Raw genomic sequence first — 55,922 nt, 5'->3', positions numbered from 1 at the left:
TGCCGATCGACGTCGACCTCAGCGGCGCCCAGGTGGTCGACCTCAGGGTCGGTGACGCGGGCGACGGCAACGGCAACGACCACGGCGACTGGGCCACGCCGACACTGACGTGCGGCTAGATGCGCAGCTGACTGACGTAAGGGGCAGTAACCGTATGTAGCACTGGCACTGATGCCGGGCTTGAGCACCGGCTTCACCCGGGCCAGCAGAGCCTTCTTCCTCGGCCTGGGCGTCGGCAAGGCGAACACCACGCCACCGCCGTCACCCCGGCCGGGAAGAAGGCCTTCGACCAGCGCCTGCCCAACAGCGAACCCGGACTCCGCGAGCTGTTCGGGAAACTCCGCGCCCAGCACGGAACGGTGCCGGTCGCGGTGGACCAGCCGGCCTCGACCGGCGCACTGCCGCTAGGCGGTTGCAAGAGACCCCAGGGACGACCAGGGTGTCCCCTTCGCGGAGGTGGTCCAGAGCCTTGCAAGGCTGAATTTCGACCGCCTTGAGCCGTCCTCACAGCCCTTGGCCGTCCCGCGCCTCGTTGACGGCCGTCTCGTACGACCGGTTCAGGCAGGGGCGCCTGTCAGGACTTCGACCTTGCCGGTGTCGAGCGAGTAGTAGGCGCCCACCACGGCAAGGACGCCTTTTCCAACCAGTGGGGCGAGGTCCTGGTTGGAGCGCAGATCGGTGGCGGTCAACTCGACCTGGGCACGGGCCATGGTCTCGACCGGGTCGGCGCCACCTTCCTTCACTGCCTGTTTGTATGCCGGCTGCAGAGCCTTGACGATCGACTGCAAATTGCCGGGCAGCGATTTGCCGTAACGAAGGGACTCGTACGCCGCCTTGACGGCGCCGCAGCGCTGATGCCCAAGGACCACGATGAGAGGAGTGCCACTGGTCATGGGCCCGTACTCGACAGAACCAGTGACCACCGGGCCGACCGCCTCCCCACCCGTGCGCATCACGTAAAGATCACCCAGCCCGGTGTCGAAGAGGAGTTCAGGCGGCACTCGGGAGTCGATACACGAGAGGACCGCCCCAAAAGGCTCCTGCTCGTGGGCCACGAGTTGACGCCGGTTCGGATCCCGGTCGGGGTGTTGTAGATCTCCGCTCACCCAACGCTCGTTGCCTTCCATCAGCCTCGCGAATGCCGCGGTAGGTGTGGTCGGCCGCATGGTCGGCGAAGCGGTGAGCGCCGCCGGGGTGGCCTTCAGCGATGAGCACCCCGCGAGAGCGAGGGTGCCGCAGGCAAGCAGCGCTCTGCGCCCCAGACCTCCTGCTCTGTCCATCCTTCGTTCCCCTCGATGCCGCTCAGGTGCATCCCGGTCTCTTGAACAGGGCAATTGTTCCGCTACACGTGGGCGGCCCGGCCGCAGGCACACGTGTGCGCGGGTCACATTGCTCCGTACGGCCCACAGAGGGCGAAAGCCGCCGTTGCCGTCGCGTCCAGCCCCAACCCGCGGCCGCGGTCGCGGCGCCCGGCTGGCAAGCCGGGCGCCGCAACGGCGCACGTCAGGCCGACGCGATGACCGCTCCGCCCAGGTGCCGGGCGAAGAACCGGACCGCGCTGTCGACTTCGAACCGGGGCAACTCCTTGTGCCTGCCCGAGTTCACGTGCAGGGACTTCTCCCTCGAGGCGAAGGCGTCGAACAGCGCGAGACCCTCCTCGCGCGAGATGTGTTCATCGTCCCATTGCAGGTCGAACTCGATCGGGATGGTGATGTGCTTCGCCTTCTCGGCCGGGACATCGGGCCAGTGTTGACCGAAGACCGCGGCCGTGATCCTGGGTTCGGCTGCCACGAACGGCACACCGATCGCCGTACCCATGTTGATGCCCCAGTAGCCGACCGGACCATCGGTGCCGATCTCCGGAAGTTCCTGGAGGGCGTCCAGGGCCGCGCGGTACTCGGGCACGGCGAGCTCCGCCAGGTGGGCGTTGTAGCGAACGACGATCGGGCCTTCCGGCTCGCCCGCCGCTCTCGCCCGGTACAGCTCGGCGATCTCCGCCTCGTCGTGCGCCGTGCGCGGCCGGTCGCCGTGGCCGGGCGCGTCGATGACGGCGACGTGGAAACCGCAGCCGGTCACCAGGCGTTCTGCCCGGCCCGACATCGCCGGATGCTTCTTGTGGTTGCCGCCGCCGTGACCCATCAGGACCAGGGGCGCGTGATCGCCGCCGGATGCCGGCGACCAGAGAACGCCGGGAACATCGCCCACTGTGAAATCGCGCTCGACCATGGTGTTCGCCGACGACTCGGCGGTGAACTGCAGAGAGTGCATAGATGTGGCCTTTCGGGAGTGCCTTGTTGTCGAGGCGCTCCCGGCGACAACTACGTCAAGGCTGATGCCCAACTGTGGCTCGGGCAGGGGGCCGCCCGGAGAGGGGAACCGCCACGCCCGCCGCTCTCACCGATAGTCGCTTCACTCTCTGGTACGCCGCCTGCGACCGGAACGTGGACCGAACAGCAGACCGCCGGAACGCGAAGGACCGCCGCACCACAGGGGCGCAGCGGTCCCGTACCGCGCCGGGGTCCCAGCCAGGCTCGGCTACTCGGCTTCCACCAGGTATTGGACATCCTCCGATGCGGACTTGGCCGGGGAAGTGGCGGCAGGACCTGCTGCGACGGTGGCGGCCCAGAAGCGGCGCCCCTCGCCCAGGTGCTGCACGAGATCGAACAGCGTCCACTCGGGGCAGGTCGGCACCTGCACGTCGAGGCTGGGCGCGGCGGCGACCGCGGCGCGGAAGGCCGTCGATCGTTCGTCGAAACACCGACGCATGACAAGTGCCGCCGCGGGCCTGCGGGGTGGCAGCATGCCGACCCGTGGCAGACGACAGCACGCGCAGATTCCAGGCCGGCCAGACAGGCCTCGTCATCAGGGTCCCCCAGGCCGAACCGGCCGTCCGCGCATGGCGTGAACGATTCGATCCGTCAGCCCGGGCCGGGGTTCCCGCACATGTCACCGTGCTCTTCCCGTTCCTCGACGAAAGTCGCATGGACGCGCGTGTCCTCTCGGCTCTCGCCGACGTACTGGCCAGGCATCGCGCCTTCGACCTGCGGTTTGCACACTGCGGACGGTTCCCGGGCGTGCTGTATCTCGTGCCCTGGCCACAGACGCAGGTGCGGCAGCTCACCGAGGCGATCGCCGGCCGGTGGCCCGAAACCCCTCCCTACGGCGGCCGCTTCACCGAGATCGTGCCCCACCTGACCGTCGCCGACGGTCACGACGATGAAGTCCTGGACCAGATCGAGGCCGACCTGGTCACCAAGCTCCCCTTCACCTTCCGGGCCGCGTCAGTCGACCTCCTGGTGCACGACGGCGCCACGTGGCAGGAGCGGATGTCGTTCCCGCTCATTGCATGAAGAGGCGCCCTGAACTCGGCTGAACCGCCGCAGCCGGCAGCGGGGAGGCGCCTCTCTCGACGGGGTCACCACCTGCCGCCCCCGCCCGCCCCGGGCACGTCCGACGTCCTCGCCGCCAGACGTCGCCTTCCCCCTCTCCTGTCGCACCGGACCGACCGGTTCAGACCGGGGCACCGGCGCCGTCCGCGACATCGACGGCGGCGTCATGGCCGGACGCACCCCCGGCCGCATCCACCGCACTCCGTGCCTCGGACAGACGGCTGCCCCCTCCGTCTGACGACAACCCGGCCACCCGCCGCCTCCTCCAACAGCGGCAGCCGGCAACGGTGGCAGCCGGCGCGGGGCGGGCCGGCTGCGCCGGGCGCCGTCCCTTCCCTGGGCGACTGCTGTGCGGCGCTACTCAGGCGCCGCCGCCCCGTCCCCCTCCTCCCCGACCAGGCCCACCGGACGGCGGCCCGCCGGCTGCTGCGGCTCGGCCAGTACCGGCGAGGGCGGCATCGGGCGCTCCACCGGCGCCCGGGACGTCACCGTCACAGGCTCCCCGTGATGCAGGACGACCAGCGGTTCGCCGGCCACGAGCCGGTAACGCGCACGGGATGCATCGATGTCCACCTTCAGCCTGCGCCCGCGCACCAGCACCGTGAACGCCACCCTGGACAGCGCTTCCGGCAGGCGCGGCGCAAACGCCAGCAGGCCCGGTTCCCCGTCGCCGCCGGCATAGCGGCGCAGGCCGCCGAAGCCCGCGACCAGAGCGATCCACGTCCCGGCCAGGGAAGCGATGTGCAGCCCGTCACGGGTGTTGTGCTCCAGATCGTCCAGGTCCATCAGCGCGGCCTCGGCGAGGTAGGCGTAGGCCAGGCGCAGGTGCCCGGTCTCGGCGGCGAGCACCGCCTGGCAGCACGCCGACAGGGACGAGTCCCGGACGGTCAGCGCGTCGTAGTAGGCAAAGTTGCGCGCCTTGTCCTCATCGGTGAAGACGTCCGGGCATTCCATCATCGCCAGCACCACATCGGCCTGCTTGACCACCTGCTTGCGGTACAGGTCGAAGTAGGGGTAGTGCAGCAGCAGCGGGTAGTTCTCCGGCGGCGTCGCCTCGAAGTCCCACCGCTGGAAGGTGGTGAAACCGGCCGACTGTTCGTGCACACCCAAAGACGCGTTGTACGGCACCGCCATGCGCGCCGCGGCGTCCCGCCACACCGCACTCTCCTCGTCGTCCACGCCCAGTTCGGCGGCTCGCACCGGATGGCGCGCCGCCACGTCCGCGGCGGCGATGAGGTTCTGCCGGGCCATCAGGTTGGTGTACAGGTTGTCGCGGGCGATGGCACTGTACTCGTCGGGTCCGGTGACCCCGTCGATGTGGAAGACGCCGTCCGCGTCGTGGTGGCCGAGCGAGCGCCACAGCCTGGCGGTGTCCACGAGCAGGTCCAGGCCCTCGCCTCGTTCGAAGTCCTCGTCGCCGCTCGCCATGACATACCGTACGGCGGCCATGGCGATGTCGGCGTTGACGTGGAAGGCGGCCGTCCCGGCCGGCCAGTAGGCCGAGCATTCGGGACCGTCGATGGTTCGCCAGGGGAACACCGCCCCGGACAGGCCCAGTTGACGTGCACGCTGCCGCGCCGCCGGGAGCGTCCTGTGCCGCCATCTCAGGGCCGAGGCGACGGCCTCGGGCGCGGTGAACGTCAGAACGGGCAGCACAAAGGACTCGGTGTCCCAGAAGCTGTGCCCGTCGTATCCGGTTCCGGTCAGGCCTTTGGCGGGAATCGCCCGGTTCTCACCGCGGGCGGCCGCCTGGAGCACGTGGAAGAGAGCGAAACGCACCGCCTGTTGGATCTGTGCGTCGCCCTCCACCTCGACGTCCGCACAGGCCCAGAAACGGTCCAGGTACGACACTTGCGCGGCAAGCAGTCCGTCGAAGCCGGTACCGACGGCGGCCGCCACAGCCGCGTCCACCTGATCGCGCACGGCGGGCAACGAACGCTCCCCCGACCAGCCGTACGCCACGAACTTCACCAGTTTCAGCGGCTGCCCGGGCACCAGATCCGCGGTCACCGTCAGACGGCTGACGTCGGTCTCGCACTGCACCGTCCAACGACTGCCTGCGGGCCCGTCGATGAGATGGTCGGCCGCTGCGGCCACCCGCAGGGCACTGCGCTCGGTGCGGTGCACCAGCCGCAGCCGGGTGTCCTCGGCGTAGCGCTCCTCGGGCACCAACGGCGACCCGATCGCCTCGGCAACCCGTGGATCCCCATGGATGCGGGGCAGCTGCTCGTTGGCGACGAGCTCGGACTGCAGCGCCACCGTGACCGGCCCGTCGACCGGCTCGATCTCGTACACCACCGCGGCCACCGCCCGCTGGGTGAAGGACACCAGCCGCCGTGACGTGATCCGTACCGTACGGCCGCCCGGCGACGTCCACCGTGCGGTGCGGCTGAGGACACCGGAGCGGAAGTCCAGGACCCGCTCGTGCGCGACCAGCCGGCCGTAACGCAGGTCGAACGGATGGTCGTCGACCAGCAGGCGGATGACCTTGCCGTCGGTGACGTTGATCATCGTCTGGCCGGACTCGGGATACCCGTAACCCGCTTCCGCATAGGGCAGTGGATGTTGCTCGTAGACGCCGTTGAGATACGCGCCGGGCAGCCCGTGCGGCTCTCCCTCGTCGAGGTTTCCGCGCCACCCGATGTGCCCGTTGGACAGAGCGAACACCGATTCGCTCTGGGCGAGCACGTCCAGATTCAGCTCCGTCTCACGCAGGCACCACGGCTCGACCGCGAAGCTGGGATGGGTAATCACCGGTCCTCCAGGAGTTCGGCCAGGTCACCGGCCACGGCATCCTCGAACACCGCGACCCAGGTCGGATCCGTTCCCAGCCCCCGGGCCGCCTGAGGACACGCCCCCGGGGCGGGCCTGCCGCGCAGCCGGCGGCCACGCGCCACGTCCCTGCCGTCCGCGCTGGAGGCCACCACCGCGCAGCGCAGACGGGCCTGTCGCACCGCGTGGACGAAACGGACCGAGCCCTCGTACGGTTCCGCCCCCTTGTCCCGGATCCGCCGCAGGGCCGGCCCGTTCCTGCCGTTGCCCCATCCGTGCACGCCGTCCTCACGGGGCCGGCCGCCCACATACCCGTCGTAGTCGCCGATCGCGTCGAAGGGCACGAACGCGGTCCCCTCACGTGTCGCGCGTTCATGGAGGCAGGCCTCGCACATCTCTTCCCACGTGGCCTCGCGGACCTTGGCGGTCCGGGTGACAGCCCCGTCGAGGCCGAACAGGCAAACATGGCCATGCGCAGGAAACCCCAGCATGCCGCCAGACTAAAAGGACGCGGGCGCACACCCGCGCCAGGCCGGAGCACGGCACGCCCGAACACACCCACCCGGTCGAGTCCCAGCACGAACTCCCTGGGGAACCCGACCACGGACGCCACCATCCCGGCCGCGCGAAGGTGGCAGCACAGGCGCCGGTGGGGCCGACCCTCATTCAGGGCAACCGAGACACCGCCAAGCCAAGGTCTACACATCGCGCATCCGCGGCCCATTCGGCCGACCCTGCCGGAGACGTGCCAACGGGTACCCCAACCAGTTCAGCGCTCGGCCCGCATGCCCGGGGCATCCCGTCCAGCGCTGCAAGGGGCGCCACGACCGCCTCAACCAGCCCGTCTCCGACACCGACGATCGTGCCTGGGAGCTGCCCCATGGCCACCTGGTCGCTCGTCTCGCCGCCGCCGGGGACGTCCCTGACCACGCCGGCAGGCGGATCGACCCGCAGCGCGCAGACGTCGCAGGAACCGGGGATGGCCAGACGAGCACGCCACAGCACCAGGTCACCCCTGTACCAGTCGGCAAGCCGGGATTTGAACGGCATGCGGCGCCTGCACAGTCATCTGCTGTGAGGATGTGCGGACTCACCATGCAGTGATGCCTGGCGAGCAACCTCGGTCTGCCAGCACCGGATACCCCAGCAGGGACGACCGGCAAGCCCACACCTGGGTGCTCTCCGCAGATGCTTGTGAGATGACGATGTGCGGGAGATGGTCGACGCAGCTGCGTCATCCGAGCCGCTCCGCTCGGCACCGGCCCGTGCGAGCAGGCGGCAGGTCAGCCGGTGGGACGCGGGGCGCGCAGGTGGGCCCGCTTCTCCAGTTCTTCCTTGCCGACCAGCGTGAGCATCGGCTGGCCCGGCGCGCACATCATGAACACGATGTACTTGGCCGGCGCGTCCGGCAGGGCGTTGCCGTTCTGGTAGTGGATCACCTCACCGCCGGGCTCCCAGAACGTCTCACCCGCCTTGATCACCCGCTCCGGCTCACCCTCGAGCTCCCACCGGACCTCCCCCTCGATCACATAGCCGAAACACGGCCCTGAGTGGCGATGCGGAGGAGTCCCGGGGTCACCGGGGGGCCACTCGACGAGAACGGTCATCCCCGAGGCACCTTCGGGAATGAACGGCGGCTTGACGTCCGCCAGCATCGTGGGTCCGACCCCGCTCACTGATTCCATCCCGTGCATCTCATGCACTGTGCTGCACCTCCATAGGCTCACCCCGGGAGGGACGCTCTCGCGCGTCGGCGATCCCGGACCCGTACAACTTGCTTCACAGTAAAGACAGAGCACGGCCCGAATCTGTGACACGCCGAGCGCCTCGTGCCTCGCACAGAGGCTCCTGAGACCACGGACACCCGGCAGCAGCACGCAACCCACCACTCACGAGGAGAGTCGTCTGCCGCCCGATCTCCGCACCCGTGGCGGTCGTCACCCAGAGCGCAGTCCGAGGCATCGACGAGCCGGAAACGCCACGGCATGATCTTGCAATGGTCGGGGATGGCCGGCCATGTGGCGACCCCACTGAGAGGCCGGCCCGTGACCGCTTCCTCTTCCTTGCCGCGCACCGGGCGCCGGCGAGAGGGCTGATCGGTGTCGCGCACTCGGCTGCTAGCGTCCGGCCACGTGAACGACAGCGTGTACGTAGGCAATGCGGGCAAGGATGCGGCAATGGACCGGGGTTGGCTCCTCGGGCACTTCAAGGACGCAGGCGATCCACGCCACAGCGACGCCGTGGAGATCAAATGGGGTGTCCACCCCCGTGGCGATGAACGGCTGCAGTGGGTGAGAGGCGAGGAACGCACGGCTCTCCTGGTTCTGATCAGCGGCCGATTCCGCGTCGAACTTCCCGGCCGCAGTGTTCTTCTGGAGCAGCAGGGCGATTACGTCGTATGGGGGCGCGGGGTCGACCACTCGTGGTTCGCGGAGGAGGAGTCGGTGGTCCTGACCGTTCGGTGGCCGTCCGTGCCTGGCTACGCGGTGCCGGAGAAGGGTCGGACGGGCCTGCAGTGCTGATGCGTGTCATGGGGCGGCGCGGAGGACGAGCGGTGTGCTCGCCCTCCGCGCCGCCGCTCAGACGATCGGGAGGGCCAGGCGTTCGTTGACGGGTTCGAGCAGGACCTGCCGATTGGTGAGGACGACCCATGGCCCGCCGGTGCTGGACCTGATGATCAGGGACGCGCTGAAGCCGGGGCCGGCGCCGGGGTGTCCGGCGACGTCCTTGGGCGGTACGAGCATCCAGCCGAGTCCCGCTCGGCCACCGCCGTCGTCCCGCTCGGCCTGTGGCGAAAGCGCCTCGCGGGCGAGCGCGTCGGGCAGCAGCGAGGACCAGCCCAGACCGAAGCGGACGAGGTCGGGCGCGGTGGTCCACAGACCGCCCGCCGCCGGCAGCGTGCAGACCTGGGCCGGCACGGGCTCGAAGGAGCCCTCGGTGGACAGGCGGTAGCCGGTTGCCGCCCCGGTTGCAGGCGGCATCGTGGGGAACGAGGACCCGGTCATGCCGAGCGGGTCGAGGACCATGCGGGCCACGGCCTGCGGGTAGGGCGACGCGGTGACGTCGGCGATGAGCCGGCCGAGCATCCCGTACCCGCCGTGGCCTTACGCGAAAGTGCCGCGTTGCCCGGTGCACGCCGCGAGCGGCCCGGCGACCGGGACCGGGTCGGGGACGCGATCGGCGAACACCGACGCGGGCGGGGGGCTGTCGACGCCGTCGGTATGGGACAGCAGCTTCCCGTACGGTGATGGCGTCGTCGGCGAGCCTTACGGTGCGCAGGTACGCGTTGGCGGGCGCGTCGAGCCGTACGCGGCCGTCCGCGACCAGCCGCAGGACGGCGGTGGCGGTGATCAGCCTGCGCGGCTTGCGTCATCGGGCTGCCCGCATCCGTAGAGCTGTGACGCACCATTCGATCACCGGGGCGAGACGTTCCGGTGCCGGCCAGTCGTTGATCAGCGCGAGCAGTTGGACGTACTGGTCCCTGCGCGGATCGCTCGCGGCTTCCAGGCGGTGCAGCAGCCACTCGTGCAGCTCGGCATCACCGCGTCGGCCGTCGGCGCGTACGCAGTGGGCGGTGAGCGCCGCGACGAAAGGATCGGCCTGGGGCGAATCCGGGCTGATGCCGCACGCCACGGCTGGTCCCACGAGATCACGGGCGACGGCGATGACGTCCGGGCGCGGTGGCGTGGGCGCACTGTCGGGAAGGGCAGCCGCATGGTCTTCGGCCAGGCGCCGCACAGTGGCGCGGAAATCCGGGTCCAGGGACAATTCGGCCAGCTCCACCCATGCCCTGACCTGCTCGTCTGTGGGGTCGTCGGGGAGCTCGGGTGTCATGGAGCGCCGAGCTGCGGCGTGGGAGCCACTGTGGAGGCCTTCGAAGACACTGTCGAGGAAGTCGTCGACCAAGCGTCGGCGTTCGGCTGCGGACAGCGTGGCCAGTTGGTGCATGAGTTCCATCTCCTCAGGGGTGGGCTCGCGTCTGGCGGCGGCCGTCAGCACCGCCCGTCGCAGGCGCAGGATGCTGATCTGCACGTCCAGTGCGGCGGCGTGCTCCGCGGCGACTTCGCCGAGTGTGAGTTCCTGGTCCACGACCCGCTGGATCACGTCGAGGCCGAGTCCCAGCTCTCGCAATGTCCGCACCAGAGCCAACCGAGCGACAGCCGCCGGGGCGTAGCGCCGGTAACCGGCGTGGGTGCGGTCGGCAGGCGCCACAATGCCCCGATCGGAGTAGAACCTGATCGTCTTGACTGACAGACCGGTGCGCTGTGCCAGTTCACCGATCGAGTAGAGGGTGCCGCCGTCCATGAGTTCACCTTCCTGTCTCCCCCTGCAGGAGACTCAAGTCTGCGCCCCACGTCTCCCCGCCCCCTCCTGCTCGCTCCCTGGGAGCTCAGGGTCTTCTCTTTCGGATCACTCTCACGGGCGTGCGATAGGTTGCGCGCCATGACTGAACTCGGACCCGTCGCCTGGCCACCTGCCCCGATAAGGTCCGAGCGGCTCGTGCTCCGCGAGTCCGAGGCCCGAGACCGTGCGGCGTTCATCGAGCTGCTCGCCTCACCGGAGGTGCACACCTACCTCGGTGGCCCTCGACCGCGTGACGAGATCGAGCGCGCGATGCCTGACGTGCCCGGACGGCGCCCTGGCCTTTTCATAGTCGATCTCGACGGAGTAATGATCGGTCAGATCACGCTCACCAGAGAAACGGGGCACCTTCGTCAGGCTGCCGGAAAGGCCGAGCTCGGCTACCTGTTCCTGCCGCAGGCGTGGGGATACGGGTACGCCTCCGAGGCTTACGCAGCGGCACTCGGCTGGTTCGCCGACGCGCTCCCCGGCGAACCAGTGGTGCTCGCCACCCAGACCGCCAACGTCCGCTCGATGCGCCTCGCGGCAAAGCTGGGTTTCATCGAGGTAGAGCGGTTTGAGGCCTACGGCGCCGAGCAGTGGTTCGGCGTGTGGTCCTCGGCCGCGCCGTCCAGTTGAGCTGACGAGCGTGCTGGTTCAGGCGGAAACTGGATGATCGCGGGGAATCCTGAACGGTCGGAGTCGTACGTCCAGCCTCGGCCATGTACTGCTGTGGTGACCACCGTCCTCCTGCGCCGCCCCGCGGTCACCTTGAAGGCGGCTGCCGACACCGCCCGGCGCGCCGGAAACGAACCCCAGTCGACACAGCGCCCAGTTCATGGACCAGGTCGCGGCCTGCGGGCAGTTCGTCGCCATGGCGGGCCGGCCGGATCGTGCCGAACCTGCGTGGCGAGCACTACGACGAGGCCGAGCGCGAGACGATCGGCGGGGCCTGGCGAGGGGTACGCGCCGCCGCCGACTGGATTGAGAACGCCGTCACCGCGGCGAAGCCGACCTCGACGAGTAGCTCACGAGGCCGCTGAAAGGATCGGGTGGGTAGGCGATGGGGCGGGGCGACCCCGCCCACGTCGACGCCGAAGCCATCCTCAGCGCCGTCCAGGGGCCCGCCCCGCTGGCGTGACCATCGCCCAGCTGATGTCCGCCACCGAACGCACCCCCCGCGCCCATTTCCACACCGGGCTCCGCGCGCCTGCGCAAGGTCGCCGCTGCGAAGGACCCCCGCCCGTGACCTTCCCCGCCCCAAAGGCGCCGACGCTTCGTCGCGCTGCCCAAGAGGTGGGTAGTGGAACGGTCGAATTCGTGGACGCTGCGGACCCGGCGCAGGCGCGAGGGGCTACGAACGTCTGATGTCCCACACCGAAGCGCATATCCAGCGGGCCTTCATCACCCTCATGTCCCAACGCCTGGTCCGACGGCACCGTCACATCGCGGAGGTCACGGCCGTCGTCCCGACCACTGACGTGCCGGTTCGCGAATGATCGACCACGTCGACCGGCGGGGAGAAGATCGCAGAAGCGCCACTCGCGCGCTGGCCCTCAGGGGCAGAGATTCACGTGCCGGACGGCCAGAACGTGCCCCGCCGCGTCGATGAGGCGGCTGCGGGCGAGGTGTCCGCCGGCCACCGCGTCCGTGATCGCCGTGGCGATCGAGGAGGTTTGCGAGCTGACGTTGCCCTTCAGGTCGAACATGACCATGTCGGCGCCGGAGCGCAGGGCTTGAACGGCGGCGGCGGGGACGCTGAAGCCGGCTGCCGAGATCGCCTTGGCGCTGAGCGAGTCGGTGAGCACCAGCCCCTTGAAGCCCAGTTTGCCCCGCAGTTCGGAACTGATGACAGTGGGTGACAGGCTCGCCGGATTGGTGCCCAGGCCCGGCACGGTGTTGTTGGCGACCATGATGGCCGGGGCACCGGCTTTGATGGCCGCGGTGAACGGCGGGAGGCCCACCTTCTGCAGGGTGGACCAGGGCAGGGTGTGGGCGGGTCCGAAGTCGGAGTTGTAGCTGGAGCCGCCGAGGCCAGGGAAGTGCTTGACGACAGGTATCACGTTTCCGGCGCGCATCCCGTTCATGTACGCGACACCGGCCTTGGAGACCACCGAGGTGTTGCCGCTGAAGGAGCGCCATCCGTCGGGGTTGGTCTTGCTGGGGGCCACGTTCCTGCCGTCGACGTCGACCACCGGCGCGAGGTTCATGTTCACCTGGGCGGCCGCCATCTTGGTGGCGACCTTCGTGACGTTCTGCTGGATCTGGGCCGGGGTCCAGTGCGCGCCCATGTACGCGGCCCAGGGCAGGGACCCGACGAGGTTCGCCATGCGCTGGATGTCACCGCCCTCCTCGTCGGTCATCACCAACAGACCCAGGTGACCCGGTACATGGGACTTCAGGGCGGTCAGCCGTGAGCCGAGGTCGGACGGCGCCTTGCTGCCGAACAGCAGCACACCGCCGGCACCGGCGCTCACCTCGGACGTGACGTCGGACACCGAGGCTTCCGACACCGGGACCGCGATGGTCAGCATGGCCAGCCGGCGGTTCGACCACCCCGCCAGTTTCGTGCTGTTGGTGCACGCGGTGGCGGCGGTGGTGAGGTCCGGAACGAAGGACGAACGGGAGCGGGAGGGCGCGGTGGGCGGGGCGGGCGACAGGCCGGGGCCACTGGAGTGCGAGGTCACCTTGGGGGCGCCCGAGCCACAGCCCGCCAGGAGCATCGCCGCGACGGCGGCGGCCGTGCTCAGTCTTCGTGCGTTCCTGGCCCGGCCGGAAACCCACGTCGGTGCTGTCGCGCTTCTACGGTCACGGTACGACGGAAGATTCATCGCCAGGCCTCCTTCGGGAAGTCGCGACGGTACCCGTCGCGCTGAGGGCCGTAAGAGCATGAGAGGGCTTTACGACGCGTGAGATGCGCGCCGGCCGGCTTTTGTTCGCTGGTCCACGGTCCCCCGCATTGGTTCGCTGGTCCACGGTTCGGAGTACCAGGATGTGGCGCCTCGGAGTCGGGCGGAAAACCGGCCGACGTGAGGCACACGTCAGTGTGTGCTCGGCACGCCCGCCAGGTCACATCTCAGCGAGGCCCAGTTGGCGGAGCATGCCGAGTTGGTCGCTGCTGCCCCATCGTTCGATGAGCTTGCCGTCGCTGTCGAAGCGGCTGATTTGCATGCCCCGGTAGCTCACGGTCTTGCCGGTCGGTGGATGTCCCATGAGCTGTCCTCGGTGTGTCCCCGTGATGGTGTAGGCGAAGGCCAACTCGTCATCGGTCGCCATGAGGTGATCCACCGCCACGTGCAGGTCGGGAAAGGCTGCTCGCAACTCGCCGAACAGGGCCTTGTACCCTTCAGGTCCCGGCGCCTGTCCGGGGCCGGGGTCGTGGTCGATCGAACCAGGCGCCACGATCTGCTCGAGGGCGTCGAGACGGCCGTCGCACACGGCCTCGGCGAAAGCGGTCTGGGCGGCGATGTTCGTCTGCTGGGACATAGGCGCTCCTAGGGCACGTGTCCACCACCGGCCTGTCTGCCGGACACGGAATCCACGTATCTATGGCCTATGGCGACCGTACACCGACCCCATGCCGCCAGCACGTCCATGCCACCGGCCTCCGGAATCGGTGGCCTGATGCTCCACTCCACCGAGCGAAAGCTGGGAGCAGGGCCGATACCGGCATATGTGGGCGTGGAGGACGTTTCTGCTGGTGGTTCTGCGAACGCACACGGGGCACCAGCGGCGGATGTACACCGCTTGGGCGGCCGAGGGCCCCGACCCGGACGAGGTACGCGATGCCCTGACACGATGGCTCGGCAAAGTGAGCCACCACGCGGTGTGAACCGCACAACCCGACGTGTCATCGCCGCCTCCTCCTGGCGGCCGGTAGGGTGCGGCCGGCACCCGGATCGCCACCGATTCGGACGCCCACCGGGTAGGAACGGTCGACACGGGACGGGACGGTATACAGGCGGCGCTGCGGCTGCCGGGGGAGCTTCAGGCTGGGCGCGCCCGTCCGGTCAGCGCTGGGCGGCGTGGACGATCGCTGCCGAGGCCGCGATCCGGTCCAGGAGGAAGAGCGCCGCGACGCACACGAAGATCCACGACGAAAGCACCACCACGCCTCGGATCAGCCCGTCGTGATGGAAATAGGCGAGCCCGCCCAGTGCGCGCACCCCGACCCCCATGGGCATCACCGCGGTCAGGGGTTCAAGCCAGCCGGGCAGGAACTTGGGCGGGAGCACACCGCCACTGGTCACATTCCCCGTCACGAGCATCAAGATCGCCGCGAGCGGCACTCCGATCGCGCCGAAGATCCGGATCAGCAGCACGGTGGCAGCTCCCATGGCTCCCGCCATCAGGGCCACGACTCCGGCGAGGCCGAGAAAGGAGCCGGGTATGGCGTCGAAACCCGTGTGCGCGATGATCGCTGAGGCCAGCCCACCGACGACGGCGAGCAGCGCCAGACTGCTGATGCGCTCCCCGAAGGAGAGGCGCGGCGCCACCTGGTACGTCATCTGGCCGAAGAGAAAGCCCGCGAGCACCAGCCCGAACGACGCGTAGAAGATCGACAGCCCCCGGCTGTCCCCGGGCGAGAGCGGCAGGATGTCGATCACGGGCAGCTTCTCCCCCGGCTGCCGACAGTGTGAGGTGCACGACCCGCCGAGTGACGCCACCAGCGCGGACACCGCGGGACCGTTCGCGCCTGCGTACACGATTTCGGGTTTGCTGCCGTCGGCCAGCAGCGCGGCGTAGGCCTGACGATGCTCGACCGCCCACCGGGCTGAGGCGTCGTCGGCGTAGCGCTCGACCTGGAAGGCGTCCGGGGCCATGCGCTGCAAACGGACGTCGAAGAACGCGGCGCTCTGATCGGACGCGGCGACGGCAACCGGAAGCCTGTGTGCCTGAGGCGTGTGGAAGGCGGCGAGGAAGACGCTGACGAAGGCGAGGCCGATGGCCAGCACGGTGATCACGGGCTGGAGCACCGCCTTGGGGCCGGTCAGACCCGGACGGACGCGAGGAGCGTCGGTCTGCGGACCCGGACGGTGGCGGTGGCGAGCTCCGCTCACGCCGGTGTCCGAGATGGAGTCCTGGCTCGTGGGCTCAGCATTGCGCATGGCTATGCCTCTCCGATGTATCAGTTGCCTTATATAAGGTACCTGATACTATAGGGATACGGAGATGGGAGGCAGCGGTGGAGTTGTACGATCCAAGCGGCCGTATCGGCTATCTGCTCTGGCAGCTGTCCCATGCCTACGCGCAGCGCCTCGAGCAGGCACTGCGCCCCTTGGGGCTGACGCAGGCGCAGTACAGCGCCCTGGTGCGGCTGAGCCTGGACGGCGCGCTGTCCGGTGCAGAACTCGCACGCCGCTGCGGTGTGACCGCCCAGTCGATGGGCACCGCTGTACAGCACCTGCTGGAGCGCGACCTCGTGGAGCGCCATCCCCACCCCACACATCGGAAGATCATCGAGATCTCCGTCACGCCCTCGGGCGAGGCGCTGGCACTAAGCGGTGAGCGAGCTGTCGATCCGTGCGAACGGGAGGCTCTGGAACCGTTCCGGCCGGAGGAGCGGGAAGAGGTGCGCGCCCATCTGCAACGCATGCTGGGCGCACTCAATCCCCAGGCCCTCGGCCCGGTGGGCGATCGATAGCCCGACGGGGCACCTCCGATCTGCGAGGCAGCGAACCGGGCGCCACATGACCGCTTCTGGGGTGGGGATTTCACACTCGATCAGCAATGGCTCCACCGGCGTCGGCAGCAAGTTGATCTGAGGGAGTGTTGGCCGCACCGTCCCTCTTACGGTGTGAGGATCGATGCGCTTCCGGCTGTGAGGGGGCGCCGATGCGGCCGACGTCCAAAGCCGATCTCTTCGCGGCAATCCGCCGGAACTCGCGGACCGAAGGACTGTCGATCCGGGCCCTGGCCCGCAAGTACGACGTGCACCGCAGAACGGTGCGTGTGGCGTCGCCCTCGGCCTGGCCGGCCCCGCGCCGCAAGCCCGCTGTCGACTAGGACGTGCCTCGGCAATCTCAGTTGGGAGTGGTCGAGTCCGCGGACAGCCACCTAGGATCTACGCACATGATCGCTGATCTGCAGTGCGTGGTGCTGGACTGCTCCGACCCCGGTGAACTCGCCGAGTTCTACCAGTCGCTCCTCGGGGGTACCGTCAACCAGCCGGATCGGCGGTGGGCTCTCAGCGAGGACTGGGCCACGTTGCACACGCCCTCCGGCCTCGTTCTGGCCTTCCAGCGAACAGCGGAGTACGAGCCGCCGCGGTGGCCGGACCCGAGCCGACCACAGCAGTTCCACCTGGATTTCGGTGTCGCCGACCTGGACCGTGCTCAAGAACAGGCGTTGGCCCGGGGCGCCAGGGTGCTGGACGACGGTGCGGACGAACGGAGTTGGCGGATATATGCCGACCCCGCTGGTCATCCGTTCTGTCTGGTCGGTCACTGACGCAGGGGCTGTCCTCGGGCCGGCGGCGTCCAGGCGCAGGCGGACCAGGCATCGTCAGGTGATCGACGCGATCGATGATCGCCAGTCCGCATTAAATGAGTTGGGCCGGCCGATCCCCGCTGGTACCGTCTGGGCAGCCGTGAGAGAAACGCGAGGAGGTGAGACCCATGAAGGCTGTATCCGGGTGGGTGCTCCCCCTTTTCGTCACGGTGGGCGATTGACGTAGGTGTCGCCGGGAGCGCCTCGGACAAGGCACTCCTGAGAGGCAAGACCTATGAACTTTGTGCATTCCACTTCGGGCAGGAACAACCACGCGGTGGTGGTCACGCGGGTTGCGGACATGCAGTGGCACGCCGTGGAGGACAACCGGACGGTCGGCCGCGGCGACTCTTCACGCCGACCCGACGGACGGATCTTCATCAGCATCGACGCGTGGCACGGCGCGGTCTTCGACCGCATCGCCGACGCGATGCTGACGGACCTGCCGACACCGCTGTACACCGTCGTCGACGAGGCCGACCACGACTCGAGGTCCGCCTGGGAGCGGGCCGGCTTCGCCGCCGCACGCCGCGAGTGGGGCTATCTCGTGCCCACCGACCCGCAGCTCACCGGGCTGGGCTCGGTACGGCCCCCGTCAGGCGTGACGATCGTGCCCGCCGGTGAGGCGGAGGAGGAACCGCTGCGCGCCCTGGACCGCATCGTCCGCGACGAGGTCGAGGCGACCGTCGGATGGCAGACGATGCCGGCCGAGGTGCTGCCCCGCCCGGCGGGGACCACCGTACTCGATCCGTCGAAGTACGCGGTGGCTCGGCACATGGACCAGTACGTCGGACTGGTCCGAGTGGCGCCGCTGACCCGACAGCCACGGATCGGGCTGATCGCCGTCCGGGCCGACCGGCACCGCCGGGGTATCGCCCGGGCGCTGCTGGCCCACGCGCTGGGTGCGCTGCACCGGTCCGGGACCGCGTCGGCATGGGCCGAGGTGAACGAGTCCAACGCGGCGGCTACCGCCCTGTTCGAGAGCATCGGTGCCCGGCGCGCGGCCGGCACCCTGGAACTCGTCCGCCGCTGACGCTCCGCCGTCGTCCACGGGTTGGCGGTTCACGGCCATCGGCAGATGGCACCGCGCCCGACCGCGCACCACATTCGTTTCCAATCGATACGCCGTCACAGCACGGGAGAAGTGAGAGACCATGACAAAGACAGCAGGGGGCGTAGAAGTCGAAGGCACCGTCATCGAGTGCCTGCGCAACGCCACCTTCAAGGTGGAGCTCCAGAACGGGCACACAGTGCTCGCCCACATCAGCGGGAAGATCCGGAAGAACTACATCAGGATCCTCCCGTACGACCGGGTGCTCGTGGAACTCAGCCCCTACGACCTCACCCGCGGCCGGATCCGCTACCGGTACCGGTCGTAGCGGAAGGAGCCGACCAGGTCTCCAGCCTGTCTGGCTCATCGAGGTCAGGCGGCCGAGGTGATCGCTCGGGTGACAGCCCGTCCCTCATCATCCCGGCCGCCGACTGATGGACCCGCGCCCCACCGTGAACATCCGCGAGCCGCCTCACGATCGCAGACGTCGGCCAACAGCCAGGTGCATGCTGCTACTTGAGGTGAATGAAGCCACCGGGTCCACGCCCGCACCCATCGTCCAGGCCCTACTCACCGCACGCTCTGCCGGAGCACCGTCGAGGGCCGGTCGTTGCCGGTGCACCCTCGGATGTCTCAGGTTCCCCCCTCGCCACCGGTGCTCTTCACTGGTGACAAGAAGACAGCAACTCGATCTCACGGGGGTACACATGCACAGCAGGAAGCGCATCCTTGCAGCCGGCCTGGCCACCGCGGTCTCGGCCGTGGCCCTTACCGTCGCCGGTGTGGCGGTTCCGGCGCAGGCCGCTGCTCAGGGGACCGTCGACTGCGACGGCTGGGTGCACAACAACGACCCGGACGTCGGCATCGCGGGCTGCACGAACAACACCGACCACACCGTCACGTTCCGCGCCGAGATCGTCTGCGGCTGGGCCCCGGACGTCTCGGGCAACTGGGTCACGCTGAGCCCGGGCCAGTACAGCGAATCCACCGGCTCCTGCGCCTTCTACAGCACCGGGGTCGGCAGCGTGGGCTGGACCATCCAATGACAGTGACGCATGGGCGTTCGGACGCCGTCAGCCGGAACCACGCCCTACGACCGGCATGAACACCCCGTCCGCCCGGGCGCTACGGCTGCTGCGGGCGGCAGGGGATGCCAGAGCGGAAAAGGGGCGTACGGTCGAGCGGCGACCGCTGCGACGTCTTCATGGCCAGAAGACCAGACGCCGTCCAAGCCGCCGCCTCACCCACCGACTCCGATCCGCCACGGGCCGTCGGCCTCGATGCGCAGCAGCCCCGGGACATGCACGGGAGCGAGGACATCGACCCGTCCGACTTCATTGACGAGCAGTTCCTCGACGTCCTGCGGCCGGTCGGGGTCGGTCGACCGGATGTGGTGCCAGACGGCGAAGTTGCTCATGCCGTTGTGTGCGAAGGACAGCACACCCGCTGGTCCGTCGTACGCCAGCAGGTCGGGCCCTCTGCCGTCGACGGTGTGCGTCAGCCGGCGGGCGTGACCGAGCGGCAGTACCCGCAGGGTCCAGGGTGTGTCCGCGCGAACGAGGAGCGACAGCGGGCGGTCCTCGGGGACGGGGGCGACCGTACGACCATGGACCTCGTCCTCGTAGGAGGACAGCAGGTCCCGGTCGCTGCGCCCGTAGGCGTCGCAGGTATCCACATGTACCGAAATGCTGTCGCGGCACTCGATCTCGACGAGCACGCGGCGGCCCGACGGCAGGGACGTCGGGCAGGTGACACGCTGCTTGCCCCTGCCCTGCTGGACGCACGGCGGAAGGTCATGGCCAGCTCGGCCGCCGGCTGCGCAGCCGGATCGGCCTCCACGGCAGCCGCGACGTCGGCGACGGGCATGGGTACCGGCACGGCATCAGCCATGGACGCGCGTGCCGCGTACGACACCGGGGCCTGCCCCATCGGCTGTGCCGGCTGGTCGTCCACGGAGATCCCGAAGTCCGTGGCGAGCCCGGCAAGTCCCGAGTCGTAGCCCTGCCCCACCGCGCGGAATTTCCAGCCGCCGCTCCTGCGGTAGAACTCGCCGAAGACGAACGCCGTCTCCGTCGTCGCGTCGCCGATCGCGAAGAAGGCGACCAGCTGTCCGCTCGGCAGCTCCACCCGGACGCCCAGCTCGGGTATTCGGCCGAAGGTGCCCCCGTCGGCGGAGGCCGCGACCACGACACGGTCGACGTCCGCCTCCACGGCCGCCAGGTCGAGCCACAGCCGGTCGCCGGCCCCTCCGCCCACGTCCTGCGTCTTGCCCAGATGGCGCACTGCGCCGGAGGCGTGCACAGGCTGGTTGCAGAACACGAAGTCGGCGTCGGAGCGGACGCGGCCTGTCCCGTCCAGCAGCAGCGCGGAGACGTCAACGTCCGGCACACCGGGGCCGTGCCCCCATGTCACGACCACCTGGAGGGCTTCTGCGGGCACGGGCAGATTGCCGCCCTTGGGCATCTGGGTCATGGCGTGATCTTCACACAGCGGCAATGCCGTATGCGACGGTAGCCGGTCCACGGACAGTCCCTGGGTGATGTCGTGGGTGTGCAGCAGGATTTCGGCGACGCCCATCGCCGCGAACCCTTCGGGGTCACACGGACCCCAGTGCCAGGCACGCAGCGTTGGACTGACTGCGGCCAGGGCGTTGCTGAGCAGCCGGCCGCAAGCGATGACGGCCTGGAGTACCTGAGCGGGGGAGGCGGTGGGGCGGACGCTCAAGTCGAGGGGAAGATAGGCGTCGGCGGGCTGTGCGGCCAGTTGCCCCGCGTAGGCCGGCAGGTCGTGGCCGATGTGCGCTGCTGTTTGCCAGCAGGTCCATTCGAGCGGGCCCGCCGGCACCGTCCAGTCCTGCTCGGTGTGGGGGCTGAGTACTCGCAGCATCTCTGCCACGGCGGCATCGACGTCCTGATGGTTCATGCGGAGCTCCTCGCCGCCCCTGCTGTGGGACTGGGCTGTGCCAGTTGTCCTTCCTTCACGCCACCCCGGACGAAGTCGAGCGGACGATCAACCAGCTGCAGCACTCCCCGTGGCAGGCCAGGGCCTGGCTCAGTGTGAGTTCACGGACCCGTGCCCACACAGCACACGCCTGCACCGCCTGACCGGCGCTGACGAGGAATTCCATCAACTCGTCGTCGAAGACGGTCAGGCTCTCCAGGATGAACTCGATCGGATGGCCTGCCCTGTTGAATCTTCGCCAGGCAGGCGGCGCCGGCATGGACGGTCAGTGGTCGGCCTGGTGCAGCACGCTGAGGCAGTGTGCCCAGGCCGGCTCGGACAGCAGGGGCCGCCAACGCGTGAAAAGGTCCAGCAGGTCGGCGCCGTGGCGGGCGCGGGCCTCCGGGCTGATCGCGGCGATGTCCAGCTCGTTGGCGGCCGTGAGTTCGGCGAAGTCGCGGCGCGCAGCCAGGCTTGGCCGGATCCCTGCGCCGGTGAACCGGTCGACGAACAAGCCTTGGTCATCGGCCAGTGCCCGGTAAGAGGGCTTGCGGTCGCAGGAGGCGTAGAAGTGGACGAGCGCTTCGGCCTCGGCGCCGATCGCCTCCACCAGTTCCGCCCGGCGCCCCAGGTCCAGCAGCGCGACCGGGAATCCGTCGGTCCCGTAGAACGCGTGGCACAGTCCGGCCGACACCAGCGCCGAACGGGCGCCCCACGAGGCGAGAAGGGCGCTGACTCGCTGCAGGTGCGCCAGCAGTGTTCCGCCCGGGTGCTCGATCCGTTCAGCTCCGGCCGCCCGCAAGATCGCCAGCGCTTCCGCGGTCATCTCGACATCCCCATCCCCATGGTCGCTACCCCGCTCGATCGAGGTGTTCCTCGACTCCATCTTCGATGCCCGTCAGGCGGAGGACGGACACGCCGTGCTCCGGCGTTCCATGAAGCCGAGCCATCCGACAGCCCGACACGGAGGCAGGGCGAAGCAGGGGCCCAGCCGGCAACCGCCGACGAGGTGCCCGCGGTGGTCGCCCACGCCATCCACCTGACCGCCACCACTCCCCCGCCGGACCCGGACTTCGTGTAGCTGCCGGTCGACGACATGGCCGTCGAACTGGACGGCACTGCAGATCGTCGACATCGGCGTCGTAGTCCGCGACCGTACGGTCACCCACGCCTCGGCGTTCCCCGACCGATCCGCCGGCGGCCGACCTGGCAGCCAGGCTCGCCGACGCCGGGACGCCGGGACGCCGGGACGCTGGCGCTGGTGGTAGCGGGGCGACGTGGAATGGTACGGCGCCCGGGAGACGGTGATCGAGCCGGTGGAGCGGATCAACTGCCCGGTGTGGAGCGCCCCGCTGACCGGCCTGTCACCGAGCGGCCGGTGGCCGGCCGGGGCGCACAATGGGTTCATGACTGGTCGCTGGCAGTTCTGGATCGACCGTGGCGGAACCTTCACCGACGTCGTGGCGGTGAGACCGGACTCCGAGGTGGTCAGCCGCAAGCTGCTCTCGGAGCGGCCGGAGGCGTACCGGGACGCGGCAGTCGCCGGGATCCGGCTGGTGCTGGGCCTGGAGGCTGACGAACCGATTCCCTCCGACCGGATCGAGGTGGTGAAGATGGGTACCACCGTCGCCACCAACGCCCTGTTGACCCACACGGGCGAGCCGACCGTCCTGGTCATCACCCGGGGCTTCCGGGACGCCCTGCGCATCGCCTACCAGAACCGCCCGCGCATCTTCGACCGCCGCATCCTGCTCCCCGAGGCCCTGTACGACCGGGTGATCGAGGTGGACGAACGGGTGGGCGCGCGCGGCGATCTCGTCCGCCCGCTCGACCTGGACGCCGCGCGCGAGGCGCTGGAGTCGGCGTACGCGGACGGCTTCCGCAGCGCCGCGATCGTTTTCCTGCACGGCTACCGCCATTCCACCCACGAGGCCGCCGTCGCCGAGGCGGCCCGTGCGGTCGGCTACCGGCAGGTCAGCTGCTCGCACGAGGTGAGCCCGCTGATCAAGCTGGTGCCGCGGGGTGACACGACCGTCGTCGACGCCTACCTCTCGCCCATCCTGCGCCGCTATGTCGACCAGGTGGCAGGCGAACTGGGCGGAGTACGGCTGATGTTCATGCAGTCCGGGGGCGGCCTGCGCGAGGCGGGCAGCTTCAGAGGCAAGGACGCCGTACTGTCCGGCCCGGCGGGCGGCGTCGTCGGCATGGCCCGGGCCGCGAGGCGCGCGGGGCACACCAGGGCGATCGGCTTCGACATGGGCGGTACCTCGACCGACGTGTCCCACTACGCGGGCGAGATCGAACGGGTCCTGGGCACCCAGGTGGCCGGGGTGCGGATGCGGGCGCCGATGACCGACATCCACACCGTCGCCGCGGGCGGCGGTTCGGTCCTGCACTTCGACGGGATGCGCTACCGCGTCGGGCCGGACTCGGCGGGTGCCGACCCCGGCCCGGTCTGCTACCGGCGCGGTGGGCCGCTCACCGTCACCGACGCCAATGTCATGCTCGGCCGCATCCAACCCGCCTTCTTTCCCCGGGTGTTCGGCAAGAACGGCGACCAGCCGTTGGACGACGCCACGGTCCGCACCCGCTTCACCGGACTCGCCGAGCAGACGGCCGACGCGACGGGGCAGCGCCGTAGTCCGGAGGAGGTCGCGGCGGGTTTCCTCGACATCGCCGTGCTCAACATCGCGAACGCGGTGAAGAAGATCTCCGTTCAGCGCGGCCGGGACATCACCCGCTACGCGCTGGTCGCCTTCGGTGGCGCCGGCGGCCAGCACGCCTGCGCGGTCGCCGACCGCCTGGGCATCGACACCGTCCTGGTCCCGCCGCTCGCCGGGGTGCTGTCCGCGTACGGCATCGGGATGGCGGACGCGGTCGCGCTGCGCGAACGCTCCGTCGAGGCGGCCCTCGACGAGCCCGAGACGGCGGCCCGCGTCGAGTCCGTCCGCGCGGAGCTGGAGGACCACGCGCACACTCAGCTGCGCGAGGACGGCATCCCGAAGACCACCGTCCGTACGACGGCCCGCGCCCTGCTGCGCTACGAGGGCACCGACTTCTCGCTGCCCGTACCGCTGGGCCCGGCCGAGGACATGCGGACCGACTTCGCGCACGACCACCGCGACCGCTACGGCTTCACCATGGACAAGCCGCTGGTCGTGGAGGCCATCGCGGTGGAGGCCACCGGTTCCTCCGGCCCGGCCACGGCTACGACGGTCGCGCTGCCGCCGCGCACGGGCACGCTGGAAGCAGCCGCCACCGTACGGATGTTCACCGAGGGCCGCTGGCAGCCCACCCGGCTGTACCGGCGCGAGGACATCCGCTCCGGGGACGCGGTCGAGGGCCCGGCGATCATCGCCGAGGCGGACGGGACCACGGTCGTCGACCCCGGCTGGCGCGCCGCGGCCGACGAGCACGGCGACCTCGTCCTCACTCGCTCCCGGCCCCGCCCGTCGCGTACGGCGGTCGGCACCACCGTCGACCCCGTGATGCTGGAGGTCTTCAACAACCTGTTCATGTCCGTCGCCGAGCAGATGGGTGTACGGCTGGAGAGCACCGCCCACTCGGTCAACATCAAGGAGCGCCTCGACTTCTCGTGCGCCCTCTTCGCCCCGGACGGCAATCTCATCGCCAATGCGCCCCACATCCCCGTACATCTGGGCTCGATGGGCGAGTCCATCAAGGAGGTCCTGCGCCGCAACGAGGGCTCGATCCGACCCGGCGACGTCTACGCGATCAACGACCCTTACCACGGCGGCACCCACCTGCCCGACATCACCGTCGTCACCCCGGTGTTCGACGAGGCGGGCGAGCGGCTGCTCTTCCTGGTCGCCTCGCGCGGCCACCACGCCGAGATCGGCGGCATCAGCCCCGGATCCATGCCCGCCTTCAGCAGCACCATCGACGAGGAGGGCGTGCTCTTCGACAACTGGCTGCTGGTGCGTGACGGCCGATTCCGCGAGGAGGAGACCCGGGAGCTGTTGACCACGGCCCGCTATCCCTCCCGCGCGCCGGACACCAATCTCGCCGACCTGCGCGCACAGATCGCCGCCAATGAGAAGGGCATCCACGAACTGCGCCGCATCATCGACCAGTTCGGCCTCGACGTCGTCCACGCCTACATGGGGCACGTCCAGGACAACGCCGAGGAATGCGTACGCCGCATCATCGCCACCCTCGAGGACGGCGAACACCGCTACGAGACCGACAACGGCGCCGTCATCCGGGTCGCCCTCCATGTCGACCGTGACAACCGCAGCGCCGTCCTGGACTTCACGGGCACCTCACCGCAGCAGACGGGCAACCTGAACGCACCGACCTCCGTCGTGCTCGCGGCGGTGCTGTACGTCTTCCGCACTCTGGTCGCCGATGACATCCCGCTCAACAGCGGCTGCCTGAAACCGCTCGACGTGCGCATCCCCGACGGCTCCATGCTCTCCCCCGCCCACCCGGCCGCCACAGTCGCCGGCAACGTCGAGACCTCCCAGGCCGTCACCGGCGCGCTGTACGCCGTTCTGCACGCCCAGGCCGAAGGCTCCGGCACGATGAACAACGTCTCCTTCGGCAACGACCGCCACCAGTACTACGAGACCGTCGCCTCCGGTTCGGGAGCGGGCGAGGGCTTCGACGGGGCGGATGCGGTGCAGACGCACATGACGAACTCCCGTCTGACCGATCCCGAGGTCCTGGAGTGGCGCTACCCGGTGCGTGTGCAGGGGTTCCGCATCCGTGCGGGCAGTGGCGGAGCGGGCCGCTGGCACGGCGGGTGCGGAGTGGAACGCCGGATCCGATTCGCCGAAGCGATGACGGTCGCGGTCGTGTCCGGTCACCGCCGCGTCCCGCCCTACGGCATGGCCGGCGGCGAACCCGGGGCTCTCGGCGAGAACCTGATCGAACACGCCGACGGCCGCACGCGGCGGCTGCGCGGCTGCGACACAGCGGACGTCACCGAGGGCGACGTCCTGGTGATCCGCACACCCGGCGGAGGCGGGTACGGACCCGCCGACGGCACCCACCCCGCCCGCTGACCGGGCCCGTGATGTCGGCCCGCGGCTCGAAGCCCGGGTCACGTGACGCGACGACCGAGACCAGACCGAGTACGGCCGAAACCAGACCGAGGAGGTGTGTCTTTGCTCTTACCGTCGGCGGCGGTGCGCCGAGTTGCCGACTGCGGCACCGGTCGGCTGTCTGCAGTTCCGCTGCCCGGCAACCTCACCCGCTGCGCGGCGACGCCTCCTCGTGGCACTCGGCGCACTCCTCTTCGGGGCACTCAAGAGTGGTGAGGGTCCGCTCGACCTGCTCGGGGGTCAGCGGAGGCTCGCGCAGCTCGTGGGCGCACTCGGCGCGGAAGGCATCGAGCATCAGGTGAAGGTGGCGGCGCCAGGCGGTGGGGGCGACGGTACGTGTGGCCTGGATGATCCCGGCCTGGGACCAGATCACGAAGGCGATGTCTTCCCGGGTGACGTCGTCGCGGAGGACACCCTGCTCCTGGGCGCTGCGGAAGATCTCAGCGCTCCTTTCCATCGCGCGCTCCTGTATGTCCCTGCTGACCGCGTGAAGGGGCATCCGGGCCGAGACCAGGTCGTTGAAGGCTCGGTCACAGGCCTGCAGCTCACAGAGCTTTTCCAGGTAGTGGCAGAAGCCTTCCCAGGCGTCTTCCATCGCTGCGGCCTCTTCGGCGGCGGCGAGCAGATCCCTGTACTTCGCGGTGAAGAGCTCTTCGACCAGGTCCAGCCGGCTGGGGAAGTGCCGGTAGAGAGTTCCGATCGCCACGCCCGCCTCGCGAGCGACTCCCTCAAGGGAAGCGCCGAGACCTTGCTCGGCGAAAGCCATGCGAGCGGCGGTCACGATCGCGTCCCGGTTGCGCTGCGCGTCGCGACGCAGCGGCTTGGCCGGCGCCTGGGGCGCGGACAGAACGTGTCGGTGACTCATGCACCCAGCGTAACATGAGGACCCCCTCGAATTCGGGCCCGGGACATCCCACCCTTCCGACGTGCTGTGATGAGCCTCACCGTTAACATGAGGGACCCCTCGACTACAGTGACAGAGCCGAACATGAGGACCCCCTCCGAATGGCGCCCGTGGGCGGCACCCGGGTCGACAGGGAATGTCGAATCGCGGCCACCACAAGGAGATGACTATGAGCAGGTTGATCAGGCGCATTTCGATCGCTGTAGCCACTACGGCGCTGGCGGGCGGAGCCCTGCTCGGAGCCGGCGGCTCGGCGTCGGCGACGACGGCCTCGCAGCCCGTGCAGCACACCATGTCCTCGATCGCCGCCTTCGGGACCGGCAGCGAACGTGACGGCAACCGCGACGACGGATTCGGCCTCGGTCGCCAGGAGGAACGGGGCGACCGCTGGGACGGGAGCCGTGGCTCGTACAGGGACGACGACCGCCGAGACCACTACCATGGCCGGCACCCCCACCAGACCAAGGGCGAAGAGCGTCGGCTTGGTCACCACCTGTACGCCTGGAACGGGAACCGGTGGATCGAGGTGACGTCGTGGCGCGACGTCAGTGCCGACCGCTGGTATCTGGACCAGCTCACGCTGCTCAAGCACTGATACCGCGACGGCCTGTTCTGCACCACTGCGGACACGGTCCGTTCGGACTGGGGCCGGAGTTGGCCGCTCGACCCCGTCCGGCACCTCCCCGGCGCGGAACGCCGCTGGTTCCGAGGGCCACGACGCCTGGCGGGGCACGGCCTCCCTGCGCTGGGTGCTCATTCGGCCGGAGGGGCCGTCGGCACGAAGGGCGCCTCGGCCGTGCAGCCGTCAACCGTCAAGCCGCCCGCACGCGTTCAGTTTTCACGACGGACGGCTCGACGATCATGTCCGCGGTGTTCCTCGATTGCCGGCGGTGCTCGGCGGATGCCGACGCGGCGTGGGTGTCTAGTAGATGCTGACACCGTAGGCGCTGAGGGCCTCGGGCACCGGCTGGTAGAACGTCGTACCGCCGGTGGTGCAGTCGCCGCTGCCGCCGGAGGTGATGCCGAGTGCCTTCGTCCCGTCGTACAGGGGGCCGCCGGAGTCGCCCGGCTCTGCGCAGACGGTGGTCTGGATCATGCCACTGACCGTGCCGCCGCCCTGGTAGCGGACGCTGACGTTGAGCGCGGTCACCGAGCCGCTGTGGGTGCCGGAGGTGGAACCGGTGCGCTTGACGTTCTCACCGACGTAGGCGTTCGCCGCGGTGTAGCCGCCGGGGTGGCTGAGGGCGGTGTTGTCGTAGCGGACCAGGGCGTAGTCGTTTCCGGGGAAGTCGTAGCCGATGGTCGGGCCGATGAGGGTGGTGTGGGCCTGGTTGGTGTACCAGGTCTTGGCGACCTTGCCGCAGTGACCGGCGGTGAGGAAGTAGTACGTACTGCCGCTGACCACGTTGAAACCGAGCGAACAGCGGTACTGGCCACCGTAGATGGCGTCCCCGGCGCCCAACAGCGGCCGGAAGACGCCGTCGGCGTGCCGGACCTGCACGGCGCCCGCGTCACCGCCCGCCGCCTTCTCGATACGGGCGATCCCGGCCTTGGTGACCGTGCTGTCGGCGGTGACGACGACGCGTCCGGACGCCTGGTCCACGTACCAGGCGGTGCCGTCGACACCGGCCCGGGCGACGTTGTCCGAAACGCGGGCGAGCTGCGCCACGCCACGAGACGAGGTGCCGGCGGCACCGGCGGCGGGAGCTCCCCCCAGGGTGGCGGCGACGAGACCTGCGGCGACGGCGAGCAGTCGGGTGCGCTTGGTTCTCACTGATCCTCCTCTTGGGAAGCGGAAGGCCCTACGGGGTGGGGGCCCGTGAGACGAACCAGAATGGCCTGTTCCTGACATGCACCGATCAGTGAGAATGCCGCCGAAGAGCGCCGCGCACAAGAGACTCACAGCAACGGAACTCCGGCCCCCTGTCCAGCAAGTGGCGATGCCTCGCCAGGCCTTCATACCCCGCTGCCCTGCCGTGCCCCAGGGCGTACGACCGCCCGAACCCGACGTACTCCGGCGCTGACTGTTCAGGAGGCGCGGAGGTCTCTGGCGTCGGGGTACGTCACGTGGGTACAGCCGCGTTGCCTTGTGACGTCGCCGACGTAGGCGTGGAACAGGGCGGACAGGGTTCGGGTATCGAGTACGCCGTCGTAGGTGTAGCTGGAGCTGAGGGTGGCCGAACTCCACGAAGCCGGTGCCGACGCTCACGCCGAAGTGCCTCAGTAGGCCTTCGGCACCCCGGCCGCCGTCTCTTCCTCGGCGCGTTTGCGCAGGCAGCCGTAGTGCGCGCAAACAGGTCATCGCCACCACCGCGGACAAGCCTTCCCCCGGCGACCGACCGCACCGCCCGGCTCGTCAGCCCGGCGCTGAAGCAGCGAAACCGCTCGGTCGGGCCAACGATCTGCTCGATGAACGTCCGGCGTGAACAGCTCGGCCGGTCACGGAAGTGCCGGAGCACCCGCAACAGGACCATGACGGGCTCGACCCCAACGGCGGCTCGCTCAGGGTGCGTTGCCACACGGACATCGGGCACATGATCAACGCCGTCACCGGTGATCCTGACGGCGGTACTGACACAACGTCAGCCAAACTCGGCGGCACGGCCCCGCTGTAGGGAGACCGCCTGTCGAGCGACGGCTTCCTGCACGCTCGCACAGCGGTCGTGGCCGTCGGCCGTGAAACCTGCGAAGCAATACTCAGCGATCCACGACCGTTTGCTCGCTCTACGTGAGATGTGGCGTACCCGCTGTGCCTACGAGTCCGGCTCGAACACCGCACAATGGGCCGGCGCGACGCACAACCCCGACAGCCCCACTCACACTGGGCGCAGCCGGTCGCGGTCGCACGGCCTCTCGCTGTCCCGCGTGTCTCTGTGTGTCCCGCGGGGCGATGTGCCTCAGCCGCAGCGGCTCGGCGCCAGGTTCCGCGCCGCGACCGAGGGCGGATGCTGCCGGACGCGAAAGGAGTAGCAGTACGTCGCGAGGGACACTCCGACGTCATGGCGCAGTCGGGCGGTGACGATCAATTGGCCCGTGGGGAACTCCATGCGCACCACGTCGATCCCGGGTGTCCGCCATACCGCTGCCACTCTCACGGCGTCGAGCCCGCCCTCGTCGAGGGCCGCACGTGCCTCCGTGATCACGTCGTCCGCGACCTCGGCAGGAGGCCGGTAGGCGGTGGGCGTACGGCCGCCGCACGCCTCGTCGGGAACGTGTGCCGTCGTGACCCGGTGCGCGACGACGCGGAACCGGTAGCAGCCCGTCGTCTGCGTCGGGCCCATGAAACCCGGTCCGAGGCCCGCGAGCAGCGCTGTTACCGTCACTGTGCCGCCGTGCCGCCGCACCTGAGCCCGGGCCGCCATGGGTCCTGGGTGCACGTCCCGGTCGATCTCCGTACCGAGCAGAACTCCGTCAGCCGCCGAGTCCGCGAGCCGGGCCCTGGTCTCCGCCGCTTGCTTTTCCATCTGGTCGCGGGCCTCGTGTTCCCAGTGGCGCGGAGCCAGCCACAGCCACAGCCAGACCCCGCTCACTACCAGCAGGGCAAGTACCAGTACGGCAAGGCAGCCGTTCCACAGGCACCCTGCGACGCCGCCCCGTCCGAGCGGGCTCCCCATCGGCACAGGCTCCAGGCCGGCCGCACGCCACTCCCCGTCTCTCCCCATACGGCCAGCCTGCTGCCCGGACGCCACCCACCTGCCCCCCGCATCCGACACGTGACCCAATCGCCGCCGCACCGCAGCCGTACCGGCTTTGAGTGCGGCACGACTCCTGTTCGGCGCCTCCAAGGCGCCGGCGGGCACGGCCCGGGCACACCGCAGCGCCGCCCACGTCGAGCGGGCGGGAACTGTCAGGGCGGCAGGTTCGGGGCGCCGATGCTCGGACCACAGCGGGGCGTACTGCATGCTGAAGTACTGCCGCTCCCAAGCCATCACCGAGACCCGGCTCGCGCCCGAGGCGGAACTGCTGTGGTACCCGTACTCGGCAGACCGGGGGCGGCTCGTCGCCCGACTGCTGCGCCTCGCGGAGGTCGTCGACCGGCGCCCGCGGCTGCGTCGCCGCGGCTGATCCGGGCGGGCGGCACCAAAGGCCGTGCCGTTCCGACCCGGCCGGCGTGCGGGGTGGAACGGCACGGCTGTCAACGGCACGGCTCTGCAGCGGATTCCGGCGGTCAGGTGGGCGGCGACCAGCCGTCACCGCGCGGGCCACGTCCGCGACCTCGCTGACCGCCGAGGACCTGCGGGGCTTCCCGACCCTCTGGTACGACGTGCCGCCGGACCCGTGATACGCCCGGTGGAACGTCGGCGATTCGGCGGTGCGGGCGCAGACCCCGCTGGCGTGGGTCGCCGTTGTCGCCGCGGGCCGCGGCCTCGGGGTGATGAGCACACCCGTCCGCGAGTTCCATGCACTCGCCGACTTCGGCTTCGGCTTCGCGGACTTCGACCGAGCATCTGCCGGTCACCGGACCGAGATGACCCTCGCCTTCGCCGCCCGCGCCGGAGACCCCAGCCCGCTGGTACGTGAACTCCTCCGCTACGCCCGCACCCCCGCGCCCGGGGCCTGACCGCGCGATGTGTCCACCATGGAGGCTCAGGTCCGAGGAGCAGAGCCATGCCCAGGTCGACCAGCCGGTCGGCCAGGTCCGGGCGCGGGTGCGACGGATGGGTCCGCACCACCAGGTAGACCAGGCTGTGCACCGCCTGGACGACGACCCGGGCCTCGGCCGGCCGACGCCCGGGGCAGGCCCGGTCGAGGACCTGTTGCCAGGCGTCGGTGTACTAGCGCAGGAAGCGTCCGAGTCGGCTTCACCGGTGTCGTGGTCCGCCGTACGTTCCTCGGCCTGGCCGAGGGAGGACCGGCCGCCGCGATCGCACTCAAGACCGCGCACACCTGGTTCCCGGCCGAGCGGCGCGCAGTCCCCACCACCATGTTGGTGCTCGGAGCGGGGCTCGGCCCGGTGCTCGCCGCCCCCGCCCTGACCTGGCTGATCAAGAAACCACTTCTGGCACACGGCCTTTCTGGCTGACCGTCTTCGGCGTCGTCATCGCCGCCCTCTGGCTCCTCATGAGAGGCGAGGGCACGCAGGCCGCCGCCCCTGAGGAGTCGCCGAGGATCGCTCTGCCCGAGCGGATCCCGCACCACCGTCTGTTCCGCACCGGCACCCTGATCGGCGCCGTGGTGCTGCTCTTGGTCTGCCACGCATACATCGCAGCCGTGATGAGCCGGCTACCCCTGTACCTGGAGCGAGGCCACGGCTACGACACCACCACCGCAGGCATCCTGGTCGCGCTGCCGTTCCTCGGCAGCGTGCTCGCCCTCGTCCTGATCGACTTCGCCTCCCAGGCCATGACCAGGCGCGGCGTCAGCAACCGCATCTCCCGAGGACTCATACCGGGCGCCGTCGTCCTGGTCGGCGGAATCGCCTCGCTGGTCTTCCCCTCCTGGGCCGCGATCCGCTGCTGATCGCCCTGGTGACCCTCGGCGCCTGCACGGTCTACAGCGGATTCTGGGTGGTGGCGCCCGGGCGCGTACAGGCGTACCGGCCGGGGCCGCTCGGGGCCGCCGCCTGCGGGAGCGGCTGTCGGCCCGGTCTCGACGCGCGTCGCGGGCCTGGGCGTGATGCCCTGGGAAGGAGCGACCCGGCCTTCAGGTGACACGCCGACGGACAGGAGGCATGCATGGCTCACCGAAAGCTGTTCCGCCACCCCGCCGGCACCGCGGCAGCGGGCGCCGCGGCCGTTGCCACCACCCTCGCCCTCACCTTGGGTACCGCTTCCGGTCGGTCCTCCGGCATCGACTGGAATGCCGTGGGCCGCGCGATCGGCCAACCACTGACCGTCGAGGCCCAGGATGTGCACACCGCCGAGTGGCTGCGCACCGACCTGCACGTGGTCAACGCCGGCGTGACCGAGAACCCGGGCATGGAATTGAACGCCGAGGCGTCCTTCCACCCCGCCGGCGACGGCCGGACCCTGATGATCGGGGAGGTCACCCTCACGAGCAGCGAGGTCAACACGGTCGCCGACCGCCTGCAGCAAGGCGGCGTGGAGGTCACCGCACTCCACAAGCACCTCCAGGACGAGAACCCGCGCCTGTGGTGGCTGCACTACTGGGCCCTCGGCGACCCGACACAGATCGCGCACACCGTGCACAACGCCCTCGCCGCGACCGGCATCCCCCTGAGCCAGAAGCCCGGCGCCGAGAGGCCGATCGCGCTCGGCGTCGCAGGGTTGGACCGCATCATCGGCACGAAGGGCGACAACGAAAACGGCGTGCTCCAGTACCACATCCCGGTCCAGCAATCGGTGTCCGACACCCGCGCCCACATCACGCTGCCGTACCTGATGGAAGCCTCAACGCTACTGATGTTCCAGCCGCTCGGCGGCGGACGCGCGGCGGTCAACGGCGACTTCACCATGACGGCCGACCAGGTCAACCCCGTCATCCGCGCCCTGCGCTCGCACGGCTTGACCGTCATCGAGGTCCACAACCACCTGCTGTACGAGCAGCCACGCCTGTTCTATCTGCACTTCTGGAAGACCGGCGACGCCACCACGCTCGCCCACGACCTACGCGCGGGGCTCGACCAGATCCACGCACCCGGCGGCTGACCGGCCACCTCTTACTTGCTTGAGCAAGCAATACCGCTGTCGCACGAGCCCACTGCCCGTCGGACCGGATCGGATTGAAGGACAGCACCTCACCCGGCTGGGGGTCAGGGCCTGGCCGTACGGGCCCGCCGCCCCGGAGACGGGCGGGCGGTGGCCGCGAGCATCACCGAGGCTTGCCGGCGGCGCTACGCCGAGGCGACACCGACCGACCGGACCGTGCTCGGCACCGCCCTGGACGCCTCCCGCGCCAATGTCTACCTCGCCGACCTCGCCACCTGGGTCCTGTCCGGACAGCCGGCGGCGAGCGGGGACCGCGTCGAAGGGACGCTGTCGTGACCTTCGCCACCGAACACTACGAGCCGCGTGCTCGCCGGGCACCACACCAGGATGCTCGGCGGCGGCCGCCGGGCAGGCCGCACCGCTCCGGGAGGCGGGGCCTGCTGTCCGGCGTCGCCGAAGGCGACGGGAACATCGCGGTCGACCTCGGCTGCTGCCCCGGCCCACAGACCCTCGCGCTGACCCGCCTCGGCTCTGCTCCGGTGATCGCCGTAGAGCACGAGCACCAGGTTGCTGACCTGCCTCCTCGACCACGTCGCCGACGACACCATGCGGGTCCACGAGCTGCTGCACGTACGTGGCGCGGACGGCGGCTGGAAACTGCGCACCAGTAGCTACCTCAAACGATGCGCTTCTTCACTTACCGCCCGGTCAGGACCTGGAACAGCATCTCGGCGCCGCGGGCCTTCCCCGGGCCGGCGGCGCCGTGTTGCGCGTCGGCCCTGACCGACGCGCAACACGGCCGCCTGATGCAACACGGCTCAAACGGGCTCGGGTTGCGGCTCTGGTTGCCGCAAGGGCGCGGCCTCCGGATCCCACAGTTTGGTGGTCTGTGCGTAACCGCGGACCACCGAGGCCATCGCCAAAAGGAGAAGTGGTCCAGACACCCACGGATGTGTGGCTATTTCCATCGGCAGATACCGATAGGACAGCAAGAGCGCAGCAAAGACCAAAGCGCCGTAAGCGACCAGCTGGATTCCTGACCGGTCCCAGCCATGTGCGAGCGAGCGCAGCCCTGCCTCGATCGTGAGCGCGAACACCACTCCGGCAACGAGATCGGCGCCATAGTGGTAGCCGAATCCCAGCGTTGCGCCGAGCGTGGCAATCAGCCAGAACGCGCCTGCGAAGCGCAGAAACCGCGGGCCCTGGCGGGAATGAACGAAAATCGCGGTAGCCCACGCTGTGTGCAGGCTTGGCATGCAATTGCGCGGGGTGATCTCGTCGAACGGAATCCGGTGCGGGGGGTGGATCGGCGGTGGCGTGTGCGGCCACAGGTCGGCCACCGCCCAGTGCCCGCCGTCGGTGCTGTAGGCGAAGACCGGTCCGACCACCGGGAAGAACATATAGACGGCCGGACCGAGGAGGCCGATGACCAGAAAGGTGCGCACCAGGTGGTGACTCGGGAATCGGCGATCGACCGCCACGTTGCGCAGCTGATACGCCGTGACGACGACCGCGGCCACCGCCAGCTGAATGTAGACGAAGTCGAGAACATGGGCGCCGATCGGACCGCTGGCATTGACCGCCCGGCCTGCCAGCCACGACGGGTTGCCCAGCGCCCGATCGGCTGTTGCCACGTACTGGTCCAACACGGCCGGACGGGTCTTCGACGTGATCAGCAGCCAGGTATCACCGGCTTTGCGGCCCGCCACCAACAACAGGCCCAGTCCGACACCCTTCAACAGCAGGACACGTTCTCGCCCCCTCCGGCGGGCGACAGCGATGACCGCATGACCCAAAATCACCCACAACGCACCGTTACCGAAGGGGTGGCCGTCGGTGATATTGATGCCGAACACCCACCGCACCAGCAAGAACGCGACATCAATTCCGATCGCGGCACCGGCCGCGATGAACCGTTGCCGCCAGGTGAGCACCACCATCATCAGCGCCATGCTGGCGTACAAAAGGAACCCGGATTTGGGCGGCAATATCACCTCTCGCACCTGGTTGGTGATAGGCCCGGGCAGGCCATAAAGACGCGCGGCGACCTCCAGCGTGACGAGGAACGCGGTGGCCGTCACAACCGTGGCAGCCCACAGCATCACCCGTGTCCGGCGGCACGCGGCGAACTTGGAGCTGCAATTTATTCGCGAAATCACCCGCGATGCGATAGGTATCAATTATTTGGCCGATTTATTAGATGTTGGTCAAACAGGTCACCCTTCGTCCGGATAGCATGGCTTTCCGGTGAAGGACAAGCAGTGAGGAAGGTCCCCGTAAGTTCGATCATGCTACCCGAGCGGTACAAGTGGATTTTGCCCGTCACGGGTGGCGCGAAGGTAGTTCGCGAGCTAGAAGCCTGGCCTGATGGTTGACATACGGTCATAAAACCGACCGACACTGACAAACGCACCTGTGCACACCACTCCTCTCTCCCTGGGTGACAACGGCCCGGGATGCGGACCGGTAGCGCTCCAACGCCAGATCGTGGAGCTGCCGAACGTTCCGACAGAGCACCGGTCGGGCACGCTGAACCGGCAGACGCAGGCCCCCGTCATGACGAGGCAGGACACCCGTTCGTCTGGGTCGATGACTCGATCACCGAACCTGACCGCACCTGGGTATCGACACACCACAGGCCAGGCCCTGCTCCACGACCGACGCCAACCTGATCGCGCAAACCACCGACCGGCAGATCGGGCCGGCATACAAGGGCATCAATTTTGCACTTTCAGGAGCGGTTCGGTTACTCTGGGTAGTCAACCTTGAGGGCCCGCCCCTCCCGGCGTCACGGCGAGATCCACTGGAATGCGATGCGGATATGCGCGGAATTCCGAGTGGCGTATCCGGTTCCAGTTCGGGGCACCCGGACGACAGGAGCGATTCACCATCAGGAGGCCTGTCATGATCGCCTTGGGTGTCATCCTGCTTGTCATCGGTTTCATCACCGGGATATCCATCCTGTGGACCATCGGCATCATCCTGTTGGTCGTGGGCGCGGTGCTGTGGGTCCTGGGCTCCATGGGGCACGCGGTCGCCGGCCGACGGCACTACTGGTAGCCGTTGAGTCTCTTTCCGACCACCGGGGCCGAACCTCTTGGCCCGCGCCTGGGAGGCCCACCGGAGCAGGTCCGAACGACGACCACGCACCTCGGACGGCTCCGGTGGACCGTTTCGTACTGCGCAGGTTTGGAGTGCGAGGCGGTCGTCGGCAAGGGCCGAGGTCTGCCCCGAGCGGATCGCACACTCGTGTTCCGGCTCAGGCCGCACGGTAGGGGTGGGGTGCCCGCGGCCAGCCGGAGTTGAGCGCCCCGGGAGGCCGCCACATCTGACTCACCGGGAGACAGAGCACGCCTGAGACGGTACGAATCCGGGGTGCCGGAACGGTGGGCACGGCGGTTGCTCTCGCCTCGCCCGCCTCCCCCAGGCACAAGCCTGCCGCCTCGGCTCCGGCATCGCCCTCAGCGGAGATTTCCGCCCGGGATGTGCGTGCCTGGCAGCAATTCCGGCTCCGCGGCGTCGCCGGCCTTGTGCCCTGCGGCACCCGGGTCATCCTCCAGCAGCAGGTGGCCAAGCGAGGCTGGGTCGATCTGCCGGCATCGATGTACACGGACGCGCGCTCCACGTACACCATGCGCGTCGTACTCGGCGTGAAGAGCCATAACCAGTTGCGGCTCGTCGACAGCAGGACGCGGGTCCTCTCCCCGGTGATCGACGTCTGGGTGCACTGACCTCCCGGTCACTCTCAGCACCGCACGGGTGCCTCCCGCGCTTCGGCTCGGGAGGCACCCGTATGTCGTGGTGCAGGCGGCAGTCCCCTGTCCGCTACGGGCTCAGTGCGCTCATCGGGCGGGGGCTGCCGGAGGGAGGGCAGCTCGCGGTGAAGGGCGTCGGCGCGTGACTGGCGCTGCCCGCGGGTGCCCCTGGGGACGGAAGTGCGCCTCCGCCGGGTTTGCCCTGCCTGACCTGTTCCCCGTCCCCTGCCCCTCTACGCGAGTCTCCCCGCCCCCACAAGTTGCTGCTGTAGCCCTCGCCGACCTCAGCGAAGGATCATGGAGCACGGCGGGTGAATATCGGCGAGAACCTGAGCGCGTACGGCCGTAAGCGCGTACGGCCGTCCGGCGACTCAGGCAGAGCCGCGCCCGTACGTGGGGTTTCCGTCGCACCGGGTGCGGATTGGTGCACAGTGGCGTGAGCGACCGCCGGAACGGTCGCGAAGGGGCGAATCATCCGCCCAGCTGCGCGAGGATGTCGGTGAGTTCGCGGACGCGCGGGTGATGGGGGCCGTGTGTGCTGCGGTAGCCCTCGATCGCGTCGTGCAGCAGGGGGACCGCCTCCGCGTTGCGGCCCTGGTTGGCCTTCATCGCCGCCAGGTCGACCTGGATCCCGAGGGTCGCGGCGTGCCGGGGGCCGTAGGCCCGCCGGTAGTCCTGGAGGACCTCGGCGATCAGCGTCTCCGCCTCGGTGGCGCGGCCGAGCCGGTTCAGGACGACGGCGTAGTTGTGCCGTGCGATCAGGGTGTCCGGATGCCGGTCACCCTTCAGTCGCGACCTGGCGTCGACCAGTTCCCGGTACATCGCGAGGGCTTCGGTGTGCCTGCCCTGGTGGATGAGTACGGCGGCGAGGTTGTGCCGTACGGTCAGGGCCACGTCGCTGCCCGCGTCGGCGTCGGCCAGCATCGCACGGTACAAGCGCTCGGCCTCGGCGAGCCGGTCGGGCGAGCCGCGCAGGGTTCCGGCCAGGGTGTTTCTGCTGCTCAACGTGTCCGGATGGGCGGCACCGAGGGTGCGGATGCGGCGGGCCACGGTGTCCCGCATCAGCCCTTCCGCCTCCTCCCGGCGCCCGAGGTCGATCAGGACCTTCCCGAGGTTCGACGCGATCGACAGGGTCTGGTCGTCGTCCTGGCCACGCAGCCGTTCCCATCCGGACAACGCCTCCCTCAACCGCTGCTCGGCGAGTGCGAGATGGCCGCCGTCCTGCAGCAGCCGGGTGAGGTCGTTCAACGCCAGGAGCCTGTTCTCCTCGTCGTCCGCGCGGGCGCCCACCAGCCAGTGCAGCAGTTCGATGGCGTCGTTCCGCCGGTCTGGCAGTCCACCGAGAGCCGCGGCGTACCGGTGCAGAGCGTGCAGTGTCTCAGGGTGCTGCAGCCCCAGTTCCTCGCGTTTGCGCTCGAACTCGGCTCCGAGTGCGAACTCCTGGGTCACCTTCAGCTTGACGTCGATCAGCGTCGCGTCGCCGGGCCGCTCGGTCACCTTGATCTCGGCACTGCCGAAGTCACCGACGTAGTGGTCGGTGACCTCCGACTGCTTCCTCGTCTTCTTCCTGCTCCAGAACGCCACCCCACCAGCTTGGCCACCGCACCGCGCCGATGCCCATACGTTTGACGGTCATATGACGGTCACTGGCCGGAATACAGGTGCGCCGCCCACAGCGTCGGCGTACGCGGGAAACGCTCCCGGCAGCGGCGCACGGCGTGATGCAAGGCCGTCGCGACGGCCTCTCCCCCGGCGATCCCCTGGTGCAGGTCCACGGCGACCAGCCGGGCCACGAGGTCGTTGACCTGCCACAGCGTGCCCACCACCTGCGGGTAGCCGGCGAGCTGGAAGGCCGACAGCAGATGCAGGCTCTCGTCCGGGATCCGGTGCGCGCCGAGCGATGTCTCGCACGCCGACAGCACGGCGAGCCGGACCCCGGAGAGGTCCAGCGCCGACATGTCGAGCACCGACAGCGGACCGTCGTGCAGCAGCAGATGCCCCGCTGACGGGTCGTCGGGGTCGCTCGTCGCGTGGCACGCGAAGTGCGCCGACGCGTGGGACGCGAGCGCGGCGCGGACCGCGTCGACCGTCGCCTGTGCGCCGACGAGCCGGGTGGCCGGCGTCAGCGTGGCGATCCCGCTCGCCTCCCGCTCCGTGCTGCGCAGTGCCTTCGCGCCGGGTGCGTCTCCGATCGCCACGATCACCAGGTCTTCGCCCGCCCCGGAGTATCGGGCCCGGGCGTGCCGCAACGCGCGCAGGGTCGGGGTGTAGGCGGACACGGCCCGGTCGAGGACCGCCGCGCCGTCCGGGAAGCGGCCGGCCGCGTGGAGGGGAAGCAACGCGAGTTGTCCCACCGGCGACCACCAGATCCGTGGCCAGGCTCCGGACGGCATGGTGGTGTACCCGAGCCGTGCCAGCACCGGTTCGGCGACGAAGTCCCACAGCCAGCCGAGTACCTCCGTGACGTTGCTCTGTGCCTCGGTCTCGCCCGCTCCCGGGCGGGTCGCCGCGTGCAGCGCGGCCCTGAACGCGGCGGCCTGCTCCGCCACCGAGTCCGGGGTCACGCCCGGCAGTTCGACCAGCGTGACGCCCGACGGCTGCACGATCAGCGCGTCGCTGCGGAATCCGCTGACGTTGATGAGAACGACCGGTCCGCCCACCGTGGACGCCAGCAGGTCGGCAAGCGCCGGTGGGACGAAGAAGTCCTCGAACCCGGGCAGCGCACGGGCCTCGTCGAGCAGACGCCCCAGCCGGATGTCCAGGTCGTGCCGCTCGTCCGCCGCCGCGCCCAGGAGATGCCCGGACGGGGTCAGCCGGTCCAGCGTGTCCGCCAGCCGCTCGGCGAGTTCGGGTGCGACGGCGGTCAGCCGGGACAGGTCGCTCCGACTCTGCAGCACTTGCCCGCCGAGCACGCCACGGCCGAGTTCCAGCAGCCGTACGGCCGTCTCCGGATCGTTCGCCATGACGGCGCTGGCGGCCGCGTCGGCGGCGAGGCCGTTGAGCTCTCCCAGTGCCCGCTGCTGGTCGAGGCGGGCAAGACGTCGCGGCGCCACGTGGGGCAGCAGGCCGACCGCGTACGCGTAGGCGTCCCGCGCCCGCTGCCAGTGTCCTGCCTCCGCCTCAGTACCTGCCCATGCGCGTGCGGCCTTGATCCGCATGATCGGCTGCAATCCCTCGTTCCGGGCGGCTTCCCGGTAGGCGTGCCCCGCCGCGGCGAGGACACCGGGGTCCTGGCTCACCTCGTACTGGGCGTACAAGGCGTCACCGTAGTTGATCTCGGCTGCGCCGCGCTTCGGAGTGTCGGGAGAGCTGGCCCGGACGGCGCTGCCCAGTGCCGTCACTGACCGGCGCAACGCCTCCGGATCACCGGTGAACCGGTACTCGGAGAACCAGACCCGGCCGAGGTTCCCCAGCGCCGACACATGGTCGTCCTCGCCGTACGGCACCGCCTCGACGGCCTCGCCGAACGCGGTGACCGCCTGCGCCAGGTCGGACTGCAGCCGGGTGTGCAGGAACCGCTCGTGGTGCAGCAGTCCCAGCAACTGCGGGATCGTGGCGTCCTTGCTGCCCCGGCCGCGGGCTGCCCGGCCGATCTCCACGGCCTGGTCCAGCAGTTCGAGGTCGCCGGTCTGTTCGACCAGCCCGTGCACGGCGACCAGGTAGTTCTCACACCGGTTTCCCCACGAGCGGGTGTCGGACGGGGTGGCGGCGAGCACCTCACGCAGCAGGCTCACGCATTCCCTTGTCGCCGCCAGGTCACCGGTGTGCCGGCCGCGGTCCCGCAGCGCCGCCGCGAGGTCGACCTTGAAGTCCAGCAGCGAGCCCGACGCCCTCGGGGCGCCCTCCACCGCGGCCCGCAGATACTGGATGGCGGTCTGCCGCACCGACTCGTCACCCGTGTGTTCGGCGGAGCGCTGCAGCACATCGCCCAACTGGTTGAGCCGCAGCAGGTAGCTCGGATCGTCGGCGGGCGACGTCCGAACGCTCTCCTCGAGGACGCGGGCCGCCTCGACGAGGGCGGTGTGATCGCCGGTCAGCGCGTACCGCAGGTACTGGGCCTTGCCCTGCACGAACAGCACGGCCGGCACACGCGGCAGCCGTGACGCCGACTCGACGGCCTCGACGGCGTACACCGGATCGCGGGTGTGCTCGGCCAGCAGGATCAACGCCTCGGCGCGCATCGTGGCTGCCACACGCCGGTCGTCCGCGTCCAGCAGCGGTATCGCCTCGTCGCATCCGGCGATCGCCTCCTGCAGCGCCGGCACGTCGCCGGCGTGCTGGAACTGGTCCAGCAGCAGGGCACTGAGGTTGACGCGCAGCGCGTGTCTGATCGGATGGTCCGCCACATATCCGATGGCGGCGCGCAGTTGGCCGATCGCCTCCAGCAGGTCCGCCGGATCATTGGTGTACCGGTAGCGGTCGCGCAGCCTCATCGCCAGGTCGCTCATCGCGTTGACCGAGCCCTCCGCGACCCGGCGCCGGTGCCACTCGATCTCGCTGTCGAAGGGTGTCGGGGTCACTGAGCGAGGTTATCCTCAGTCGGGTGACCGCTGACCAACTCGCCGTCCTGTGCGGGCGTTTGGCCGACCCCGCCGACGCGGTGCGGACCTCGCCGGAGATCCGGGCCCGTGCGGAGACGATCGCCGACCGGGTGCGCGGGGGCGCGGCGCCCGACGAACTGGCCGATGACTTCGACGAGTTGGAGGAGCTGCTGCTGCGGGCGGGGCATGCGGCGGGGCTGAGCCCGGTCCGTTCCTACGAGCGGCTGCCCGGCGCCGGCGACGGCCACCCTGTCCTGGAGGTACTCGCCTGCCCCGGCGGCACCTGCTCCCGGCTCGAGGCGCCGGGCTCGGTACCGGTGGACTGCCTGGTGCACCGAAGGCCGATGGCCGTGACGAGGCTCAGGTCGTGACCAAGTTCCTCGAGGCGCTGGGCGGCAAGCTGGCCGAACGCTGGCTCGCCCTGCTGCTCGGCCCCGGCGTGCTGCTGCTGAGCGTGGCCGTGGCGGGGGTGACGCTCGGTCACCGGCACTGGCACGACACCGGCCTGTTGCTGACGCGGCTCGACCGGCTGTCGGCGCAGCCCGCGATGCGGAGCACCGGCACGCTGGTCCTCTTCCTGGTGGGAGTCCTGGCCGCTTCGGCGGGCCTCGGGCTGGCGGTCACCGCGCTGGGCGCCGCGGTGGAACGGCTGTGGCTCGCCACCCGGCCGCGACGGCTCACCGCCCGGCGCCGCCTGCGTTGGGACTGTGCGCAGGAGCGGTTCCACCAGGCTCTGTTGGCGGCGGCGAGGGCCGAGGGCACGGCCGAGGCACCCGCGGCCGCGGCGCGGGCCCGTGGCTTCAACGCCCGGCGCAACCGGATCGGCCTCGCGCCGCCGACGCACCCGTTCTGGCTGGGCGACCGGATCGCCGCGGTGGACACCCGAATCTGGGAAACGTACCGGCTCGATCTCACCTCGGCCTGGCCACGGCTGTGGCTGACGCTGCCCGAGGATGTGCGCGCCGAGATCGGCACGGCCCGCGGCCGGCTCGCCACCGCCACCCGGCTGGTGGCGTGGGCCGTCGGCTATCTCGCCGTGGGCGCCGTGTGGTGGCCGTCGGCGGTCGCCGGCGTCGTCACCGCCACGACGGCCTGGTGGCGCGCGCGGGCGGCGGCCGTGGCGTTCGCGGAACTCGCCGAATCGGCCGTCGACCTGCACGGCCGAGGGCTCGCCGAGAGTCTCGGCATCCCGTGCGCGGGCACACTCACCGAGGACGTCGGCGCCGAGATCACCGCGTTGCTGAGGAAGGGCACATGAGTTTCTTCTCCCGCCGCCGCAGGTCCGCCGACGCGCCGACCCTGGACGACGAGGCGGTGCTGGTCATCGACCAGTACGCGCTGCCCTTCCGGTCGCCCCACTGGTACGGCCACGCCAACTACCATGTGCGGGTCTTCCGGCCCGAGAAGGCACCGAAGCCGGTCGTCGTCATGGGCGACCTCGACAACGACCCCGTCGCCTCCATCACCAACAAGTGCCCCGAGGTCACGGTCATCGTCGCCCACCTGGTGCTCGGCCGCCCCGGCGTGCACCCCACCCGGCTGGAGGACCACGCCCGCTGGCTCACCTACTACGCCGCCCACGGTCCCATGGCCGAAATGTTCCGCGAGGTGTACGACTTCGAGGTGGTGCCCGGTTACCGGCCGCCGCTGGTCAAGCTCAGGAACCGGGGCCTGCGGCGCGAGGAGGCGGAGGACCTCGTGGGCGGGGCCCTCGCCAGGTGGCAGCAGCAGGACTACACCGTGGCGGGGCTCCAGCGGCGCGGAGTCCGTGTGATGCGGGTGCACCCGGCGGGTACAGGGGAATGAACGGCTGCCGCAGTGCCGGCCGTTCCGCGCGAAAGGTGGCCATCGCGCCATGCCGTCACGGTGTCCGAACCGTCCTGAACAACTGCGTTCACCGGTGTGGGCCGCCGTCGGTTCGGCACAACCGCGGCCTTTCCCAGCCCCTTCCGGCCCGGGAGTCGCCTTCGGGAAGTGTGCCGTGTCGTTGCGGCTCATGTGGCCAGGAGGGCAGTTGTCGACGGGCGGGCAGAGTCCACCGCAGCCCCCCTGGTCGGACGCCGGCCGGTCTCGCACCGGCAACCTGGTCCCGGCCAGTACGAGTCGAACCCGTACCAGCAGCCCGGTCCCAGACAGTTCCAGCCGAACCACTACCAGCAACCCGGTACCAGCCACCGGCCGAACCCCTACCAGCATCCTCAGCCCTGGCAGCCGCCCACGCAGGCGGCCACCGGCGCGCCTGTGCCCCCTCGTCGGGCGGCGGCCGTAACCGGTCCGGACTCGTCGCCGTCGTCGCTGCGGCGGCTGTCGTGCTTGCGGCGGGCGTCACCGGATTCCTTGTGCTCGGCGGCCACAAGCACAACGGAGCCGACCCGGCGCCGACCAACACCGCGTCGCCGTCGCAGAGTTCCGCCGACCCGCGGGGACCGGGCACCCAGGGAATCGCGTTCGACGTCCCGCCCCGGGAGGGAGGGCCAGTCCGCCGGCTGGGTCGCCATACGGCTCTACAAGGCGCCGTCGGACTCCTGAACTCCGAGTTCTCCCCCGATGGAACCGGTACCCGCCCGTGCGCCGGGCGGGTACCGGTTCGGTGCAACACCTGCTCGCCCCCTACGGCGCGACGTCCTCCAGGCTGCGCCCGCTCGTCTCCTCCGCGCCGGCCAGTGCCGTGAGCGAACCGACGAGGGCGACGGCCGCCAGCGTCACGAAGACCGTGCCGATCGCGCGGCCCGCGTAGATGGCGCCCACCACGATCGGGCCGAGGATCACCCCCAGGCGGTTCATGGCGCCGCCCACGCTGGAGCCCAGCGCCCTGATGCGGGTGGGGAAGAGCTCTGGTGTGTAGAGGTAGAGGCAGATGTTGGCGCCGAAGAGGAAGACCGCGGCCAGGGACGTCCAGACCAGCACGCCTGCCGCCGAGCCGCCCGCCGCCAGGCCCAGGGCGAGCAGGGAGAGCGCCGCGGCTGTCATGGACCAGATCACCGTGTTGCGGCGGCCGACCCGGTCGACGGTGAGGGCGACGATCAGGCAGCCGAGCAGGCCCGCGCAGCTCGTCACCGTCGAGTACAGCAGCGCTGTGGACAGGTCGAGGTGGAAGCGGGCCTTGTAGATGGTCGGCAGCCAGGACGTGATGCCGTAGTTCACGAAGTAGCCGGTGAACCACAGGAGGCCGACGACGAGCGTGCGCGTGCGGTACGCGCCGCTCAGCAGCTCGCGCAGGCCGCCCTTGCCCGGTGCCGGCCGGGCAGGACGCGTCGGCTCGGGTTCCGGCAGCGGGGCGCCGGTGATCTTTTCGACCTTCTCCTCGATGGACGCCATCGTCGCCAGCGCCTCGTCGTGCCGGCCGCGGTCGGCGAGCCAGCGCGGTGATTCCGGTACGTAGCGGGCGAGGGCGAAGCACAGCACGCCGGGGACGGCTGCGAGGCCGAACATCCAGCGCCAGCCGAGCAGTGGCATCAGCCAGGAGGCCAGGAGCGCACCGGCGGTCAGGCCGGCCGGGAAGACCAGTTCGTACAGGAGGACGAAGCGGCCGCGCCGGTGGGCACGGGTGATCTCGGCGATGAACGTGGCGGCGATCGGCACCTCGCCGCCGATGGCCAAGCCCTGGACGAAGCGGACGGCCATGAACGGTCCGGGCGAGGTGCAGAGCGTCAGCGCCAGACTGCAGAGGCCGGACAGGGCGATGCAGGCGCCGATGACCTTCACCCGGCCGATCCGGTCCGCGAGCCTGCCCGATGCCAGGGCACCGATCAGCATGCCGATCGAGCCGACGGTCATCAGCGCGGTGGTGTGTGTGGTGTCGAGGTTCCACTCGGTGCGCAGCTCAGGGAGCGCGTACGCGATCAGGAGCTGGTCGAACGCCTCGAAGAAGGTGACGGCACCGACGATGAGCCGGACCATCACCTGCCAGCGGCACAGCGGCAGGCGTTCGAAGCGGGCGCCGATGGCGGCCGCAAGCGCGGCCGAGCCACCTCCTCGGCCTGTGGCGGCGCGGGCTGCGTCGATCGTCATGGGTGTGGCCTCCGGATCCCGTACGGCGGTGGGCGAGCGGGCCTGAACGGGACGGTTCGGGCCGTGCGGCACCACGGAGCGATCGCGTGCCGGACGGCGATGGGGGCGGGAGGGGACGGCGAGAGCGGGGCGAGGGGCCGCACGGGCTGTGCCGACGACCCATTTAGGTAGGCGCTGAATGTCTCAGCGCTTAAGTTCTACCGGCCGCCCGCCGAGGTTAGGCAAGCCTTACTCCTGACGTCGAAGAAAATTCACGGCCAGCGATCCCTTGCGGCAAAATATTTAAGCCCTTAGCTTTCTAGTACTTCGACATCGCGGACGAGGCATACGGCCCGCCGCGTGCGGAGGTCCCCTCGCTGCCCCTTTCCGGAGGTACCCATGCCGCGCATCCCAGCCGACGAGATCCTCATCGCGGGTCGGTGGCGACGCGGCGGCGGCCCGCCCATCCACACCGTCGACCCGGCCGACGGCACCGTCATCACCACCGTCCACGCCGCCTCGGCGGCCGACGTGGAGGAGGCCGCGCAAGCCGCCGCCGCGGCCGCCGCCGCACCCGAGTGGCGAGGCCTCCTCCCCCACCAGCGGGCCCGCCTCCTGTACCGGATCGGCGACCTGATCGAGAAGCACGCCGACGCGTTGTCCGCGCTGCAGACCGCCGACACCGGCAAGACCCTCGCCGAGACCCGCGCCCTCGCGCTGAGCGCCGCCGGCACCTTCCGGTACACGGCCGCGGCCCTGGAGACGGGCGAGGACGCCCTCACGCCCTCGCGCGGCCCGTATGTGACGATGAGCCTGTACGAGCCGATCGGCGTCGTCGGCGCGATCAACCCGTGGAACTCGCCGATCGCCTCCGACGCGCAGAAGGTCGCCCCCGCCCTGGCCGGTGGAAACTCGGTCCTGCTCAAGCCCGCCGAGTGGACGCCACTGGTCTCCCTCGCGTTCGGGCGCCTCGTCCACCAGGTCCTGACCGAGCACGGGATGCCGACCGCGCTGCTCGCCGTCCTGCCGGGCAAGGGCGGCATCGTCGGTGACGCGATCGTCAGGCACCCCCTGGTCGGCCGGATCGGCTTCACCGGCGGCACCGCCACCGGGCGCACCATCGCCCGCACGGCCGCCGACAAGCTCATCCCCGCCTCGCTCGAACTCGGCGGCAAGTCACCGACGATCGTGCGCGAGGACGCCGATGTCGAACAGGCCCTCGCCGGCGTGATGTACGGGATCTTCTCCTCCAGCGGCCAGTCCTGCATCGCCGGATCGAGGCTCTTCGTCCACTCGTCGCTGTACGACTCCCTGGTCGGTGAACTCGTCGAGCGGGTACGGAAGTTGCGAGTCGGACCGGGTACGTCCCCCGATACCCAGGTCGCACCGCTCGTGCACCACCAGCATCGCGACGCGGTCGCCGCGGCGGTCGGACTGGCGCGCGAGGAGGGCGGCCGGGTGCTGTGCGGCGGCACCGTACCCGACGGCGAGCAGTTCGCGAAGGGCGCGTACTACCTGCCGACCGTGCTCGACTCCTTGCCGAACTCGGCCCGCGTGTGCCAGGAGGAGATCTTCGGCCCCGTGCTCGTCGCGCTCCCTTACGACGACGAGGACGAGCTCGTCGCCCAGGCCAACGACTCCGTCTACGGGCTCGCCTGCGGCATCTGGACACGGGACGCCCACGCTGCGTGGCGGCTCGGGCGGCGGATCGAGGCGGGGACCGTCTGGATCAACACCTACAAGCAGTTCTCCATCTCCACCCCCTTCGCCGGAATGAAGGACTCCGGCCTCGGCATCGAGAAGGGCCGCGATCTGATCCGCGCCTACCAGCGGCAGAAGTCCCTGTACTGGGGCACCGACACCGCTCCCCTGCCCTGGGCCGGCTGACGTACTCCTTGGGAGATTCCACCATGAACCATCCCCCTGTCGCCCGGCTGCGCGCGTTGCGCTCGGTCGAGCTGCTCACCCCGAACTTCGCCGAGGCCGCCGACTTCTACGAGGAGGTGTGGGGTCTGGAGGTCGTCGAGGCCGAACACAGCGCGAGCTGGCTGCGCGGCACCGGCGCGGAGCATCATGCCCTGCAGCTGACCCGCTCCGAGAACACCGGCCTGGGCCGGCTCGCCTTCGCGGTCGGCACACCGGCCGAGGTTGACGAGGCAGCACGCCGGCTCCAGGCGCGCCAGATCGCGCTCGTCACCGGGCCCGGCCCCCTCGACCAGGTCGGGGGCGGCTACGGCCTGCGGTTCCACGACATCGACGGACGGCTGGTCGAACTGTCCGCCGACACCTGGGCGGTCGCGGCGCGCGGCCGCGACGAGGCCGTGCCGGTCGGCGTCACCCACGCCGTCCTCAACACCCCCGACATCGACGCCTCCGTCGCCTTCTACCGCGATGTGCTCGGCATGCGCGTCTCGGACTGGTCCGAGCACCAGATGGCATTCCTGCGCTGCAACGCCGACCACCACTGCATCGCCTTCAACCGGGCGCCGTGGGTCTCCCTCAACCACGTGGCCTACGAGATGACGTCGCTCGACCACTTCATGCGCGGGCTCGGCCGACTCAGGCACCACGGGATCAGCCCCGAGTGGGGCCCCGGCCGGCACGGCCCCGGCAACAACACCTTCTCCTACTTCACCGACCCCACGGGCCTGGTGTGCGAGTACACCTCCGAGGTCGCCCAGGTCGTCGAGGACGCGTGGGTCTGCAAGGTGTGGCGACGGACGCCCGAGCTGTCCGACACCTGGGGTACGGCGGGCCCGCCGTCGCAGCGGATCCGCGCCCACATGGCGGGCACGCCCGACGGCAGCCCGGTCGTCCCGCCCGTCGACGCCGAAGGAGCAGCGGCATGAGCGGCAGCATGCGCAGGGTCGGGCTCATCGGCTGGGGTGCCATCGGGCGGGTCGTCGGCGGCGCGCTCGCCGCGGGCGAGGTGCCCGGAGCACAGCTGGTGGGCATCGTCGACAACCGGCCGCTCGGCGATGTGGTGCCGGTACCGCAGATGACCGTGGAACAGGCCCTCGCCTCCTGCGATCTGATCGTCGAGGCCGCGGGTCAGCGTGTCGTACGGGAATGGGGCGCGGCGATCCTGGCATCCGGTACGGATCTGCTCGTGGCGTCCACAGGGGCGCTGACGGACGAGGAGCTGTCCAAGAAGCTCCTCGCGGCAGGGCCCGGTCGGGTGTACTTCACCGGGGGCGCGGTCGGCGGGCTCGACCTGCTGCAGGCCGTGTGCGCGATGGGGCCGCTGGGCGAGGTCAGGCTGACCACCACCAAGCTGCCCTCCACGCTCGAACAGCCGTGGATGGACGAGGAGTTGCTCGCCCGGATGCGGTCCGCGACCGGGCCGGTGGAGGTCATGCGCGGTACGGCGCGCGAGGTGCCGGTCAAGTTCCCCAAGTCGACCAATGTCGCCGCCTCCGTGGCGCTCGCGGTCGGGGACCTGGACGCGGTGCAGGTCAGTGTCGTCGCCGACCCGGCGGCCGCACACACCTCGCATGTCATCGAGGCGAGCGGGGCGCAGGGCTCGTACCGCTTCGAGGTGCGCCACCTGCCGGACGCGGCCAACCCGGCGACCAGCCAGGTCGTTCCGTACGCGGTGCTGCGCTCGCTCGCCGCCCTCGCCGGACGCCCGGGGCAGATCCTGTGACCGCCTACGACATCACCGGACTGCACCTTGCACAGGCCGGCTCCGACGGGCCGCTGGTGCTGTGTCTGCACGGCATCGGCTCCTCGTCCGCCGCCTTCGCGCCGCAGCTGGAGGCGCTGGCAGGCGACTACCGGGTGGTGGCCTGGGATGCGCCCGGGTACGCCAAGTCGGCTGATCCGGAGCGCGAGTTGAGCCTGGACGACTTCGCCGACACGGCCGCCGCCGTCATCCGGGCGCGCGGCACCACGGCACACGTCGTCGGCGTCTCCTGGGGCGGGGTGATCGGGGTGCGGCTGGCCACCCGGCACCCGGAGCTCGTCGCCTCGCTCACCGTCGCCGACTCCACGCCCGGCTCCGGCACGAGCCCGAAGAAGGCGGCCGGGATGCGCGCCCGCGTCCCCGAGCTGACGGACCTCGGACCGCGCGCCTTCGCGGAGCAGCGCGGCCCCCGTCTCGTCTCGGAGTACGCGCCGCCCGAGCTGGTCCGGCGGGTCGTCGACACCATGGCCGCCTCGATCCGCCTGCCCGGCTACGGGTACGCGGCCGAGTCGATGGCCGCCACCGATCTGCGCGGCGAACTCGCCCTCGTCACCGCGCCCACGCTCGTCCTGTGCGGCGACAAGGACCGGGTCACCGGCCCCGACGCCTCGCAGGTCCTGGCCGGCGGTCTGCACAGAACCGCGTACGTGATCGTCAAGGACGCCGGTCACCTGGCCAACCAGGAGCAGCCCGAGCACTTCAACGCCTGGCTGCTGTCCCACCTCCACATCGTCACCAACACCCCTACGCCGAAGGGCTGATCACCATGCCGCTGACCACCACCGAGTACGACAACGGCGGGGACCTCGCCAAGTACACCGACTCCCTCATCGCCTCCAAGGACTCGCGCGAGCCCGACTGGGGCACCCTGTCCTTCCAGGCGAAGGCGGGCCCGCAGTACAAGCGCGCGCAGATCCGTTACGTCGGCTCCGGCGCGACCGGCAACCACGAGGACGACAACAGGATCCTCCCTTCCGGCGGGTTCACCTTCTCCAACATGCTGCTCCCCCCGGGCGCCGAGGGCCCGGCCCACACCCACCACGACGTCGAGGAGGCGTTCTTCGTCCTGGAGGGCACGGTCCGCGTGGGCATCCATCGCGGCCCGGACGAGGTCGAGTACCGCACGCTGGGCTACCGCGACATGATCGTGGTGCCGGCCGGGGTGACCCGCTCGCTGAAGAACGAGGGCGACACGGACGCGCTGTTCTGCGTGATCATCGGCACGCAGAAGCCGCAGGTGCCGACGTACCCCGAGTACTCGCCGCTGTACGGCGTCTCCCGTGACTGACGCGTCGGCCGAGCGCCGTACCGTCGTCGTGACCGGCGCGGGCCGTGGCCTCGGGGAGGCCATGGCCCGCCGGGCGGCGGCGGACGGATTCCGGGTCGTCGTCGCGGAGCTGAACGAGGAGCGGGGTTCCCGTACGGCGGCGGCCGTCCGGGACGCGGGCGGCGAGGCGGAGTTCGTACCGCTGGACGTCGCCGACCCCGCCTCGGTCGAGGCGCTGGCCGCTCGTGTCGCGGCCGCCGCTCCCGTGTACGGCCTGGTCAACAACGCGGCACTCGCCAACGGCGTGGGCGGCAAGGAGTTCCAGGACATCGACGTCGAGGTCTGGGACCGGCTGATGGCCGTCAACGCGCGGGGTCCCTGGCTCGTCGCCAGGCACCTGCTGCCGCTGATGTCCCGCCCTGGGCGGATCGTCAACATCGCCTCGGACGCGGCACTGTACGGCTCCCCGCGGCTCGCCCACTACATCGCCTCCAAGGGTGCGGTCATCGCGCTGACCAGGGCGATGGCCCGCGAGCTCGGCGAACGGGGCATCACCGTGAACGCGGTGGCGCCGGGCCTGACGGAGGTCGAGGCGACCGAGGCCGTACCGGCCGAGCGGCACGCCCTGTACGCGGCGAACCGCGCGATCTCCCGGCCGCAGCAGCCCGACGACCTGGTGGGGCTCGTCGCCTTCCTGCTCGGCGAGGAGTCCCGCTACCTGACCGGACAGGTGATCGCCGTCAACGGCGGCTTCACCATGCACTGAACCACCGGCTGCACGAACCACTGTTTGCACCGTTGTGCGAGAACCACAGTCTGCAAGGAGAAACCATGGATCTCGGCCTCGCCGACCGCACCGTCCTGGTCACCGGCGGCAGCTCCGGCGTCGGCCTGGCCACGGTCCGGGCCCTGCTCGGCGAAGGCGCCCGCGTAGCGGCGTGCGCTCGCGACGCCGACCGGCTCGCGAAGGCCGCCGCCGGCCTCGGGACCGGCGGGGACCGACTGCTCACGGGTGGCTGCGACGTCCGGGACGCCGATGCCGTACGGCAGTTCACCGAGCGCGCCGCCGCGCACTTCGGCGGGCGTCTCGACGGGCTCGTCAACAACGCCGGCCAGTCCCGCATGAAGGCCCTCGACGAGACGACCGCCGAGGACTGGCGCGACGAACTGGAGCTGAAGTTCGCGGGTGTCCTCAACCCCCTTGCGGCCGCCCGTGGTTACCTGCGCGCCTCCGACGCCGCCGCGATCGTCAACGTCAACGCCGTCCTCGCCAAGCAGCCCGAGACCCGGCTGATCACGACGAGCGCGGCCCGCGCCGGCATCCTCAACCTCTCCGCCTCCCTGGCCCGCGAACTCGCCGGCGAGGGCATCCGCGTCAACTCCGTCTGCCTCGGCCTGATCGACACCGGCCAGTGGACCCGCCGCCACGCCACCGCAGGCAGCCGCCTCGGCTACGAGGAGTGGCAGGCGGAGATCGCCGCGGACCGGGGCATCGCCCTGGGGCGGCTCGGGCGTGCCGAGGAGGTCGCTTTCGCGATCGTCTCGCTGCTCTCGCCGCGCGCCTCGTACATCACCGGAACCAGCATCGATGTCTGCGGCGGAGTCGGCCGCGGCATCCTGTGAGGAGTTCGTATGCGTTACCACCATGGCGGCGAGCTCCTCGCCGCCCACCTCAAGTCCCTCGGCATCGAGGTCGTGTTCGGGATCGTGTCCGTGCACAACCTGCCGCTGGTGGAGGCCGTCGAGGCCGACCCGGGCCTACGGTTCGTGCCGGTGCGGCACGAGGCGAGCGCCGTCAACGCCGCCGACGCCTACGGCCGGGCCCGCGGCTCGATCGGCTGCGCGCTCACCTCGACCGGCACGGGCGCGGGCAACGCGGCCGGGTCGCTGATCGAGGCGCTGTCGTCGGGAACGGCGGTGCTGCACATCACCGGGCAGGTCGAGTCGGAGTTCCTCGGCAGTGGGCGCGGCTTCATCCACGAGACGAAGGACCAGCTCGGCATGCTCGCCGCGGTGTCGAAGTACGCCGCGACCATCACCTCCGCGCGGGAGGCGGGCCGCATCCTGCGGGAGGCGTCCGCCGCCGCGCTCACCGCGCCTGGCGGGCCCGCGAGCGTGGAGTGGCCGATCGATCTGCAGTACGCGGCCCAGGAGGACGCCGGTGAGAGCGCCCCCGCCACCAGGGCACCGGTGCCGGATCCCGTTCAACTTGCCGCAGCACGCGAGCTGTTGGCGTCCGCGCGCCGTCCGCTGATCTGGGCGGGCGGCGGCGCGAACACCGCCCGCGGGCAGCTGCTCACGCTGCTGGAGGCGACCGGAGCCGGCCTGCTGACCTCCAACTCCGGCCGCGGCAGCGTGCCCGAGGACCACGAGCTGGTCATCGGCAACTTCGCCACCACCGCGCCCGGGCGCGCTCTCCTCCAGGACGCGGACGTGCTCGTCACCGTCGGCACCCACTTCCGCTCCAACGAGACCGCCGACTACGGGCTCCAACTCCCCGAGGCCCACATCCAGATCGACCTCGACGCCGCCGCCCTCGGCCGCGTCCACCCGGCCCGCCACGCCCTCCACGGCGACGCCGGGGCCGTCCTTGCGCAGCTCGCCGAGACGGCCGTACGCGCCGACGCGGACTGGACGGCGCGGATCCGCGACGTACGCGGCCAGGTGCGCGCCGCACTGCGCGACACCATCGGCCCCCAGGCCGCGATCTGCGACGCCCTCGCCACCGCCCTGCCGCGCGGCGCCGTCGTCGCCCGCGACGTGACGATCGCCTCCTCCTCCTGGGGCAACCGGCTGCTGCCGATGCACGACCCGCGCGGCAATGTCTTCCCGCGCGGCGGCGGCATCGGACAGGGCCTCGGCATGGGCATCGGCGCGGCCCTCGCCCGCCCCGACGAGCCGACCGTGGTCATCGCCGGGGACGGCGGGCTTGCCGTCCACCTCGGCGAACTGCTCACCCTCGCCCAGGAACGCCCCCGTCTCACCCTGCTCGTCTTCAACGACGGCGGATACGGGGTGCTGCGCAACATGCAGGACAAGTACAGCGAACGCCGCTCTGGTGTCGACCTGTTCACCCCCGACTTCGCGCGCCTCGCCGCCGCCTGCGGACTGCCGTACGCGCGGATCGCCGACGCGAGCGAAGCCACAGAGCTGATCAGTGCGGCCGTCCGGTCCGCCGGTCCGACCCTGGTCGAGGTGGACCTGGTCGCGCTGGGCCCGATGAAGGCCCCGTTCACCCCGCCCGTCAAGATCCCCACCGCGTAGGGAGGCCCGCCGACATGAGCGCCACCGAAGAGCACGAACTGGATCTCCTCGTCCACCGTATGACCTGGGAGGCGGAGGGCGTCCTCTCCGTCGAGCTGGTCCACCCCGACGGCAAGCCGCTGCCCGCGTGGACGCCGGGCGCGCACCTGGACCTGCACGTGGGCGGCACCATCCGCCAGTACAGCCTGTGCGGCGACCCGGCGGACACCGGGGTGTACCGCCTCGGCATCCTCGACGCGCCGTCCTCGCGCGGCGGTTCACGCTTCGTGCACACCAAGCTGCGGCCCGGCCGGACTGTGCGGGTGGCCGGGCCGCGCAACCACTTCGCCCTCGAACCCGCCGCCTCCTACGTCTTCGTCGCCGGCGGCATCGGTATCACGCCGATCCTGGCGATGGCCCGCCAGGCGCAGCACGACGGCATCCCGTACCGGCTCACCCACGGCGGGCGCTCGCGCGCTTCGATGGCCTTCGGCGGCGAGCTCGCCGCGCTCGGCGGCGAGGTGACCCTCGTACCGCAGGACGAGCAGGGCCATATCGACCTGCCGGGCGCTCTCGAAGGCCTTCGGCCCGATGCGCTGGTGTACTGCTGCGGCCCGGAGCCGCTGCTGAAGGCGGTCGAGGAGGCGGTACCGGAAGGGCAGTTGCGCATCGAACGATTCGCGGCTCCGGCCGTTGAGCGCCGGGGCGATGACAGCGCCTTCCAGGTCGAGTGCCGTACGTCGGGGGTGACCCTGACCGTCGGACCCGACACCTCCATCCTTCAGGCCGCGGAGAACGCCGGGCTGAGCGTCAACTCCTCCTGCCGCGACGGCATCTGCGGCTCGTGCGAGACCCGCATCCTCGCCGGCACCCCCGACCACCGCGACTTCCTGCTCAGCGAGGCCGAGCGCGCCACCAGCGAGACGATGATGATCTGCGTCTCGCGTTGTGCCTCGGACCGCCTCGTCCTCGACCTCTGACACCCTCACGGAGAACTCCGATGCCCGAGACCTGGCCCTGCCTGGACCCCCACCAGACCCGCGACCACGAACCCACCCCGTACGAGCTGAAGCTCGCGCGCACGCTCGAGGACATCTTCACCAAGGACGGTCACCAGCTGGCCGACGTGATCGACGGCCTCAACTCCCGCCAGCTGCGCACACCCACGGGCGAGCCGTGGACCGAGGAGTCCTTCCGCGCCGAGATGCATCGCCTGGGAGCCTGACATGACACTTTCGACCCGCGCCACCGCCGAGCACATCTACGCCCACGGCCTGCGCAACCGGTGGCACCCCGTCGTACCGTCCCACTTCGTCCGGCCCGGCGGCATGCGCAAGGTGCGCGCCCTGGGCGAGAACTGGCTGCTCTTCCGCAAGTCCGACGGCACCCTGTCCATGCTCGCCGACCGCTGTCCCCACCGTGGCGCACCGCTGTCCCTCGGCAGGCACCTGGGCGACCGAGTCGCCTGCTGGTACCACGGCGTCGAGGTCGACGGCGCCGGAACGGTCACCTCCGTGCCCGGTCTGCCCGGCTGCAACCTGGAGGGCAAGACCCTCGTCGCCTCGCTGCCCGTCCGCGAGGTCGGCGGGGCCATCCTCGCCTACTTCGGCGACGAGGAGCACCCCGATCCGGTGGCACTCAGCCTTCCCGAGCCGCTGGTCGACGAGGAGACCTCCGCGTTCCTCTGCTATGCCGAATGGAACGTCCCCTGGCGCTTCGCCATGGAGAACCTGCTCGACCCGATGCACGGCGCGTTCCTCCACCACGACTCGCACACCATGTTCGCGGGCGACACGTCCGCCAAGTTCCGCATCCGGGAGACCGAGCGGGGCTACTTCTTCGAGAAGACCGACCAGCGCGGCGTCAACTTCGACTGGGTCG

Annotated in this window: 55 protein-coding genes and 4 pseudogenes (2 of these 59 cut by a window edge); 36 read left to right on the top strand and 23 right to left on the bottom strand. The window is 70.2% G+C overall.

Features of this window, described 5'->3' with window-relative positions; genetic code table 11:
• Both SRB17_RS12925 and SRB17_RS12920 read left to right on the top strand, forming a co-directional pair.
• Positions 1-119, top strand: the 3' end of a protein-coding gene (locus SRB17_RS12925; RefSeq protein WP_228395961.1) for a beta-galactosidase. Its footprint begins 3,952 nt before the window's first position; 119 of the gene's 4,071 nt are visible here — the last part of the coding sequence; the start codon falls outside the window, past its left edge; it ends in the stop codon at positions 117-119.
• A 52-nt stretch (positions 120-171) separates the two neighbouring features.
• Positions 172-407: pseudogene (locus tag SRB17_RS12920) on the top strand (IS110 family transposase); the annotation flags it as partial.
• A 150-nt stretch (positions 408-557) separates the two neighbouring features.
• On the opposite strand, the gene SRB17_RS12915 reads toward SRB17_RS12920, so the two are convergent.
• From SRB17_RS12915 to SRB17_RS12905, 3 genes and pseudogenes are all read right to left on the bottom strand, one after another.
• Entirely contained in the window at positions 558-1,280 is a 723-nt protein-coding gene (locus tag SRB17_RS12915; protein WP_194293979.1) for a carbonic anhydrase, read from the bottom strand.
• A gap of 223 nt (positions 1,281-1,503) precedes the next feature.
• Positions 1,504-2,268, bottom strand: a complete 765-nt coding sequence (locus SRB17_RS12910; protein ID WP_153537769.1) for an alpha/beta hydrolase — start codon at positions 2,266-2,268, stop codon at positions 1,504-1,506.
• A gap of 297 nt (positions 2,269-2,565) precedes the next feature.
• A pseudogene (locus SRB17_RS12905) lies at positions 2,566-2,802 on the bottom strand (maleylpyruvate isomerase N-terminal domain-containing protein); the annotation flags it as partial.
• On the opposite strand from SRB17_RS12905, the gene SRB17_RS12900 reads away from it, so the two are divergent.
• Positions 2,772-3,350, top strand: a complete 579-nt coding sequence (locus tag SRB17_RS12900; protein WP_323375368.1) for a 2'-5' RNA ligase family protein — start codon at positions 2,772-2,774, stop codon at positions 3,348-3,350. The pseudogene SRB17_RS12905 and the gene SRB17_RS12900 sit on opposite strands and share 31 nt — an antisense overlap.
• Positions 3,351-3,746: 396 nt before the next feature.
• On the opposite strand, the gene SRB17_RS12895 is transcribed toward SRB17_RS12900, so the two are convergent.
• The 3 genes from SRB17_RS12895 to SRB17_RS12885 all read right to left on the bottom strand — a co-directional run bounded on the left by SRB17_RS12895 (position 3,747) and on the right by SRB17_RS12885 (position 7,855).
• Positions 3,747-6,143 (bottom strand): glycoside hydrolase family 65 protein, encoded by a 2,397-nt coding sequence (locus SRB17_RS12895; protein WP_323375367.1) that lies wholly within the window; start codon positions 6,141-6,143, stop codon positions 3,747-3,749.
• Positions 6,140-6,652, bottom strand: a complete 513-nt coding sequence (locus SRB17_RS12890; RefSeq protein WP_153537767.1) for a hypothetical protein — start codon at positions 6,650-6,652, stop codon at positions 6,140-6,142. Before SRB17_RS12890 ends, SRB17_RS12895 begins: the two co-directional genes overlap by 4 nt.
• Positions 6,653-7,444: 792 nt before the next feature.
• Positions 7,445-7,855, bottom strand: coding sequence for a cupin domain-containing protein (locus tag SRB17_RS12885; protein ID WP_153537765.1), 411 nt, complete (start codon positions 7,853-7,855; stop codon positions 7,445-7,447).
• A gap of 438 nt (positions 7,856-8,293) precedes the next feature.
• On the opposite strand from SRB17_RS12885, the gene SRB17_RS12880 reads away from it, so the two are divergent.
• Positions 8,294-8,683, top strand: a complete 390-nt coding sequence (locus tag SRB17_RS12880; RefSeq protein WP_323375365.1) for a signal peptidase I — start codon at positions 8,294-8,296, stop codon at positions 8,681-8,683.
• A gap of 57 nt (positions 8,684-8,740) precedes the next feature.
• Here the strand turns inward: SRB17_RS12880 and SRB17_RS12875 are convergent, their stop codons facing one another.
• Together SRB17_RS12875 and SRB17_RS12865 are read right to left on the bottom strand one after the other, a co-directional pair.
• Positions 8,741-9,247, bottom strand: a complete 507-nt coding sequence (locus SRB17_RS12875; RefSeq protein WP_153537763.1) for a serine hydrolase domain-containing protein — start codon at positions 9,245-9,247, stop codon at positions 8,741-8,743.
• 283 nt (positions 9,248-9,530) lie between these two features.
• Positions 9,531-10,466 (bottom strand): MerR family transcriptional regulator, encoded by a 936-nt coding sequence (locus SRB17_RS12865; protein WP_153537760.1) that lies wholly within the window; start codon positions 10,464-10,466, stop codon positions 9,531-9,533.
• 138 nt (positions 10,467-10,604) lie between these two features.
• Between SRB17_RS12865 and SRB17_RS12860 the strand changes: the two genes are divergently transcribed.
• The 3 genes from SRB17_RS12860 (at position 10,605) to SRB17_RS47575 (ending at position 12,001) form a co-directional block, all read left to right on the top strand.
• On the top strand, positions 10,605-11,141 hold the full coding sequence (locus SRB17_RS12860; RefSeq protein WP_153537757.1) for a GNAT family N-acetyltransferase: 537 nt from the start codon (positions 10,605-10,607) through the stop codon (positions 11,139-11,141).
• A gap of 254 nt (positions 11,142-11,395) precedes the next feature.
• Positions 11,396-11,545: a DUF6192 family protein gene (locus tag SRB17_RS48025; RefSeq protein WP_153537755.1), complete on the top strand. Its 150-nt coding sequence runs from the start codon at positions 11,396-11,398 to the stop codon at positions 11,543-11,545.
• 324 nt (positions 11,546-11,869) lie between these two features.
• Positions 11,870-12,001 (top strand): hypothetical protein, encoded by a 132-nt coding sequence (locus SRB17_RS47575; RefSeq protein ID WP_267133423.1) that lies wholly within the window; start codon positions 11,870-11,872, stop codon positions 11,999-12,001.
• A gap of 57 nt (positions 12,002-12,058) precedes the next feature.
• On the opposite strand, the gene SRB17_RS12850 is transcribed toward SRB17_RS47575, so the two are convergent.
• The 3 genes from SRB17_RS12850 to SRB17_RS12840 form a co-directional block, all read right to left on the bottom strand.
• On the bottom strand, positions 12,059-13,333 hold the full coding sequence (locus SRB17_RS12850) for a glycoside hydrolase family 3 N-terminal domain-containing protein (protein ID WP_153537753.1): 1,275 nt from the start codon (positions 13,331-13,333) through the stop codon (positions 12,059-12,061).
• Between the two features lie 238 nt (positions 13,334-13,571).
• Positions 13,572-13,988, bottom strand: coding sequence for an ester cyclase (locus SRB17_RS12845; RefSeq protein ID WP_153537751.1), 417 nt, complete (start codon positions 13,986-13,988; stop codon positions 13,572-13,574).
• Between the two features lie 524 nt (positions 13,989-14,512).
• Complete coding sequence (locus SRB17_RS12840) at positions 14,513-15,466, bottom strand: ABC transporter permease (RefSeq protein WP_153537749.1); 954 nt, start codon at positions 15,464-15,466, stop codon at positions 14,513-14,515.
• Positions 15,467-15,687: 221 nt separating this feature from the next.
• On the opposite strand from SRB17_RS12840, the gene SRB17_RS12835 reads away from it, so the two are divergent.
• From SRB17_RS12835 to SRB17_RS12815, 5 genes are all read left to right on the top strand, one after another.
• Entirely contained in the window at positions 15,688-16,146 is a 459-nt protein-coding gene (locus SRB17_RS12835; RefSeq protein WP_153537746.1) for a MarR family winged helix-turn-helix transcriptional regulator, read from the top strand.
• Positions 16,147-16,574: 428 nt separating this feature from the next.
• On the top strand, positions 16,575-16,952 hold the full coding sequence (locus SRB17_RS12830; RefSeq protein ID WP_153537744.1) for a VOC family protein: 378 nt from the start codon (positions 16,575-16,577) through the stop codon (positions 16,950-16,952).
• 274 nt (positions 16,953-17,226) lie between these two features.
• Positions 17,227-18,024: a GNAT family N-acetyltransferase gene (locus SRB17_RS12825; protein ID WP_153537742.1), complete on the top strand. Its 798-nt coding sequence runs from the start codon at positions 17,227-17,229 to the stop codon at positions 18,022-18,024.
• 121 nt (positions 18,025-18,145) lie between these two features.
• Positions 18,146-18,370, top strand: a complete 225-nt coding sequence (gene infA, locus SRB17_RS12820; protein WP_153537740.1) for a translation initiation factor IF-1 — start codon at positions 18,146-18,148, stop codon at positions 18,368-18,370.
• Between the two features lie 379 nt (positions 18,371-18,749).
• Entirely contained in the window at positions 18,750-19,088 is a 339-nt protein-coding gene (locus SRB17_RS12815) for a hypothetical protein (RefSeq protein ID WP_153537737.1), read from the top strand.
• 194 nt (positions 19,089-19,282) lie between these two features.
• Here SRB17_RS12815 and SRB17_RS48465 read toward each other — a convergent pair.
• The 4 genes and pseudogenes from SRB17_RS48465 to SRB17_RS12790 form a co-directional block, all read right to left on the bottom strand.
• Positions 19,283-20,514, bottom strand: a pseudogene (locus SRB17_RS48465) (TerD family protein).
• A gap of 126 nt (positions 20,515-20,640) precedes the next feature.
• Positions 20,641-20,928 (bottom strand): annotated as a pseudogene (locus tag SRB17_RS12800) (maleylpyruvate isomerase N-terminal domain-containing protein); the annotation flags it as partial.
• A gap of 91 nt (positions 20,929-21,019) precedes the next feature.
• Complete coding sequence (locus SRB17_RS12795; RefSeq protein WP_153537733.1) at positions 21,020-21,262, bottom strand: hypothetical protein; 243 nt, start codon at positions 21,260-21,262, stop codon at positions 21,020-21,022.
• 6 nt (positions 21,263-21,268) lie between these two features.
• Entirely contained in the window at positions 21,269-21,808 is a 540-nt protein-coding gene (locus SRB17_RS12790) for a DUF6817 domain-containing protein (RefSeq protein WP_153537731.1), read from the bottom strand.
• Positions 21,809-22,388: 580 nt separating this feature from the next.
• On the opposite strand from SRB17_RS12790, the gene SRB17_RS12785 reads away from it, so the two are divergent.
• Positions 22,389-26,009 carry a hydantoinase B/oxoprolinase family protein gene (locus SRB17_RS12785; RefSeq protein ID WP_153538361.1) on the top strand — a complete coding sequence of 1,207 codons (3,621 nt, stop codon included), beginning with the start codon at positions 22,389-22,391 and terminating at the stop codon, positions 26,007-26,009.
• Between the two features lie 184 nt (positions 26,010-26,193).
• Here the strand turns inward: SRB17_RS12785 and SRB17_RS12780 are convergent, their stop codons facing one another.
• A complete protein-coding gene (locus tag SRB17_RS12780; RefSeq protein WP_153537729.1) occupies positions 26,194-26,913 on the bottom strand; it encodes a TetR/AcrR family transcriptional regulator in 720 nt (239 codons plus the stop codon).
• Between the two features lie 208 nt (positions 26,914-27,121).
• Here SRB17_RS12780 and SRB17_RS12775 point away from each other — a divergent pair, with 208 nt between their 5' ends.
• Positions 27,122-27,547, top strand: a complete 426-nt coding sequence (locus SRB17_RS12775) for a hypothetical protein (protein ID WP_153537727.1) — start codon at positions 27,122-27,124, stop codon at positions 27,545-27,547.
• A gap of 327 nt (positions 27,548-27,874) precedes the next feature.
• On the opposite strand, the gene SRB17_RS12770 is transcribed toward SRB17_RS12775, so the two are convergent.
• On the bottom strand, positions 27,875-28,726 hold the full coding sequence (locus tag SRB17_RS12770; protein WP_323375362.1) for a S1 family peptidase: 852 nt from the start codon (positions 28,724-28,726) through the stop codon (positions 27,875-27,877).
• Between the two features lie 1,123 nt (positions 28,727-29,849).
• Positions 29,850-30,566 (bottom strand): hypothetical protein, encoded by a 717-nt coding sequence (locus SRB17_RS12765; RefSeq protein ID WP_153537725.1) that lies wholly within the window; start codon positions 30,564-30,566, stop codon positions 29,850-29,852.
• Positions 30,567-30,852: 286 nt separating this feature from the next.
• Between SRB17_RS12765 and SRB17_RS12760 the strand changes: the two genes are divergently transcribed.
• The 6 genes from SRB17_RS12760 (at position 30,853) to SRB17_RS12735 (ending at position 33,896) form a co-directional block, all read left to right on the top strand.
• On the top strand, positions 30,853-31,017 hold the full coding sequence (locus tag SRB17_RS12760; RefSeq protein ID WP_153537723.1) for a hypothetical protein: 165 nt from the start codon (positions 30,853-30,855) through the stop codon (positions 31,015-31,017).
• A gap of 247 nt (positions 31,018-31,264) precedes the next feature.
• Positions 31,265-31,513 carry a hypothetical protein gene (locus tag SRB17_RS12755; protein WP_153537721.1) on the top strand — a complete coding sequence of 83 codons (249 nt, stop codon included), beginning with the start codon at positions 31,265-31,267 and terminating at the stop codon, positions 31,511-31,513.
• Positions 31,514-31,765: 252 nt separating this feature from the next.
• A complete protein-coding gene (locus SRB17_RS12750; protein WP_153537719.1) occupies positions 31,766-31,975 on the top strand; it encodes a hypothetical protein in 210 nt (69 codons plus the stop codon).
• 38 nt (positions 31,976-32,013) lie between these two features.
• On the top strand, positions 32,014-32,412 hold the full coding sequence (locus SRB17_RS12745; RefSeq protein WP_153537717.1) for a hypothetical protein: 399 nt from the start codon (positions 32,014-32,016) through the stop codon (positions 32,410-32,412).
• Positions 32,413-32,627: 215 nt separating this feature from the next.
• The gene (locus SRB17_RS12740) at positions 32,628-33,560 is read left to right on the top strand and encodes a DUF1259 domain-containing protein (protein ID WP_153537715.1); all 933 of its coding nucleotides are present in this window, start codon (positions 32,628-32,630) and stop codon (positions 33,558-33,560) included.
• Positions 33,561-33,710: 150 nt separating this feature from the next.
• Entirely contained in the window at positions 33,711-33,896 is a 186-nt protein-coding gene (locus tag SRB17_RS12735) for a hypothetical protein (protein ID WP_153537713.1), read from the top strand.
• A gap of 482 nt (positions 33,897-34,378) precedes the next feature.
• Here the strand turns inward: SRB17_RS12735 and SRB17_RS12730 are convergent, their stop codons facing one another.
• On the bottom strand, positions 34,379-35,662 hold the full coding sequence (locus SRB17_RS12730; RefSeq protein WP_153537711.1) for a DUF5933 domain-containing protein: 1,284 nt from the start codon (positions 35,660-35,662) through the stop codon (positions 34,379-34,381).
• Between the two features lie 802 nt (positions 35,663-36,464).
• Between SRB17_RS12730 and SRB17_RS45375 the strand changes: the two genes are divergently transcribed.
• On the top strand, positions 36,465-36,620 hold the full coding sequence (locus SRB17_RS45375; RefSeq protein WP_194293976.1) for a DUF6131 family protein: 156 nt from the start codon (positions 36,465-36,467) through the stop codon (positions 36,618-36,620).
• A 425-nt stretch (positions 36,621-37,045) separates the two neighbouring features.
• Positions 37,046-37,291 carry a hypothetical protein gene (locus SRB17_RS12725; protein ID WP_194293975.1) on the top strand — a complete coding sequence of 82 codons (246 nt, stop codon included), beginning with the start codon at positions 37,046-37,048 and terminating at the stop codon, positions 37,289-37,291.
• Between the two features lie 495 nt (positions 37,292-37,786).
• Here SRB17_RS12725 and SRB17_RS48020 read toward each other — a convergent pair whose 3' ends face one another.
• Both SRB17_RS48020 and SRB17_RS48015 read right to left on the bottom strand, forming a co-directional pair.
• Complete coding sequence (locus tag SRB17_RS48020; RefSeq protein WP_153537706.1) at positions 37,787-38,899, bottom strand: tetratricopeptide repeat protein; 1,113 nt, start codon at positions 38,897-38,899, stop codon at positions 37,787-37,789.
• Positions 38,900-38,958: 59 nt separating this feature from the next.
• Positions 38,959-41,835: a CHAT domain-containing protein gene (locus SRB17_RS48015; RefSeq protein WP_153537704.1), complete on the bottom strand. Its 2,877-nt coding sequence runs from the start codon at positions 41,833-41,835 to the stop codon at positions 38,959-38,961.
• Positions 41,836-41,858: 23 nt separating this feature from the next.
• Between SRB17_RS48015 and SRB17_RS12710 the strand changes: the two genes are divergently transcribed.
• The 3 genes from SRB17_RS12710 to SRB17_RS12700 are packed head-to-tail and all read left to right on the top strand — an operon-like array spanning position 41,859 to position 43,662.
• Entirely contained in the window at positions 41,859-42,227 is a 369-nt protein-coding gene (locus SRB17_RS12710) for a hypothetical protein (RefSeq protein ID WP_153537702.1), read from the top strand.
• Positions 42,224-43,114 carry a hypothetical protein gene (locus tag SRB17_RS12705; RefSeq protein WP_323375361.1) on the top strand — a complete coding sequence of 297 codons (891 nt, stop codon included), beginning with the start codon at positions 42,224-42,226 and terminating at the stop codon, positions 43,112-43,114. The genes SRB17_RS12710 and SRB17_RS12705 overlap by 4 nt, the downstream gene beginning before the upstream one ends.
• Entirely contained in the window at positions 43,111-43,662 is a 552-nt protein-coding gene (locus tag SRB17_RS12700) for a hypothetical protein (RefSeq protein ID WP_153537698.1), read from the top strand. Before SRB17_RS12705 ends, SRB17_RS12700 begins: the two co-directional genes overlap by 4 nt.
• 392 nt (positions 43,663-44,054) lie before the next feature.
• Here the strand turns inward: SRB17_RS12700 and SRB17_RS47570 are convergent, their stop codons facing one another.
• Both SRB17_RS47570 and SRB17_RS12690 read right to left on the bottom strand, forming a co-directional pair.
• Complete coding sequence (locus SRB17_RS47570; RefSeq protein WP_153537696.1) at positions 44,055-44,210, bottom strand: hypothetical protein; 156 nt, start codon at positions 44,208-44,210, stop codon at positions 44,055-44,057.
• Positions 44,211-44,466: 256 nt separating this feature from the next.
• Positions 44,467-45,867, bottom strand: coding sequence for an MFS transporter (locus tag SRB17_RS12690; protein ID WP_153537694.1), 1,401 nt, complete (start codon positions 45,865-45,867; stop codon positions 44,467-44,469).
• A gap of 378 nt (positions 45,868-46,245) precedes the next feature.
• Here SRB17_RS12690 and SRB17_RS12685 point away from each other — a divergent pair, with 378 nt between their 5' ends.
• From SRB17_RS12685 to SRB17_RS12635, 11 genes are all read left to right on the top strand, one after another.
• Positions 46,246-47,733 (top strand): aldehyde dehydrogenase, encoded by a 1,488-nt coding sequence (locus SRB17_RS12685; protein ID WP_153537692.1) that lies wholly within the window; start codon positions 46,246-46,248, stop codon positions 47,731-47,733.
• Positions 47,734-47,756: 23 nt separating this feature from the next.
• A complete protein-coding gene (locus tag SRB17_RS12680; RefSeq protein WP_153537690.1) occupies positions 47,757-48,695 on the top strand; it encodes a VOC family protein in 939 nt (312 codons plus the stop codon).
• Complete coding sequence (locus SRB17_RS12675; protein WP_153537688.1) at positions 48,692-49,492, top strand: aspartate dehydrogenase domain-containing protein; 801 nt, start codon at positions 48,692-48,694, stop codon at positions 49,490-49,492. The genes SRB17_RS12680 and SRB17_RS12675 overlap by 4 nt, the downstream gene beginning before the upstream one ends.
• A complete protein-coding gene (locus SRB17_RS12670) occupies positions 49,489-50,292 on the top strand; it encodes an alpha/beta hydrolase (protein WP_323375360.1) in 804 nt (267 codons plus the stop codon). The genes SRB17_RS12675 and SRB17_RS12670 overlap by 4 nt, the downstream gene beginning before the upstream one ends.
• Positions 50,293-50,297: 5 nt before the next feature.
• Entirely contained in the window at positions 50,298-50,819 is a 522-nt protein-coding gene (locus SRB17_RS12665) for a cupin domain-containing protein (RefSeq protein ID WP_153537686.1), read from the top strand.
• Positions 50,812-51,564, top strand: coding sequence for an SDR family oxidoreductase (locus SRB17_RS12660; protein WP_323375358.1), 753 nt, complete (start codon positions 50,812-50,814; stop codon positions 51,562-51,564). Before SRB17_RS12665 ends, SRB17_RS12660 begins: the two co-directional genes overlap by 8 nt.
• A 65-nt stretch (positions 51,565-51,629) precedes the next feature.
• Entirely contained in the window at positions 51,630-52,421 is a 792-nt protein-coding gene (locus SRB17_RS12655) for an SDR family oxidoreductase (protein ID WP_153537684.1), read from the top strand.
• 9 nt (positions 52,422-52,430) lie between these two features.
• A complete protein-coding gene (locus tag SRB17_RS12650) occupies positions 52,431-54,062 on the top strand; it encodes a thiamine pyrophosphate-binding protein (RefSeq protein WP_153537682.1) in 1,632 nt (543 codons plus the stop codon).
• A 14-nt stretch (positions 54,063-54,076) separates the two neighbouring features.
• Positions 54,077-55,021: a PDR/VanB family oxidoreductase gene (locus tag SRB17_RS12645; RefSeq protein ID WP_153537680.1), complete on the top strand. Its 945-nt coding sequence runs from the start codon at positions 54,077-54,079 to the stop codon at positions 55,019-55,021.
• Positions 55,022-55,041: 20 nt separating this feature from the next.
• A complete protein-coding gene (locus SRB17_RS12640) occupies positions 55,042-55,266 on the top strand; it encodes a recombinase-like helix-turn-helix domain-containing protein (protein ID WP_153537678.1) in 225 nt (74 codons plus the stop codon).
• A gap of 1 nt (position 55,267) precedes the next feature.
• Positions 55,268-55,922, top strand: the 5' portion of a protein-coding gene (locus SRB17_RS12635; protein ID WP_153537675.1) for an aromatic ring-hydroxylating oxygenase subunit alpha. 380 nt of this gene lie beyond the right edge of the window; 655 of the gene's 1,035 nt are visible here — the first part of the coding sequence; the start codon lies at positions 55,268-55,270; its stop codon lies beyond the right edge, outside the window.

This window comes from Streptomyces sp. RB17 (assembly GCF_009604455.1).
In the GTDB taxonomy this organism is placed as follows: Bacteria; Actinomycetota; Actinomycetes; order Streptomycetales; family Streptomycetaceae; genus Streptomyces.
This window is presented reverse-complemented; position numbering and strand designations above follow the sequence as displayed.

Excerpts from the sequence above, each read along its gene's own strand:
- SRB17_RS12915 (WP_194293979.1), bottom strand. The coding sequence starts at position 1,280 with ATGGACAGAGCAGGAGGTCTGGGGCGCAGAGCGCTGCTTGCCTGCGGC.
- SRB17_RS12910 (WP_153537769.1), bottom strand. The coding sequence starts at position 2,268 with ATGCACTCTCTGCAGTTCACCGCCGAGTCGTCGGCGAACACCATGGTC.
- SRB17_RS12890 (WP_153537767.1), bottom strand. The coding sequence starts at position 6,652 with ATGCTGGGGTTTCCTGCGCATGGCCATGTTTGCCTGTTCGGCCTCGAC.
- SRB17_RS12885 (WP_153537765.1), bottom strand. The coding sequence starts at position 7,855 with ATGCACGGGATGGAATCAGTGAGCGGGGTCGGACCCACGATGCTGGCG.
- SRB17_RS12875 (WP_153537763.1), bottom strand. The coding sequence starts at position 9,247 with ATGCTCGGCCGGCTCATCGCCGACGTCACCGCGTCGCCCTACCCGCAG.
- SRB17_RS12865 (WP_153537760.1), bottom strand. The coding sequence starts at position 10,466 with ATGGACGGCGGCACCCTCTACTCGATCGGTGAACTGGCACAGCGCACC.
- SRB17_RS12860 (WP_153537757.1), top strand. The coding sequence starts at position 10,605 with ATGACTGAACTCGGACCCGTCGCCTGGCCACCTGCCCCGATAAGGTCC.
- SRB17_RS47575 (WP_267133423.1), top strand. The coding sequence starts at position 11,870 with ATGTCCCACACCGAAGCGCATATCCAGCGGGCCTTCATCACCCTCATG.
- SRB17_RS12850 (WP_153537753.1), bottom strand. The coding sequence starts at position 13,333 with ATGAATCTTCCGTCGTACCGTGACCGTAGAAGCGCGACAGCACCGACG.
- SRB17_RS12845 (WP_153537751.1), bottom strand. The coding sequence starts at position 13,988 with ATGTCCCAGCAGACGAACATCGCCGCCCAGACCGCTTTCGCCGAGGCC.
- SRB17_RS12830 (WP_153537744.1), top strand. The coding sequence starts at position 16,575 with ATGATCGCTGATCTGCAGTGCGTGGTGCTGGACTGCTCCGACCCCGGT.
- SRB17_RS12825 (WP_153537742.1), top strand. The coding sequence starts at position 17,227 with ATGAACTTTGTGCATTCCACTTCGGGCAGGAACAACCACGCGGTGGTG.
- infA (WP_153537740.1), top strand. The coding sequence starts at position 18,146 with ATGACAAAGACAGCAGGGGGCGTAGAAGTCGAAGGCACCGTCATCGAG.
- SRB17_RS12815 (WP_153537737.1), top strand. The coding sequence starts at position 18,750 with ATGCACAGCAGGAAGCGCATCCTTGCAGCCGGCCTGGCCACCGCGGTC.
- SRB17_RS12795 (WP_153537733.1), bottom strand. The coding sequence starts at position 21,262 with ATGCCGGCGCCGCCTGCCTGGCGAAGATTCAACAGGGCAGGCCATCCG.
- SRB17_RS12790 (WP_153537731.1), bottom strand. The coding sequence starts at position 21,808 with ATGACCGCGGAAGCGCTGGCGATCTTGCGGGCGGCCGGAGCTGAACGG.
- SRB17_RS12785 (WP_153538361.1), top strand. The coding sequence starts at position 22,389 with ATGACTGGTCGCTGGCAGTTCTGGATCGACCGTGGCGGAACCTTCACC.
- SRB17_RS12780 (WP_153537729.1), bottom strand. The coding sequence starts at position 26,913 with ATGAGTCACCGACACGTTCTGTCCGCGCCCCAGGCGCCGGCCAAGCCG.
- SRB17_RS12775 (WP_153537727.1), top strand. The coding sequence starts at position 27,122 with ATGAGCAGGTTGATCAGGCGCATTTCGATCGCTGTAGCCACTACGGCG.
- SRB17_RS12765 (WP_153537725.1), bottom strand. The coding sequence starts at position 30,566 with ATGGGGAGCCCGCTCGGACGGGGCGGCGTCGCAGGGTGCCTGTGGAAC.
- SRB17_RS12760 (WP_153537723.1), top strand. The coding sequence starts at position 30,853 with ATGCTGAAGTACTGCCGCTCCCAAGCCATCACCGAGACCCGGCTCGCG.
- SRB17_RS12745 (WP_153537717.1), top strand. The coding sequence starts at position 32,014 with ATGAGAGGCGAGGGCACGCAGGCCGCCGCCCCTGAGGAGTCGCCGAGG.
- SRB17_RS12740 (WP_153537715.1), top strand. The coding sequence starts at position 32,628 with ATGGCTCACCGAAAGCTGTTCCGCCACCCCGCCGGCACCGCGGCAGCG.
- SRB17_RS12730 (WP_153537711.1), bottom strand. The coding sequence starts at position 35,662 with ATGCTGTGGGCTGCCACGGTTGTGACGGCCACCGCGTTCCTCGTCACG.
- SRB17_RS45375 (WP_194293976.1), top strand. The coding sequence starts at position 36,465 with ATGATCGCCTTGGGTGTCATCCTGCTTGTCATCGGTTTCATCACCGGG.
- SRB17_RS12700 (WP_153537698.1), top strand. The coding sequence starts at position 43,111 with ATGAGTTTCTTCTCCCGCCGCCGCAGGTCCGCCGACGCGCCGACCCTG.
- SRB17_RS12690 (WP_153537694.1), bottom strand. The coding sequence starts at position 45,867 with ATGACGATCGACGCAGCCCGCGCCGCCACAGGCCGAGGAGGTGGCTCG.
- SRB17_RS12685 (WP_153537692.1), top strand. The coding sequence starts at position 46,246 with ATGCCGCGCATCCCAGCCGACGAGATCCTCATCGCGGGTCGGTGGCGA.
- SRB17_RS12680 (WP_153537690.1), top strand. The coding sequence starts at position 47,757 with ATGAACCATCCCCCTGTCGCCCGGCTGCGCGCGTTGCGCTCGGTCGAG.
- SRB17_RS12675 (WP_153537688.1), top strand. The coding sequence starts at position 48,692 with ATGAGCGGCAGCATGCGCAGGGTCGGGCTCATCGGCTGGGGTGCCATC.
- SRB17_RS12665 (WP_153537686.1), top strand. The coding sequence starts at position 50,298 with ATGCCGCTGACCACCACCGAGTACGACAACGGCGGGGACCTCGCCAAG.
- SRB17_RS12655 (WP_153537684.1), top strand. The coding sequence starts at position 51,630 with ATGGATCTCGGCCTCGCCGACCGCACCGTCCTGGTCACCGGCGGCAGC.
- SRB17_RS12650 (WP_153537682.1), top strand. The coding sequence starts at position 52,431 with ATGCGTTACCACCATGGCGGCGAGCTCCTCGCCGCCCACCTCAAGTCC.
- SRB17_RS12645 (WP_153537680.1), top strand. The coding sequence starts at position 54,077 with ATGAGCGCCACCGAAGAGCACGAACTGGATCTCCTCGTCCACCGTATG.
- SRB17_RS12640 (WP_153537678.1), top strand. The coding sequence starts at position 55,042 with ATGCCCGAGACCTGGCCCTGCCTGGACCCCCACCAGACCCGCGACCAC.